We start from the raw sequence: 53,072 nt of genomic DNA on the forward strand, positions 1-53,072 counted from the left end.
ACGGCGCTGATCGATCGCGAGGGCGAGTTGATCGTCGGCTTCGCCGACATGGCGCTGTACGATCTGGCGTTTCCCAAGCAGATGAGGCGCTCCAAGGTCCGCGAGGCGATCGCAGCCGCCGATGCCATACTGTGCGATGCCAATCTGCCGTCTTCGGCACTGGAGCGGCTGGTTTCGCTTGCCGCCGGCAAGCCGGTCTATGCCATTGCCATTTCGCCGGCCAAGGTCGTGCGGCTGATACCGGTGCTCGGCGCGCTGGCACTGGTCTTCATGAACCGGCGCGAGGCCGTCGCGCTGGCCGGCGTCAATGCAAATGCCGCCGAGCGAGACGTCGTCGACGGTTTGCGATGCAGCGGCCTTGCCAGCGGCGTCGTGACGGCAGGCAGCGCGCCGGTGCTGGGTTTCGACGAGACAGGCGCTTTTTCGATCCAACCGCCTGCCCCCAGAAAAGTCGCCGACGTCACCGGCGCCGGCGACGCGCTGGCGGGTGCGACGGTGGCAGCCTTGCTGCGCGGCCTGCCGCTGCGCCAGGCCTTGCGCGAAGGCGTCGCGGCGGCGACGCTGGCCATCGAAAGCGCCGACGCCATCCCTGATTTTACCGCGGCAAGCTTCGCGGAAGCGCTGGCACTTGTGCCGGACGCGCAGGAAGTGGCATGAGACCGGCGAATTCATAGTGCCGCTGTATTGCCGGCATGCGCCGCACCGCGAGTTGGAGATCCAGATGAGCCCCGAAACCGCCCGCCCCTTCATCGACATCCACGCACCGGTGGCGCAAGCCCTGGCCGCCGGGCGCCCGGTTGTGGCGCTGGAAAGCACCATCATCACCCATGGCATGCCCTACCCCGACAATGGCGCCATGGCGGCCAATGTCGAGAAGATCATCAGCGACGGCGGCGCCATACCGGCGACGATCGCCGTGGTTGGCGGCCGCATCAAGATCGGCCTGTCCGACGGCGAGCGCGAATCGCTGGCCATGACCGGTGACGCCATGAAGCTGTCGCGCGCCGACCTCGGCTTTGCCGTCGCGCAAGGGCGCACGGGTGGCACGACAGTCGCCGCCACCATGATCGCGGCTGAAATGGTCGGGATAAAAGTGTTCGCCACCGGCGGCATTGGCGGCGTGCACAAGGGCGCCGAGAAGAGCTTCGACATCTCCGCCGATCTCGACGAATTGGCGCGCACGCCGGTCATCGTCGTCTCGGCCGGCGCCAAGGCGATCCTCGACATCGAAAAGACGCTGGAAGTGCTGGAGACGCGAGGCGTGCCTGTCGTCGGCCATGGCTGCGAGACCATGCCCGCCTTCTGGTCGCGGCAGTCGCCGTTCCGCGCCCCGCTGACCCTTTATAAGCCCGAAGAGATCGCGCATTTCTTCCGGACGCGGCAGGCACTGGGCTTGGGTGGCGGCATGTTGATCGCCAATCCGGTGCCGGAAAACCACGAAATCCCTGCTGAAGAGATGGCGGGCTATATCGACGCCGCGCAAAAGGCGGCCGAGGCGCTCAACGTGACCGGCAAGGCGGTGACGCCGTTCCTGCTGGGAAAAATCCTGGAGTTGACCGGCGGCCGCAGCCTCAAGACTAATATCGCGCTGGTCGAAAACAATGCGCGGCTGGCTGCCGAGATCGCCAAGGCGCTGTAGTTCACTTGCCTGCGCGCCGCCCTGCCTCATAGGCGCGGCGCGCCCACACCGTCATCTCGTCGGGATCGTCAAAGGCGCTGTCGGGAATGCTCCAATAGGGCATGGCGACCAGCTTGCCGTGGCGCTTGCCGGTATAGGCCCATTGCTTGCAGCCCTCGGCTTCGAAATCGGGCGCGCTTTGCTCGTCGGCCTTGAGCAGCAACTCGCCGCGCAGCACGATGGCGATGATGACGCCGTCGAAATAGATGCCCTTGCCGCCGAACAACCTGCGGATGCTGACCGGGCCCAGCCCTGAGAACAGTTCGGCGATGCGTTCATTGTCCATGCCGCGATCATGTCACCGGCATTTGACATTGTCATCGCGCAACCAGAACCATGCTGACAGGTTAAGACCATTCCATCGGAGTTTTTGTCATGCCGCTTCTGCTCAAGGGGTCCTGCCGCTGCAACGCGGTGCGTTTCGAGGTGGAGAGCCACACGCCCGTACCGTTCATGCTGTGCTACTGCTCGATCTGCCGCAAGCAGCAGGGCGGCGGCGGGTTCGCCATCAATCTCGGCGCCGCCTATGAGACGCTGAACATCAGGGGCAAGAGGAGCCTTGGCGTATACCGTGCCGAGATCGAGGACGACGAGCATCCGCATTGCGAGGTCTCGACGGGCGAGCGCAATTTCTGCCGCAAATGCGGGTCGGCGCTCTGGCTTTACGACCCGACCTGGCCGGAGTTGGTGCACCCCTTCGCCTCGGCAATCGACAGCGACCTGCCGAAGCCGCCGCAAAAGGTGCATCTGATGCTGAAATACAAGGCGAACTGGGTCGAGCCCGATTTCGGCAAGGGCGACAAGACGTTCGATGTCTACCCCGAGGAATCGATCGCCGACTGGCACAAGCGGATGGGGATGTGGGTCGATTAGAGGGAAGGACAAAACCCTATTGTGCTTTGATCATTTTTGACAGCCCGCGAACAGCAGACGCCAGGAAGGCAATGGTTACAGAGCCGAAGAGTATGATCATATCACCCCTATGCACCTCAAGCGCACAAAGTCCGAATAAAATTGCAACAACCATGCCGGATAAATGGCACGCTATATACAATAGCTTTATCTTTTTTGGTATTCCCTTGCCGAATACATAAAAATCGAGCGACGTCCGTATCTGATAGTCGCTCAAATTCACCTGCAGAAGCAGGTTATTTTTCACGTACCAGTAAACCCGATAGTAAGCGAAATAGGAAAACAAAATAATGAGAACTGACGCGAGAACCAAAGGATGGCTATTCATCGCGGGACCCCGAAACCATCAAACACTGGACGGCGGGAATTTATGACGACAGCGCTCTATTTAGCGTAAATCACGACGCGCGCTTTTGATTCATCCAGCTATACCAGATTCTGATCGTACTTCAGGCCGAAGCGCGTGCTTCCGCCAATGCCTTCAGATCGGCCGGCTTCAGTTCGACGGATTCGCCGCAGCCGCAGGCCGAACTCTGGTTCGGGTTGCGGAAGGTGAAGCCGGTGCGCAACGTCGTCTGCTCGAAATCCATCTCGGTGCCGAACAGGAAAAGCGCGGCCTCCGGCGCGACATAGACGTGGGCGCCGTCGCGCTCGATGTGGTCGTCCTTGGTGTTGGGCTCGGTCACCAGGTCGACCGTATATTCCATGCCGGCGCAGCCGCCCTTCTTGATGCCGAGGCGGATGCCGTGCGCGTTGTCACGGGTAGCCACGATCTCGCGCACCCGGTCTGCGGCCTTTTCGGTCATCGTGATGACGGCGAAGCGTCCCATTCTCTTTCCTTCTCCATTCCATGCAGGTTAAAGGCCTGCCGAATGATTCCTCACCTAAAATGGTGAAGTTTTACCCCTGGCGCAAGTGTACCAGGCTCGACGCTAGTACCACCCCACCGCCACCTGCGCTTCTTCCGACATACGGTCGGGCGACCAGGGCGGGTCGAAGGTCATGTTGACCTCGACGCCGGACACGCCTTCGACGGCGCCGACGGCATTTTCGACCCAGCCCGGCATTTCACCGGCCACCGGGCAACCCGGCGCGGTCAGCGTCATGTCGATCTTGACCGAGCGGTCGTCCTCGATGTCGATCTTGTAGACGAGGCCGAGCTCGTAGATGTCGGCCGGAATTTCCGGGTCGTAGACCGTCTTCAGCGCCGACACGATGTCGTCGGTCAGCCGCGCCAGTTCGTCGGCGGGAATGGCCGAGGCCGATACGATGCCATTTGCAGCCGTTTCCGGCGCGGTCTCTTCGGTTGTGCTCACATCGTCCATGGTCGTCATCACCCAAAGAACTTTCGCGCTTTTTCAAGCGCCTCGGCCAAAGCGTCGACTTCGGCCCTGGTATTGTACATGCCGAACGATGCCCTGCATGTGGAGGTTACACCAAAGCGTTTCAACAGCGGCTGGGCACAATGGGTGCCGGCCCGCACTGCCACGCCCTGCCTGTCTATCACCATCGACACGTCATGGGCATGAATGCCTTGCAGTTCGAAGGAAATGATCGCGCCCTTGCCCGGCGCATCGCCGAAGATGCGCAGCGAGTTGATGGCGCGCAGCCGCTCGTGCGCGTAGGTCTTGAGGTCTTCCTCGTGCGCCGCGATCCGTTCGCGGCCGATCTTTTCCATGTAGTCGAGGGCGGCACCCAGCCCGATCGCCTGGACGATCGGCGGCGTGCCGGCCTCGAAGCGATGCGGCGGCTCGTTGTAGGTAACGATGTCTTCCGTCACCTCCTCGATCATCTCCCCGCCGCCCATGAAGGGGCGCATGCCCTGGAGAATGTCCTTCTTGCCGTAGAGCACGCCGATGCCAGACGGACCGTAGACCTTGTGGCCGGTGAAGACGAAGAAGTCGCAGTCGAGATCCTGCACGTCGATCGGCATATGCACGGCGCTCTGGCTGCCATCGACAAGGACGGGAATACCACGCGCGTGCGCGATGCGCACGATCTCCTTGATCGGCGTCACCGTGCCCAGCGCATTCGACATCTGCGTGATGGCGACTAGCTTGGTGCGGTCGGTCAGCCGCTTCTCGAACTCCTCAATGTGGAAGACGCCGAGATCGTCGACCGGCACCCAGACCAGCTTGGCGCCCTGCCGCTCGCGGATGAAATGCCAGGGAACGATGTTGGAGTGGTGTTCCATGATCGACAGCACGATCTCGTCGCCCTCGCCGATATTGGGCATGCCATAGCCATAGGCGACGGTGTTGATCGCCGAGGTCGTGTTGGAGGTGAAGACGATGTTGTCGGTGCTCGACGCGTTGAGGAAGCGGCGCACCGTCTCGCGCGCCTTTTCATAGGCATCGGTCGCTGCGTTGGACAGGAAATGCAGGCCGCGATGGACGTTGGCGTATTCCTGGGAATAGGCATGCTGGATCGTGTCCAGCACCACCTGCGGCTTCTGCGCCGAGGCGCCATTGTCGAGGTAGACCAACGGTTTGCCATAGACTTCGCGCGACAGGATCGGGAAGTCGCGGCGGATCGCCTCGACGTCGTAGAAATCTCCGATCTTGCCTGGAGCGTTCATCATTTCACCCGTGCGTCACAAACCATTCGTCGAGTCTCGCTTCCAGCGCCTCGACGATCGTCTCGTCGTCCAGTTCCTCGATCACCTCGGCCACGAAGGCCTTGACCAGCAGACCGCGAGCCGACTTCTCGTCGACACCGCGCGCCATCAGGTAGAACAGATGGTCGTGGTCGATCTCGGTCACCGTCGCGCCGTGGCCGCAGACGACGTCGTCGGCGAAGATTTCGAGCTCAGGCTTGGTCGAGAACTCGCCATCGTCCGACAACAACAGCGTGTTGCAGGCCATCTTGGCATTCGTCTTCTGCGCATATTGGTGGACGTTGATGCGGCCCTGGAAGACGCCGCGTGCCTTGCCCGTCACCACGTTGCGGATGACCTCGGTCGAGGTCGTATGCGGCACGGCGTGGTCGAGCACCATCGTCACGTCGGAGTGGGTGTCGCCGGCCAGAAGGTTGATGCCGCGCAGCTTGAAATCAGCGCCTTCGCCCGTCGTCTTGACCATGACCTCCTGGCGCACAAGCTTGCCGCCAGCGTTCATCACGAAAAGCGTCAGTTTCGCGTTCTTGCCGATATGGGCCTTGAACTGCGCCAGATGCGTCGCCGTGTCCGGCTGCTCCTGGACGATCAGCCATGTCACCTCGGCACCCTCGCCAAGCACCAGCTGGCTGACGGAACTGACCAGCGCGGCGCCATCACCCGCCTGACGCTCGACGATAACGGCCTTGGCGCCGGCGCCGACGCGAACGGCCAGGCGCACATGGGTCTGGCCGCCGGCCTGCACATTCTGCAGCTCGATCGGCTTTTCAAGTTCGGCGCCATCGGCGATGTCGACAAAATAGCCATCGGCAACGAAGGCGGTGTTCAGCGCTCCGATCGCATCGTCGCTACCATAGGGATCGAGCCCCGGCGCGATGCTGCCATCAATCAGCTTTTCCGACAGGCACTGGACGGCAACGCCCTCGATGGCCGGCACCTTCGCGTCGGACTTGCCGTTCAGGACCGGCAGGACGGCCGAGCCTTCGACAATCGGCGCGATGGCCTTGGCCATGGCGGCGGGGTCGAAGTCCGGCACTACGCTCAACAACCGGCGCAGGTCCGTGTAATGCCAGGATTCGACGCGCCGCGTCGGCAGGCCGTGCTTGATCGCCTCAATCGCGTCGTCGCGCTTCAGCATCACCGCGCCGTCGCCCGGCAGCAGCGACAGCCGGTCGCCGAACGCGTCGATCAACGCTGTCTCGGCCGGTGTCCGCTGCGGTTGTGTGTGCATATTCATCAGTCTTGCCTCTGGCATCTCACGCGGCTTCGCCGATCACGCCGGCATAGCCATTGGCTTCGAGGTCGAGCGCCAGCGACTTGTCGCCGGACTTGATGACCTGGCCCCTGTAGAGCACGTGCACGCTATCAGGCACGATGTGCTCGAGCAGCCGCTGGTAGTGGGTGATGACCAGGAAGGCCCGATCGGGTGCACGCAGCGCGTTGACGCCGTCGGAAACGATCTTCAGCGCATCGATGTCGAGGCCGGAATCGGTCTCGTCGAGCACGCAAAGTTTTGGCTCCAGCAGCTTCATTTGCAAAATCTCGGCGCGCTTCTTCTCGCCGCCGGAGAAGCCGACATTGAGCGGCCGCTTCAGCATCGCCATGTCCATGCTGAGCGAGGCCGCGGCTTCCTTCACCCGCTTGAGGAATTCGGGGATTTTCAGCGGCTCTTCGCCACGCGCCTTGCGCTGCTCGTTCATGGCCACTTTCAGGAATTCCATGGTCGCCACGCCCGGTATCTCCATCGGGTACTGGAAGGCGAGGAAAATGCCCGACGTGGCGCGCTCGGCCGGATCCATTTCGAGGATCGACTGGCCGTTGTAGAGGATGTCGCCTTCGGTGACTTCATAGTCCTCGCGGCCGGCAAGGATATAGGACAGCGTCGATTTTCCCGAGCCGTTCGGGCCCATGATCGCGGCGACCTCGCCGGCTTTCACCGTCAGATTCAGGCCGCGGATGATTTCGGTGCCGTCATCGACGATGCGGGCATGCAGGTTCTTGATCTCAAGCATTCTTTTGTTTCCTGAATATCTGTCCGGTCAGCCGACCGAGCCCTCAAGCGAGATACCGATCAGCTTCTGCGCCTCGACGGCAAACTCCATCGGCAGTTGCTGGATGACATCCTTGACGAAGCCATTGACGATCAGCGCGATGGCTTCCTCCTCGGGAATGCCGCGCTGCATGACGTAAAATTTCTGGTCCTCGGAAATCTTCGAAGTCGTCGCCTCATGCTCGAACTGCGCCGTCGAGTTCTTGGCTTCCATGTAGGGCACGGTGTGCGCGCCGCACTGGTCGCCGATCAGCAGACTGTCGCAGTTGGTGAAGTTGCGGGCGTTGGTCGCCTTGCGGTGCGCCGATACCTGGCCGCGATAGGTGTTCTGCGAGAAGCCGGCGGCGATGCCCTTGGAGATGATGCGGCTCGACGTGTTCTTGCCGAGATGGATCATCTTGGTGCCCGAGTCGACCTGCTGATAGCCGTTGGAAACGGCGATCGAATAGAACTCGCCGCTGGAATCGTCGCCGCGCAGGATGCAGCTCGGATACTTCCACGTGATGGCCGAGCCGGTCTCAACCTGCGTCCACGAAATCTTCGAGCGGTCGCCACGGCAGTCGCCGCGCTTGGTGACGAAATTGTAGATGCCGCCCTTGCCCTCGGCGTCGCCGGGGTACCAGTTCTGCACGGTCGAATATTTGATCTCGGCGTCGTCGAGCGCCACCAGTTCGACGACTGCGGCATGCAGCTGGTTCTCGTCGCGCTGCGGCGCAGTGCAGCCTTCGAGATAAGAGACGTACGCCCCCTCCTCGGCGATGATCAGCGTGCGCTCGAACTGGCCGGTGTTCTTCTCGTTCATGCGGAAATAGGTCGACAGCTCCATCGGGCAGCGCACACCCTTGGGCACGAAGACGAACGAGCCGTCGGTGAAGACAGCCGAATTCAGCGTGGCGTAGAAATTATCCGAGGTCGGCACGACCGAGCCGAGATATTTCTGAACCAGTTCCGGATGCTCGCGGATGGCTTCCGAAATCGAGCAGAAGATGACGCCGGCCTGCGCCAGCTCCTTCTTGAAGGTGGTGACGACGGACACGGAATCGAACACCGCGTCGACGGCGACGCGGCCGGATTTGTAGACGTTGTCGCTAGGCTCCTCGAGCTCCGAGGCGTCGGTCTTCTGCACGCCGGCGAGGATCTCCTGCTCGCGCAGCGGAATGCCGAGCTTTTCGTAGACCTTCAAGAGTTCCGGATCGACATCGCTGAGCGAGGACGGGCCGGGCGTGCTCTTGGGCGCGGCATAGTAGTAGATGTCCTGGAAATCGATCTTCGGATAGTGGACGCGCGCCCAGGTCGGCTCTTCCAGCGTCAGCCAGCGCCGATAGGCCTCCAGACGCCATTCCAGCATCCAGGACGGTTCGTCCTTCTTGGCCGAAATGAAACGGATGATGTCTTCGCTCAGGCCCTTGGGGGCCTTGTCGACAGCAATCTCGGTCTGGAATCCGTATTTGTATTGGTCGACGTCGATCTTTCGGACCCGATCGATCGTGTCCTGCACAGCAGGCATATGCGTTCTCCATCCACGCCGGGGTCAAGGCCCGGCAGTTTTCAAACTATGGCACCGCGAACGGCAGCCCCCTGAGGCGCCGGAAGTGGCGTAAGTTCCATATAGTGCGTTTCGACCGGAAATTCACCCGGCCACTTGCAAACGCACGGCTCTACCAGGCTGCGAAGCCTGAATTCCCTTTCACCGCGTCAGGCGGCCTGTTCCCTGCCCGCCCGGCGCTGGGCAATTCCCGCCAGCGCGGTTCGGAACAATTCAATGTCCTCGGCGCCCGTCGCAGCACCGATCGACACGCGCAAGGCGCCAAGACTGTCGCCATAGCCCATGGCTTTCAGCACGTGGCTCGGCCCGACCTTGCCCGACGAACAGGCGGAGCCGGCCGACAGCGCCACACCGGCGAGATCGAAGGCGATCTGCGCGGTTTCGGCCTTGATGCCCGCAATAGCGAAGAATGTCGTGTTGGCAAGCCTTGGCGCGTCGGTTCCAAAGATTTCCGCGTCTGGCACCAGCATTTTCACGATGGCTTCGATCTCGTCGCGGTGCTGGCGCACCGCATCGATCGCCGGCAGTCCGGCCAGTGCTCCGCGCGCGGCGACACCAAAGCCTGATATGGCGGCGAGGTTTTCCGTGCCACCGCGATGGCCCTTTTCCTGGCCGCCGCCATTGATCAGGGGCTTCGGCATCATCAGATCGGCGGCGGCGACGATGGCGCCGACGCCCTTGGGACCGCCGATCTTGTGCGAAGACAGAATCAAATAATCGGCGTAACCCGCTGACATGTCGATGGAAACGCGGCCTGCGGCCTGAACGGCATCGACGACAAGAATGCCGCCAGCGGCCTTGACGATTTCGGCGATGCGATCGATCGGCTGGATCACGCCGGTCTCGTTGTTGGCGCCATGGATCGCGACCAGCGGTAGGCCATCGGCCTTGTTATGACCTGCAAGTGCCCCGGCCAAGGCCGCAAGGTCGGCAATGCCGTTGGCATCGACGCCGATGCGCGTCACCTGCCCCGCCGGGAAGCGCCCGCCATTCAACAGGCAGGGATGATCGGCCTCGCAGACGTAGAGCCGGCTCATGCGCACGCTGCCGCGCCCCATCTGCCATTCAGGGGCCAGCAAAGTCGAAGCGGCTTCCGTCGCGCCCGAGGTGAAAACGACATGTTCGGGCCTGGCATTGACCAGAGCAGCGACCTCGCGCCTTGCCGTCTCGATCAGGCGCCGCGCGGCGCGGCCTTCGGCATGGACCGATGACGGGTTGGCCGCCACGTCAAGCGCCGCGACCATAGCCTCGCGTGCCGCTGGAAGCAGCGGCGCACTGGCATTATAGTCGAGATACGCGCGTTTTGCGGCCATTTTCGTCCAGTTGATCCCGTCAGAAGCCATTCGGTCGTCGTATGGCGTTATTTCCTTGAAATTCCAAGGCGAGCCGTCCTATTTACGCGGCTTGCGGCGCGGGTGGCCGGGCTCGACGTCTGGTCACTCAGTTTTGAATAGTTCTAAACTAGCTTCTAAGAAGACGCTCGCCCTGCGTCAAGGCCAGAGGAAGACTCGTTCCGGGCGCCGCGCATTCGTATTACCCAAGTGGAGTATTTCATGCCTGAGGTCATTTTCACCGGTCCGGCCGGCCGCCTGGAGGGACGCTACCAGCCCTCCAAGGAAAAGAGCGCGCCGATCGCCATCGTCTTGCATCCCCATCCGCAGTTCGGCGGCACGATGAACAACAAGATCGTCTACGACCTCTTCTATATGTTCCAGAAGCGCGATTTCACCACGCTGCGCTTCAATTTCCGCGGCATCGGCCGCAGCCAGGGCGAATTCGACCACGGCACCGGCGAATTGTCGGATGCCGCCGCCGCACTCGACTGGGTCCAGTCGCTGCACCCGGATTCCAAGAGCTGCTGGGTCGCCGGCTATTCATTCGGCTCGTGGATCGGCATGCAGCTTTTGATGCGCCGGCCGGAGATCGAGGGCTTCATATCGATCGCGCCGCAGCCCAACACCTATGACTTCTCGTTCCTGGCGCCTTGCCCGTCATCGGGCCTGATCATCCATGGCGATGCCGACAAGGTGGCGCCGCCGAAGGATGTGCAAGGCCTGGTCGACAAGTTGCACACGCAGAAGGGCATCACCATCACGCAGAAGACCCTGCCCGGCGCCAACCACTTCTTCGCCAACCACGCCGATCTTTTGATCGAGGAATGCGCGGACTATCTCGATCGCCGGCTGGCGGGCGAATTGTCCGATCCGCGGCCCAAGCGGCTGAGATAAGCAGGAAAGGCGCCAGCGCCGATGTACGAGCCTCCCCATTTCCAGGAAACGCGGCCCGACGTGCTGCATGGACTGATCAGGGCGCATCCGCTCGGAATGCTGATCTCGAACGGGCCTGACGGCCCGGTCGCCGCCGCCATTCCCTTCCTGCTCGACGCCGCAGCGGCGCCGAACGGGAGACTGCGGGCTCACCTGGCCAAGGCCAACCCACACTGGCGCCTCATTGCCGACAATCCGGCGTCGCCCGTGCTGATCGTCTTCCAGGGCGCCGACGCGTATGTGACGCCTTCCTGGTACGAGACCAAGCGCGAAACCGGCAAGGTGGTGCCGACCTGGAACTACGCCATCGTGCAGGTACGCGGCGCGGCCAAGGTAATCGACGACCAGGAGTGGCTGGCGCGGCAGATCGGCGATCTGACCGCTTCCCAGGAAGGTGCCCGCGAGGCGCCCTGGGCGGTGACCGATGCGCCGCCGCCCTTCATCCAGTCGCAGATCAAGGGCATCATCGGACTGGAGATCGAGATCAGCGAGATCCACGGCAAGTGGAAGGTCAGCCAGAACCGCCCCGTCGCCGATCGCGCCGGCGTGGCGGAGGGGCTGGAAAGCGAAGTCGCCGACGCGTCCGACATGGCTCGCCTGGTAAGGTCCTACGGCGGCCTGGACAGCAATTAATCGGGCAACGACTTATTTTCCGGAGCAATCAGCCGGAACGATGCCTTGCGGACCGGCAACCCTGAGGGCGTCGGACGGAAGATGAAGCCGAGCCGGGCAAAGACCAGCCCGCAAGCCAGCGCGAAGGTGCAGCCAAGGCCGAAGCCGGCCACCGTATCGCTCGGATAGTGCGCGCCGACGAAAACCCTGGTCGAGGCGAGGCAGGCGGTGATCACCAGGGCGATATACCAACGCCGCGGAAACAAGAGCAGGAGAACGCCGAACACCGCCCCCATCGTCGTGGCATGGCCGGATGGAAAACCGGCGAAGCGCGCGTCAAAGGCGAAGGGGTGCAGGGCGAGCACGCCAAAATCCTGGAAGTAGAGCGGGCGGGCCCGGCCGATCGCATATTTCAGGACATTGACCAGCAGGCCCGACAGGCCGACGGCGCTCAGCACCAGAAAAGCCAGGCAAGTCCAGTTGTAGACGAGCATCAGCGATCGCCGTGAAAGGCTGCGCCAATCGGTCAGATTGGCCCCAACGAGCAAAAGCGCCGACGGGATCAGGTACCAGCCGCCGAGAGCGAACTGGGTCAGGAATTCAGCCACCCCGGCTCCCGACCATTGGCCGTGGACCATCCCTGCCGGTGTATCGAGGCGAACAAAGGCCGCCGCCGTCAGCAACACCCAAACAACGAGCCAGACCGGCCATGCGATGTTGGGGTAGCGCGCGGGACGAGCGGCAAAGCGCCTTCTGACGATCTGCGTGGTGTCGCGAAAATTGCTCAGGGATCGGCGCCCTACCCCAAGGAGCCGACCGGAAACTGTAGGGCGCGATTTTACGAGCATTGGGAATTCGACCCCATTGTTGCCGTTATGGGCATCGACGAGCCGTCATGGGGCCGCACGATAGAGGCCGAGCGACAATTTGTCTCCCGACGAATAGTTGAGGCCATCAACTTCCGCGACCCGGTTCATCGATTTGCCTTGCACCGACAGCATGCCATTCAGTTTCTGCTCGTCCTCGATCGGCGCCAGCCCCAGCGCGCAGGCAGGATCGGCAAGCAGATGCTGTGCCACGCCGCCGACATCAGTCAGCACCGTTTTGGTGCCGACCAGGAACACTAGGCTCGGCTCCTGATAACGCGCCGAGGCCAGCACCGTCGTGGCGCAAGGCTTGTTGGCAAGCACCGCCTGCTTGATCGCCGGGCTCAGCCAGATCGGCTTCAGCGATGGGGCGATGACGCCGAACAGCAGGGCATAGGTGATGCCGGCACAGGCGGCGGTGGCTCCGATGCGGGGCAGCGGCACCTGCAACTGCCGCGAAAAGGCAAAATAGCCCGTGCCCAGTGCGGCGGCGGCCGCCGGTATGCTCCACCAGGAGAAGCTGTGGGTGAGATAGATCGGCGCTCCAATGCAGACCGCCGCCAGGCCGAGGCTGACCACGACGAGACCAAATGCGGTCGACCACCACAGCCATTGCTGCCAGCGCTTGAGCGGTGCATTGGCGTCCTCAGGCTGTAACATCAGCAGCCAGCCGATCAGCAGAGCCATGCCGGGATAGGCCGGCAGCACATAATGCGGCAGCTTGGTCGGGATCAGCTCGAACACCAGCCAGAACGGGATGTACCAGGCGAGGCAGAAGCGCAGCCTGACATCGTCGCGCATACGGTTGAGGGCCTGGAGGCCGGCGCCGACCGCGATCAGCCCGAAAGGCCACATGAACAGCGAATAGGTCAGCATGTAAAAACCAGGGGGCAGGCCGTGTGATTCCTCGCCCGACGCGACCTTGCCGAGCATGTCCTTGCCGACGGCTTGCTGCAGGAAGGCGCCATGGCTTTTCCAGGTGATCGCGGCAAGCCAGGGTAGTGCGATGACCACGACGAGCAACAGGCCGCGTCCGACCCTGAGCTTCGCCAGCCAGCGACCGTCACGTTCGAAGGCGAACAGCACCGCGATGGTCAGCGCCGACAGCAGCGGCGCAATCGGCCCCTTGATGAGGATCGCCGCGCCTTGCGCGATCCAGAAAATCCACCAGAGATGACCGGCGACCGGTTCATTGCGGCGCGACGCGAGATAGATCTGCGCCAGCGCGCCTTGCGCCGCCACGCAGCAGGCCAGCAGCATCGCATCGGTCTTGGCGTCGCGCCCCTCGAAGGCCGTGGCGAAGATCGCCGCCATCACCAGGCCGGCGGCGATGCCGGCATTGGCGCCGAAAAGATTGGTTCCCGTCCAGGCGATCGCCAGCACCGCGATGGCAATGCCCAGTGCCGAGATCGTGCGATAGACCCAGATCGGCGCCTCGGCGCCTTTGCCGCTCAGCGTCACCGCCGCCGACTGCAGCCAGTAAATGCCGATCGGCTTCTGGTAGCGCGAGGCCTCCTGGAAGCGGATGTCGACATAGTCGCCGCTCTCGGCCATCTGCTTGGTCGCCTGAACGAAGCGCGACTCGTCACGGTCGATCGGCGGCAGCGATGCCAGCCCCGAAAGCGTCATCACCAGGCTGAACAGGAAGAGAAAAATGTAGTTCCTGTTCAGCGCCATGCATCAGCCTCTCTAACCATTTTCTCGCTGTGACGGGCCGCTCAATCGACCTTGGTCATCGCCGCCTTGCGCTCATTGGCGATCAGCCAGAGATTTCTGATATAGATGAACATGCCCATGGCCTGGCCGGCGATGAAGACCGGATCCTGGCGCTGGATGGCATAGATCAGAAGCAGGCCGCCGCCGAACAGGGAGAAGAACCAGAAGGCCACCGGCACGACGCTGCGCTTGGCCTTTTCCGAAGCCAGCCATTGTACGACGAAGCGCATGGTGAAGAAGAACTGCGCAACGAAGCCGAGCAGGATCCACGCATCGAATTGCTTGATGAAAACCTGGTGAAGCCAGGTCCCCAGTTCCTGAAGCACGCTAAACACGCTTGATTTCCTCTACTTTTGGCATTCTGCGGCGCCTGCGGCGCAGCCACCAGACACCGCCGAGATCGAGCGCGCCCTGCAGGCCGCGGTCGAAAATGCCGTAATTCGACTTGCCGTGCCGGCGCGAGCGATCCACGACATCGCAATGCACGACGCGATAGCCTTCCTGGATGACCAGGGCCGGGACGAAGCGATGGGTGCCGTCGAAGAACGGCAGTTTGCGCAGGATGTCGGTGTGAACCGCCTTCAGGCCGCAGCCGGTGTCGCGGGTCTCGTCATGCAGGATGGCGTTTCTCAGCCAGTTGGCGAAGCGCGACGCCAGTTGCTTGACCTTGCTGTCGCGGCGCTTGAGGCGCTGCCCCTGGGCGGCGCCGAAATCCGGCCCGGCCTGCCGCAGGGCGTCGACCAGCACCGGAATGTATTGCGGATCGTTCTGGCCGTCGCCGTCGATCGTGGCGACGATCCCGCCGCGAGCCGCCCAGGCGCCCGAGCGCACTGAAAGGCTCTGGCCGGCGGATTTCTGGTGCCGCAGTTCCCGCACCGGAAAGGAACGAAGCGCCGCCTGTTCGGTAAGCACGGCAGCCGTCTCGTCGGTCGAGCCGTCATTGACGATGATCAGTTCGAAGTCGCGCCCGGCCATCGCCGCCTCGATCTCGTCGATCAAGAGCGGCAGGTTTGCCGCCTCGTTCCTGCAAGGAATGACGATGGATATCAATGCGTCCGGCATGTCGCGTCGGGGCTCTGTCGTCGAATGTGGCATTGATGGATGCCGTGCGGTGCCGCTCGAGGTCGTGGGCTGCAAGAACCTTTGGCGCGGCGCCTCATTACGCCAGCCGAAACGATGAAGCAAGCATTCGTGCCGTAAGGCGCGATGCACCGTTTCAACAACCGGTGATCGTCAGGAACTTATGATCCTTGGCGCAGAGGCAATCCGGCGCAAGACCGGATTCCACTTTTGCTGATCGCAACCTCCCGGTTGGCGCGCGATCTGACGCAAAACCGGATTCCACTTTTGCTGATCGCAACCTCCCGGTTGGCGCGCGATCTGACGCAAAACCGGATTCCACTTTTGCTGATCGCGCTTGGATGCTAAACGCGCCCGTTCACATATGCCCCCGCCGGACCGGGCGGACGCTTTCGGGAAAGAAACCATGCCTGCCTTCAAATCCGATTTCCTGCGCACGATGAGCGAGCGCGGCTTCATCCACCAGATTTCGGATGAGACCGGCCTCGACCAGCTTTTCGCCAAGGAAACGGTCACCGCCTATGTCGGCTATGACGCCACCGCCACCAGCCTGCATATCGGCAATCTGATCTCGGCGACCATGCTTTACTGGCTGCAGGAAACCGGACACCGTCCGATCGCCCTGATGGGCGGCGGCACGTCGATGATCGGCGACCCGTCCTTCCGCGACGACCAGCGCAGCCTTTTGACGCCCGAGGCGATCGCCACCAACATCGAAGGCATCAAGCGCATCTTCGGCCGCATCCTGCGCTTCGGCGACGGCCCGAACGACGCCATCATGGTCAACAATGCCGACTGGCTGATGAAGCTCAACTATGTCGAGTTCCTGCGCGACGTCGGCCGGCATTTCTCCGTCAACCGCATGCTGACCTTCGACAGCGTCAAGCTCAGGCTCGACCGTGAGCAGTCGTTGTCGTTCCTCGAATTCAACTACATGATCCTGCAGGGCTACGATTTCGTCGAGCTCGCCCGGCGCCAGAACTGCCGCCTCCAGATGGGCGGATCGGACCAGTGGGGCAACATCATCAACGGCGTCGATCTCGGCCATCGCATGGGCACGCCGCAGCTTTACGCCCTGACCACGCCGCTGCTCACGACATCGTCAGGCGCCAAGATGGGCAAGTCGGCAAAGGGTGCGGTCTGGCTCAACGGCGACCTCTTCTCGCCCTATGATTTCTGGCAGTACTGGCGCAACACCGAGGACGCCGATGTCGAGCGCTTCCTGAAGATATTCACCCGCCTGCCGCTCGACGAGATCGCGCGCCTGGCCGCGCTTGGCGGCTCCGAGATCAACGAGGCCAAAAAGATCCTGGCCACGGAGACGACGGCGATCGTCCATGGCCGCGAGGCGGCAAACCAGGCCGAGGAAACCGCGCGCAAGACGTTCGAGGAAGGGGCGCTCGCCGATACATTGCCGACCGTCGGGGCCGACAAGGCAGCCCTTGAAGCCGGCATCGGCATCCTGTCGCTGCTGGTCACGGCCGGGCTGGCATCGTCCAATGGCGAGGCGCGGCGCCACATACAGGGCGGCGCGGTTCGCATAAACGACCAGTCGGTCGGCGATGACCGCCGCATGGTCACGCTTCAGGATCTGAGTCCGGAAAACGTCGTAAAGCTTTCACTCGGCAAGAAAAAACACGTTCTGGTGCGGCCGGCCTGAGGCCGTTCATCGATATTCGAAGATCGACCGGAATATGCCCGGCGCGATCACCGACAGCGGGTTGACGTCGAGCACCGGCTTGTTGGCATTGCCCCTGAGCCGATAGGTGACGCCGATCAGGCCGCGGTCGCGGCCGTTGCCCAGCAGCGCGCCGACGATGGGCAATTCGCCGAAGATGCGGTTGAGGCCATAGACCGGCATGAAGGTGCCGGTCATGTCCATATTTTTGTTCTGGTCGTAGAGGATGCCCTGGAACGTCGTGCCGATGCGCGGACCGCGCAGCACGCCATTGGCCAGCTTCAGATAGCCGCTGCCTTTCTCGATCTCGGCATAACCGCGTTCGAACTTGACCCGCGACGTGTCGAGATTGCCCTTGACCGCCTGGTTGAGGCTGCGGTTGTCGCCGGCCGGCGTGGTCGAGACGATGGAGGCGAGCTTCGGTTCGTTGACGATGAAGAAGTTGCTGGTGTCGACCTTGCCCTTCATCGGCCCGTCGCCGGCCCCGGTCAGCGCCAGCATGATCGAGCCGCCTTCCATATGCTCGTAGACGTTCAGGAACCTCAATATCGCGCCGGCGTCCGCTGACTTCACGTTGAGCGAGCGCCGGCCGTCGCCGGTTGTGTTGCTGATGGTGATGGCCGCGCCCGAACTTGCCGTGGCGCTGACCTTCAGCCCGTTCACCCTTGAGCCGGCCGCGCTGTAGTCGAGCTTCAAATTGGACAGTTGCTCGTCATGGAAGCCTGTGAGCTGCTCGACGTCGGCGCTGACGGAAATGTTGTCTGTTCCGGTCGTCTTGGTCGCGGTGTCCACATCGGATGTGAACTGCTTGATGAGCGAACGGGCGTCGAGCGCGTTGCCATTGATGTCGACGGCGTAGCCCTTGCCTGACCGTTTCACCGAAATCGCGACATCGTCACCCCGGTTCAAGGTGACCTTGCCGAACTTGGCCGACGACAGGGCGCCGTTGATCAGCACGATGCTGCCGTCGATCGAGAATGTTTTGCCGTCGAGGCTGAAATCGGACAGTGTCGTGGTGTCCCCGGCCTTGGTCATGACGAAGGTGACGTTAGCGGGAACCCCTGCCCCCTTGCTCCAGCCGGCCCAGGGAATGTCCAGCCTGGCATTGGTCAGGTCGGCCGACACGTTCTGGTTGCCATCGCCGCTCTTGTCGATCGCGACCTTCACCGTTCCGCCAAGCAGCGGCGTCAGGCCTGGCATGGCCGCGGCACGGACCTTGTCGTCGAGCACCATGGCCACCTTGCGGCTGCGCGCCGGCCCGTTGTCCGCCAACGGCTCGATCAGGTCGAGTTCGGCAGGAATGCCGTTGAGGGCTGCCTTGGCGGAGATCACCGCTTTTTCGGGATCGACGGTGATCGAGCCGTCGGCATCCGTCACGGTCTGGCCCTCGAACGGCTTGGCCAGCGACAGGCCGGTGTAGTCGAGCGACACCAGCCAGTCGAGTTTCGAGGTATCGACGCCGGACTGCAGCGGAATGTCCGCCCGGACATGGCCGGTGACGCTGCCGGACAGGTCCTCCGGTAGGAAGCCGACATGGCGCATGGCGTTGATCGGCTCGTAGGAGGCGAGTTCGGCGACAGCTGGCGCCTCACCCTCCACATCGATGTCGAGGGCGCCGATGACCGGCGGGCGGTTCGCCGCCTTGACCGCCAGCGTGCCGTTGCTGGCCGCCACGGTGCGGCCACTGAGCATGTAGACGGTGCCCGAGGAGAGCGAAATGTCGACGTCATTGCCGTGGAAGGCGACGACGCCGACGGCGTCGCGTATCGGCGGAATACGGCCGGCCGTATCAAAACGCGAGCCTTCGATCTGGAAGCGGCCGAACACCTCCTCGGCCGAAAGCGGCACGCCGTTGCCGAGGCGATCCGGCACGACCTGGAACTGTAGGTTGGCGTCGACGACGCGGCCGCCGAACAGATTATCCAGCACCCACAACCGCGCATTGCGCGCCGAGAACCATGGCCACAGCTGCTTGACGTGCGAGACCGGCATGTCATGGACGTTGAGCGCCAGATTGACCCCGGGGGCCTTGCCGTCAACGAACGCCACGGCCGCGGTGCCGAGCACCTCGCCTGAGGCAGCGGACCGAACGGCGATCTGCTCGGCCACCAATTTATGGCTCTTGGTTTGATAGACGCCGGCAATGCGGGCGAGGAAGGTCAGCGCGGGCTCGGGCGATTCCGATGGCGCCAGGGTCGAACCGTCGCTGGTCAGGTCATAGCGATAGGAGGGTTCCTCGCCCGCCGCCCCTGTCGCCGGCTTTGGCCCTATCGAGCCGCCGAAATTGAAAGAAGACCGGCCGGTTTTCAGCAGCAGCCTGTCGACCTGGATCTTGTTGCTGCCGTGGACAAGCGTCGCGTCGACATCGACATCGGCCGGGAGCAAGCCGCGCGTGCCAAGATCGAGCACCGACCCGGCGGACGACAGAGAGGCCGTCAGCCGTGATTCATTGGTGCCGGACCCTTCAGCTCCTGTCAGCTTCAACGCGATCGCGCCCAGCTTCCCGGCGCCGGCAGCGGTTTCGTCGGCGGATACCAGATCGACGCTCGCATTCAGCGCCGTCACGCGATGCGCAGCGACATCTCGGGTGGCGGAGGCGGCAACCGTTACCTTTCTGCCGTCGACATCCGCCTCCGAGGAAAACTCCACAGCGCCCGGCCCCGATTGTAAGACGGTGGCGTCGGCGATCTTGACCAACTTGATCGCCCCCGCGTCGGGCAGCAGGAATTCGACATTGCTGAGATCGATCCGGCGCATCGAATCTTCCCGTACGGCGTCGAGCGCGCGATGTATGTTGCCGAACAGCGCGTCGGACAGTCTCTCCGGATCGACGAGGCCGTCCTCGTTGCGCAATTGCGCTGTCCAGTCGCCGCCGGACGGCATCGCCGCCACAACGATGTGTGCGTCCGATATCCTGGCGCTGGTCAGCCGCACCTCTCCCCAAAGAAGCGGGATCAGGCGCATGCCGAAGCGGACGCGACCAGCATCCGCCATAGGTTTGTCGTCTGATGTCCTCAGGCTGACGTCGCTGACCTGGAGCGCGACGAAACTCGAACTGTCGAGCGTGATGCGCGCCGGCCCGACCGCCACATTAACATCGACACCGGCGAGTTTCTCGATGGCGGTCTCCGCTTCCGCCCGAAGCCGCTCGGAGCCGACCCCGGATGCCCCGACCAGATAGACAACGACCGCGGCCAGCACCATGAACGCGACCATGCCGGCGAACACGCGCGAAAGGATGCGGAAGCCGCGGCCGATCGACGCCTGGCCGAGTGGTGGAACGCGGCACGCGGACGGCAAAGCCCCCAGGTCGGTGATCTCGTCACGCCTGAACCGGATCTTCTCGTGCTGCGGTTGCTCCTGATCCACGCAATCTTCCGTTGTACAAATTCGCTCGTGGACGAATCCCCGGTCGACACTATATCGGTGTGGCGTCGCGCGTAACCTCAAACAAGGGCATCGATATGGCTGACCTCGACGTGGGCGATCTTGCGCCGCAATTCGATCTGCCGCGGGACGGCGGCGGCTCGCTCAGCCTGACCGCGTCGGCCGGCAAACCCGTGGTGCTCTACTTCTATCCACAGGACGACACAACAAGCTGCACCCAGGAAGCGATCAGCTTTTCGCAGCTGAAACCGGAATTCGAGAAGGCAGGCGCCGTCGTGATCGGTCTGTCACCCGACAACGTCAAGAAGCACGACAAGTTCAAATCGAAATACAACCTCACCGTCGACCTCGCCGCCGACGAGGAGCGCAAGGTGATCGAGGCCTACCATCTGTGGGTCGAGAAATCGATGTATGGCCGCAAATATATGGGCGTCGAGCGAGCGACGTTCCTGATCGGCCGTGACGGGCGGATTGCCAGGATTTGGCGCAAGGTCCGGGTCAAGGGCCATGCCGAGGAAGTGCTGGAAGCCGTTCGCGCGCTTTGAGCGTCAAAGCCCAGGACGCTATCGACAATTCCGGTCGCGCGGGAATGGGCTTACTCGTCCGACGTTTGCGCTTTCGGCTGCGGCTGTGCCCGCCAGGATTCCGTGACATGGACCACACGATCAGCCAGCGCGGCGAGATGACCGCGCAGACCGCGCGCGCCGATCATCGACGACAGCCTGGCTGATTGCGTGGCGAAGCGCCGCTTGAAATCCTCGCCGCCGCAGAGAAAATCGACTTTGGCAAGGCCATGGTCGAGCGACCACTGGATATAGTCCATCATCAGCACCATGCCCGGCGAGGCGCGCTCATATTCGGGATCATAGGTGGTGACGAAAGCCATCATCGTGCCGTGCTGCTCGAAATTGATCGAGACGGCGATGATCGTGTCGTCGAGTTCCAGCACGAAGATGCGCAACAGCCCGAGCTCGGCCAGCACCGAAACCAGCGCGGCGAGAACGGGCGAGCCCTCGTCGAACAGGTCGGAGGCACGGCCATGCCGGGCGAGCCAGAGGCGCTTCAGCACCGCGACCCGTGCGAGCACCGGCTCGCGCGGGTCGTCCGCACCCAGCAGGCGGAAACGCACCGCCCCACCTTCCTCCATGAATTTGCGGCCGCGACGGTAGTTCTGCCGGGCCTTCTTGGACAGCGTCTCGAACCATTCCGCCCCACTTTGCCAGGGGCCGACGACACGGTAGCTGATTTCACTGCGGTGGTTGGGTCGAAGGTGCGAGGCCGGATCCAGCAGGCCTCGGACACCGGCATCCGGCAGCAGCCGGTTGAGATAGACGAGGTCGAAGCCGCCCTGATCAAAAACATGCTGCCAGAGGCGGGAGATCACATGCGGATCTCTGTCGGGCGCAACCAGCGCGTCACCATAGTCGCTGTGATCTTTCGCTGCCCATTCGAGCATGCGGATGCCGGAGCGCTTGAAGGTAGCGAGCGCGATCACGCCGTCGAGCCGATCGCCATTCCAGGCAAGCCCGATCCTGAGCGTGCGCCGCTGCTGATGCGGGGTGGTGCGCCACCAGGCCGCGATCCAGTCCGGGTGCTGGAAGACAAGCCCGCCGGCGCGCTGCCAGAGCGCGGCCCAGGCCGGTGCGATCTCGGCCAGACGCGCCGCTGATGTCACGACTTCGAAGGTGCGTGTCCGCGGGATCGCGAGCACGAAGGGAGCGTTCATGGCCGCGTCCCCTCTTCCGATGACTGTACGGTCCGTGGTTTTGCAGGCCGGATGCGCCTGGCAATATGCCCCCACATCCGCTTCAGCGGCATCACATAAAGGCCCGCGAGGGACTGGTAGTCGCGCACATTGCGGTCGACCAGTCCGAACTTGAAGTCCTCGTCAGGTTTCGGCACGCACAATGTTCCGAAGAGTCGGTCCCAGAACGAGAAGAGCAGGCCGAAATTCTTGTCGTAGTGGCGCGGATCGGTGCTGTGATGCAGTTGGTGCCAATGCGGACACAGGATCACATTGTTGAGCGGGCCGAACGAAATCTTGAAATGGGTGTGCCTGACGAAATCCATCATCAGGATGTTGCGCATGACATAGACGTTGACGCCAAAGACGGTCAGTTCGACAAGGTTCAGTGAAATCAGCGACCAGATGCCGAAGCAGACGCCGACGATGAGGCCATCCCAGGCGCGATTCATCAGTTCGTCGAGCGGGTGGACCCGGTCCTTGGTGATCCCGACCATCACCTCGGCCGAGTGATGCACCTTGTGCAATTCCCAGAGCACCGGATAGCGGTGCTGGGCGACGTGATAGAGATAATAGGAAATATCGTAGGCGAGCAGCATGGTGATGGTGAAGATCAGCACCGTCACCGGGCCTGCCGGTCCCTGGACCAGCGGCGGCTGGAACTGGACGAGTGTCGAAAACAGCCAGTTGGTTGCGTAGCCCACCGCCGAGACGAAGACTATTCCGGCGGGCAGCATCAGGAAGGGCATCAGGGCTTTTTTCGTGACCCAGAACAGCAGGTCGGCCCTCGCCGAGGGATGGGTGATGACCTCGTGCGGGATGACGAACTCGAAGAACTCCTTCCAGCTCTTCTCCTCGACCGTGCGCCAATAGGCGACGAGCGCGCTGACAAAAGCAGTCAACAGCAGAAGCCCGGTCGCCAGCAAACTGGTGCCCGAGATCTTGTCGAGGATCTTGCCAACCAGATCGCCCAGCATTCCTGCCGCCATAGTGAATCCCAAACCCCGGTACCGCTTCTAATCGAAAACCGTCAATTAAAAGCGATCGAAGACAGTTAAGGAAACCTAGACCTTGATCGCGACCGACAGGCCGCTCTGCTGGCAGCCGATTGGCGCTCATCGCCAATGATTTCGCGGCATTACGCACGCTTCTTTGGCCATTTTCATACAACCCTCTGCGCGCGCCGCATGCATTCGGCGCCAGGCGATCGATCAGGCAAGCCTTTGTTAACCCTAATAATGTGTAATCAAGCTGTCGTGGTGTCGTAAACGAAAGCTTGGTCCCGTGAACGCAACCGGTCAGTCCGCAGTCTTCGGCAGGCGCAAGGAACCCCACACGGTCATCATAGCCCGCGGCAACGAGATTAGGCATTTCACGATCCGGCCCTGGCTCGCGGCATTCATCGGCTCGGCACTCGCCGCCATTGCCATCGGCTACCTCCTGGCCACCTCCTATCTCGTGCTGCGCGACGACCTGATCGGCGCCACCACCGCGCGCCAGGCGCGCATGCAGCAGGCCTACGAAGACCGCATCTCGGCGCTTCGCGCCCAGGTCGACCGCATCACCAGCCGCCAGTTGCTCGACCAGCAATTGATGGAAAACAAGGTCAGCGAACTGATTGAACGCCAGACGCAGCTCAGCCAGCGCCACGGCCGTCTCGGACCATTGCTCGAGCGCGCCGAGAACGAGGTGGGAGCAGCGCCCGCCGAGGATCCGGCCGCGGCCGCCAAACCGGACAAGCACGCCGAGGTGACCGGCAGCATCAGCCAGCCCGCGCGGAATTATGCGGTCGCGAGCCTGGGTGCCGACCTGGGTGCTGCCGATACCAGGCCGTTCTCCTTGTGGTCGACCCGCACCGATCCGCTGCCCAGCGATACAGCCGCTGATCGTGCCGACAAGCTGTTCGTCTCGATCAACCAGTCGCTGAAATCCATCGAAAACGAACAGCTCACCCGCATCAGCACGCTTGCAGACAATGCCTACAAGAGCGCCGATGCCATCCAGCAGGCGCTGCAGGCGGCCGGACTGCCGGTCGACAGCGATTTCGGCAAGAACGAAAGCGATGTCGGCGGTCCGCTGATCCCGCTCGACAGTTCGATGATCTTCGACAGCAAGGTCAAGGAACTGGACGAAGCTCTGGATACGCTCGACCAGCTGAAGAAGGAAGCGCGCCAGCTGCCGCTTGCCAACCCCGCCCCCGGCCACTCCGTCACCAGCCCGTTCGGCGTGCGCACCGATCCCATCCTCGGCACCGCGGCACTGCATTCGGGCATGGATTTCAGGGCGCCCATCGGCATGGCGGCCAAGGTCACGGCGCCCGGCATCGTTACCAAGGCCGGCTGGAACGGTGGCTATGGCCGCATGGTGGAGGTCGACCACGGCAACGGCTTTGCGACCCGCTACGGGCATCTCAGCGAAATCGACGTGACCGTGGGCGAGAAGCTGGACGCCGGCGCCATCGTCGGCAAGACCGGTAGCAGCGGCCGCTCGACCGGCCCGCATCTGCACTATGAGGTGCGCCACAATGGCGAAGCGATCGATCCCTTGCGCTTCCTCACCGTCGGCAGGAAGGTCGCCCAGTATCTCTGAGGCGCCAGTCCTGACCTGATTGGCACTCAATACCTCTCGAATAGACCTTCCCGCTTCGATTTCGAGGTGAGTGATCGCCATCCGTGCGGCTTTCGGCCGCCTGTTTCGCCTCTTTTGCCTCCCAGCAGACGTATCATCCCCACGCGCCGGCAAGGCGACTAGTCCACGGCCTTCGGCCCTGTCGGTGTTGACACAATTCAAGTTGTAGGATGATATGTATAACCATATACCACAACATCAACGCCGACCCGACAATGACCATCCACGGCATCTCGCCTGACGTTCTCACCGCCCTGGAGCATGTGCTGGGGCAGAGCGGCGTGGCTGCCGATGCGGCCGACATGGCGAAATACCTCGTGGACTGGTCTGGCGATCATCATGGCGGCGCGCTTGCCGTGCTGAAGCCCGCGTCGGTCGCCGAGGTTCAGGCCGCGGTCCGGCTGTGCGGCACGCTGGGGCTGGCGATGATCCCGCAAGGCGGGAACACCGGACTTGTGGCAGGTGCGATCGACATCGGCACAGCCCGAGGCGCGGTGGTGATCAGCCTGGAGCGGCTGAACAGGATCCGCCTTGTCGATGCCGACAATTTCATCCTACAGGCCGATGCCGGCTGCATCCTGCAGCACATCAAGAACGCCGCCGACGAGCAGGACTGCCTGTTTCCGCTGTCGCTCGGCGCGCAAGGCAGCTGCCAGATCGGCGGCAACGCCGCCAGCAATGCCGGCGGCGTCAACGTCTTGCGCTACGGTATGGCCCGCGACCTCATCGTCGGCCTGGAAGCTGTGCTGCCGGACGGCGCGTTGTGGAACGGCTTTTCTGGCCTGCGCAAGGACAATCGCGGCTATGACCTGAAGCAGCTCTTCATCGGCGCCGAGGGCACGCTGGGCATCATCACCGGTGTCGAGATGAAGCTCTTTCCAAAACCCGGCCGCGTCGAGACCGCCTATCTGGGGCTCCCCTCATTCGAAGCGGCGATATCGCTGTTCAGGCGCGCCCGACGCCAATGCTGCGACCTGATATCCGCCTTCGAGATCATCGGCGCGGAATGCATGGAGCTTGCGCGCCTCGCCGACCCGAACATCGTGGCACCGGTCACCACGCCGGTCCATGTGCTGATCGAATTGTCGTCGAGTGCCGCGATCGATTTGCGCGCCCTGCTGGTGGATTTCCTTGCCGGCACGATGGCAGAAGACCTCGTCACCGACGCCGTCCTGGCCGAGAGCGGCGCGCAGGCCAGAGCATTCTGGGCCATTCGCGAGGGGTTGGTCGAGGGCCAAGCCAAGCGCGGCTACCATGTGCGCACCGACCTCTCGGTGCGCATCTCCGACATCCCCACGCTCATCGCCCAGGCCCGCCAGTTTATCGAACTGCAGCATCCGGGCTGGATTTCCCAGGCCTACGGCCACGCGGGCGACGGCAACATCCATTTCAACGTCCTGCCGCCGCTCGACCTTGCCGAGCCCGCCGCCCGCGCCACGGGCGCCACCATCACCACTGGCCTATACGACATCGTCAACGCCCTCGGCGGCTCGATCAGCGCCGAGCATGGCATCGGACGCACCCGCCAGCGTGTCTATTGGGCGGGAATGTCAGCAGTCCAGCGTCGGCTCGTCAGCACACTCAAAGATGCGCTCGATCCGGGCGGGCTGATGAACCCCGGCTGCCTCTTTCCCGCGACGGAGACTTCTTCATGAAACAAAGACTGGCCGCCATCGGCACTGTCGAGGCGCTGCCGCACCGGGTCGCGGCGTTCCTCAGCCGCGAGATCGAGTCCGGCGATCTCAATCCGGGCAGCCTGCTGCCGACGGAGCAGCAACTTTCGGAGAAATTCGGCGTCAGCCGCAACGTCGTGCGCGAGGCGATCGCGCAGTTGCGCGCCGATGGCATGGTCGAGGCGCGACAAGGCATCGGCTCCTTCGTCCTGGCGCCGGAACAGCGCGCGGCAATCCGCATCGACCGCGAGACACTGAAGGAGGGGCAGAACATGGAGCGGCTGTTCGAGCTGCGCTGCATCCTCGAGGCGGAATCGGCGGCACTTGCGGCCGAACGGCGCGAGCAGGAGCATCTCGACGCGATCAAGGGCGCGCTCGACCGGATGAGCGGCGAGGAGCGCTGGGAAGACGGCAGCATCGACGCCGATCTGCTGTTTCATCGCGAAATCGCCCGCGCGACCGGCAACAGCTACATCCACACCTTCATTTCCTTCGTCTGCGAACAAATCCGCCGCTCGATCTATTACGCGCGGCAGACCAATCCCTTGCACGATCTGGTGGAGGTCAATGTCGGCGAGCATGTGCGCATCTACGAGGCGTTGGTCGCCGGCGATCCGGCAGCAGCCGAAGCCGCGATGCGCGCGCATATTATCGGCGCTGCCAACCGTGTCGGCGTCAAGCTGCCTTCTGCCCGCGGCGAACGCACCGGCGGAGGGAAATGAGCATGGCTGTCGCAAGCATTACCCGCATTTCCGACGTCTGCCTTCTGGTCGAGGATATCGAGCGGACGGTGGCGTTCTATGTCGACAAGCTCGGCTTTCGCTTGCGCCGCCGCGCCGAAGGTTTCGCCGACTTCCATGGCGAAGGCGTGACGCTGGCCGCCTGGGAAATCGACCACATCAGCCAGCATGCCGGCGTCTCCAAACTGCGGTCGCCGCGCCATGCGCACAAGGTCTGCGTCGCCGTCCAACTCGGCGCGCCCGACGAGATCGACCGACTGCATGCCGAGCTGACGGCAAAGGGCGTGCCGTTTTATGGCCCGCCCGAAAACTATGTCTGGAACGCGCGCTGCGCCTACTTCACCGACCCGGACGACACGCTTTGGGAACTCTACGCCTGGCTCGACGGCGGCCCCGGCGACTACCACGACGAACAGCCGTAGACCACCCGCGCCAAGGGAACGGCGCGCAATGAAGAGACGAGACAGTCTTGCAACAGGAGCGAAAAATGAATGGGAATCACGACATGAACCGCCGCGGCTTCATGAAATCCGGCCTGGCGGCCGTTGCCATGGCATCGGGCGGCATGCAGCTGGTGCTGACTCCGGGCGCGAAGGCCGCCGGCAAGGTCGTCATCCAGTATGACTGGCTGATGTCCAACGGACAGATCGGCGACATCGTCGCCGTCGCCAATGGCTACTTCAAGGATGCCGGGCTCGACGTGGAATTCAGCCCGGGCGGCCCGAACGCCTCGACCGTGCCGCCGGTGATATCGGGCGCGGCACAGCTTGGCCAATTCTCCGAAACGCCCCAACTGTTTGCGGCGCGTGCCAGCGGCGTGCCGGTGAAGATCATCGCTTGCGGATTCCGCACCGGCCCCTACGCGCTCACCTCAAAGGCCTCGAATCCGATCAAGGGCGTGGCCGACCTCAAGGGCAAGAAGATCGGCATCCAGCCGACGGCGCGTTTCGTCATGGACGAGATCCTCGCCAAGAACGGCATGAGCGCATCCGACCTCACCGTCATCAATGTCGGCTTCGACAAGGGACCGCTGGTGCGCGGCGATGTCGACGCCATTGGCGGCTGGATCACCAACACGCAGGCGCTCAGCGTCGTCGGCGACGACCGCATCGATCTTCTGGTGCGCGATCTCGGCTTGAATTCCTATGCCGATGTCTATTTCGCCACAGACGCGGCGATCGAAAAGGATCCGGACACGCTGGCCAAGTTCATCGGCGCGGTCGCCAAGGGCTGGGGCTGGGTGCACGCCAACCCGCAGGAGGCGGTGAAGAAGATGGTCGCCGCCTATCCCGAAATGGACCTCGGCTGGGAAGAGAAGACAGTTAACCTCGTGCTGAGGCTCTCGTTCGACGGCGCGACGGCAAAGGACGGCTGGGGCACGTTCGACCTCGCCTCCATCGAAGAGCAGCTGGCGCTGCTCGACAAGGTCGGCCAGTACCCGAACGGGCGCCCCAAGGCCGCCGACGTCTACACCACCAAGATCCTCGAACTTTCGGCTGCCGACCGGCCGAAGCTCGACGCGCCCGCCGCCTGATGGCGAACGCGATCGAAGCCAGCCGGCTGGACGTCGGCTATGGCGGCCGCCAGACGGCCGTCAAGGTGCTCTCCGGCCTCGACCTCAGCGTCGAGGCCGGCTCCTTCCTGTCGATCCTCGGACCGTCCGGCTGCGGCAAGTCGACCTTGCTCAGAGTGGTCGCCGACCTGCTCGACCCGCTCGGCGGCACGATCAGCGTGCTCGGCGACACGCCGCATGCGGTGCGCTCGCGCCGCGATGTCGGCTTTGTCTTCCAGGACTCGACACTGCTGCCCTGGCGCACGGTGCGCGACAATGTGCGCCTGCCGCTTGGCGTCGGGCAAGGCAGCCTGACGCGCAAGATCGAGGATCGCAGCGAAGAATTGTTAGAGCTGATGGGGCTTGCCGGCTTTGGCGAACGCCTGCCGCACCAGCTGTCCGGCGGCCAGCGCCAGCGTGTGGCGATCGCCAGGGCGCTGCTTGGCCAGCCGAAGCTGCTGCTCATGGACGAACCGTTCGGGGCGCTGGACGAAATCACCCGCGACCGGCTCAACGACGAGCTTCTCAACCTGTGGCGGCGCACGGGAACGACGATCCTGTTCGTCACCCATTCGATCGCCGAAGCCGCCTATCTCGGCGAGCGTGTCATTGTCCTCGCCGCCAATCCGGGGCGGCTGGTCAAGGATCTGGACATGCGGCCGCTCAAGCAGGACGGCAACCGTTGTAAGCGCGAAGACCCGGCAATCGTCGCCGCCATGGCGGAGCTGCGGGCCGCGCTGGAGCAGGCATCATGAGGCCGGCGCCGCTGTCGCCGCAATTGGCGATAGCCCTGCCCGTTCTTGGCGCTGCGTCGCTGCTGCTCGCCTGGCAGTATCTGCTGCCGCTTCTCGGCGTCCCGGCCTATATCGTGCCGACGCCGACAGCCATATCAGGCGTCTTCCAGAAAAATTTCGCGCTGCTCATGGACAATTTGAGGCCGACGCTGATCGAGGCGCTGGCCGGCTTTGTCATCGGCAATCTGGCCGCCGTGCTGCTGGCGGTCCTGTTCGTGCACAACCGCATCCTGCAGGCCACCTATTTTCCGATCGTGCTGTTTTTCAACACCATTCCGATCCTGGCACTGTCGCCGATCATCATCCTGATCTTCGGGCTCGGCATGACGCCGAAGATCGTTATCGCCGCGGTGATCTGCTTCTTCCCGACACTGGTGAACATGATCCGCGGCCTGGATTCGGCCAGCGACAATGAGCACGAACTGTTCCGGGTGCTGTCGGCGACACGTTCGGAGATTTTCTGGAGCCTGCGCCTGCCCCGCGCACTGCCGATGCTGTTCTCCTCGCTCAGGATCGCCTCGGCGACGGCGGTGATCGGGGCCATCGTCGGCGAATGGATCGGCTCGGACAAGGGCCTCGGCGCGCTGATTATCCAGGCGAGCTTCAATTACCAGTCGGACCGACTTTACGCGGCGATCGTGCTGTCATCTTGCCTGTCGATCGTGCTGTTCTGTGCCGTGGTGCTGGTCGAACGCCGGGTCATCAAATACTGAGCAGGCATCTAACCGGTTCGTGCAGGCTCGCACGAGCCGACTTTGGACCGCTTTGATCAGTCGGTATTTTCCGGCTGCGCCGACAGAAATCCGGTCGCCGCCGCAACCAGGGTGGCCGCGCCAACCTTCAAGGCGGCTTCGTCGACGCGAAATTTGGGATGGTGAAGCGGAAAGACCGATCCGACCGCCTCGTTGCGGATGCCGAGCCGGAAATAGACCGAAGGACGCCTCTCGCTGTAATAGCCAAAATCGTCGGCAATGGTCCATCCGGGCGTATCGAGAACATTGTCGGCGCCGATGCAGGCCTTGCCGCTGGCGGCAATCAGCTCGGCCATCTCGCCGTCATTGACCACACCCGGCTCGCCCTTGTGGATGGTGAGCTCCACATCGGCCCCGTGGCTCGCCGCCATGCCCTCCAGGATTTCGCCAACGCGCCGCCAGGCCCGCTCGCGGGTGGCGTCGCTGCCGCTGCGGATGGTGCCCTTCAAGGCGACCTTGCCGGCGACGACATTGTAGGCGCTGCCGCCATTGATGCCGGTGACGGAAATGACCAGCGGATCGTAAGGGTCGATCTCGCGCGAGACGATCTTCTGCAATTCGCCGACCATGGAACAGGCCACGGCGATAGCATCGATACCCTCATAGGGCTTTGCCGCATGTGCCGCCTCGCCGATTACGACGGCGTCGAACGTATCGCATGCCAGCGTGCAGGGACCCGAACGGACCGCGATCTTGCCGGATGGCGTATACGGATCGACGTGAAGGCAGATCGCGGCGTCGACATCGTCGAGCAGCCCCTCCTCCACCACGCGTTTGCCGCCCGAGGGCGAATCCTCTTCTGCCGGCTGGAAGATCAGGCGCACGGTGCCACCAAAATCGGCTCTTGATCTATGCAGATGCGCGGCAACTGCGAAGCCCATCGATGCGTGGGCGTCGTGGCCGCAGGCATGCATCACACCGGGATTGGCCGACGCATAGTCGACGCCGGACTCTTCTTCGATCGGCAAGGCATCGATGTCGGCGCGAATGGCAATCTTCCGGTTCGACGGCTTGCCGGTGCCGACTAAGTCGACCGCGAGGCCAAAGCCCGCGACTTCGCGAATGTCTGATATCCCCTCGCCGGCCAGCATCTGCCTGAGATAACGCTGCGTGTTGGCTTCGTGGTTCGACAGTTCCGGATTGCGGTGCAGATGCCGGCGGATCTCCATCATCTGGTCGAGAATTCCGGCATCGATAGCGACCGTGCCGGAACCTTCAGCACTGGCTGCCACGACGACACCCTCAGGATTTGACATGGATCTCTCGCGGGAACATCGTCAGCGTTTCTTGGCCGGTTTCGGTCACCAAAATGGTCTCGCTGACCTCGATGCCCCAACCGTCCATCCACATGCCGAGGATGGAGTGGACGACATTGCCGGGTTGAAGCACCGTCTTGTCGCCGGGTCTCAGGCTGATCGTGTGTTCGCCCCAATCCGGCGGATAGGCGACACCTATGGAATAGCCGATGCGCGATTCCTTCTTCAGCCCGTAACGCTGGATGACCTTGCGCCATGCAGCCTCGACCGCCTCGGCAGTCGTTCCCGGCCTCACCGCATCGAGCACCGCGTCCATGCCTTCGATCACCGCCTTTGCCGTGTCCGCAACCCGCGTCGGCGTCTTGCCGAGCTGCATCGTTCTTGCAAGCCCGGCGGCATAGCGGCGGCAGACACCGGCGAGCTCCAGTGCAATCGTCTCGTTGTCTCCAAACCGCCGGTCACTCCACATTATATGCGGGGCAGAAGCGTTCTCGCCGCCGAGGATGGTCGGCGGAAGGGCGGTGATATCGCCGGCAAAGTCCGGGCTGCCGGCGATCTGCGCCGCCTGGATGGAGGCGATGGCGTCGCATTCGCGCACCCCTGGCGCGATCACCTCGAAGGCCCGCGCGACGGCCGCTTCGGCCAGGGTCGACGCCTTGCGCAGATAGGCGATTTCGGGCGCCGATTTGACCGCGCGGATTCAGTTCACCAGCAGATCGGCGTCATGCCATTTCGCATTGGGGAGTCCGGCGACGAGCCGGGCATGGCCTTTCGGCGAGAAATAATAGGCTTCCAGCTCGATGCCGACATGCCTGTTTCCCCATCCCTTGGCGACGATCCAGCTCGCGATCCAGTCCATGGGGTGGCGATCGGCGCGTTGAACGTGATCCTCCGGGAAGCCAACGACATTCTCGGGCTTCATCCAAGCCGTGAGCAGCCCGCCGGCCGCATCCATGGCGCGGCCGATCCAGACCGGCTCGACCTCCTCCAACGGAACCAGCACCACCTGCGGCGTGTAGAATGACCAGCCATCATAGCCGGTGATGTAGTGCTGGTTGGCAACGTCGTTGACGACAAGGAGTTCGAGACCGCGCTTCGCCATCTCGGCGCGGATCTTGCGAAGCCGCTGCTGGTACTCGTCGCGGGCAAACGGCAGTTCAATCATTTTTGCTCCATGCATTTTTCGACGGTTGCGAACCTCGCCACCATTGAGGCGGTTTCGCTATGGCGGCAATCGGCCAAGGGCGGCAGGTGAACAGGTCCTAAGCCGGTGCGGCTTGCGGCTCTCTTGGGCGGGATGTTGCTCTCGTTTATTTTTGAATTCCATTTGACTGAATAAATCTTTGGTGCGAACCTTACGTCAATCGAGGACGCAAGGCATGGCATTGCGGGGGACCAATCAGGAGTTCGGGCGGCCGTACAACCGTCGCATCGTGCTTGAGTCTATCCGCCTGCATGGGCCGATCGCCCGCGGCGAGATCGCCAGCCGTGTCGGGCTTACCGTCCAGACCGTATCGACCATCGTTCGCGAACTGGAAGAACAGGGCTACATCCTCTCCCTGCGCGTGGAGCCCAAGGGGCGCGGCCTGCCGCCGGCGACGCTGCGCATCAATCCCGAGGGAGGCTATGCCGTCGGTATTCACATCACCCCGTTCGGCATCGATGCCGCCCTGATCAATCTGAGCGGCGACGTGATCGAGAGCACCTACCGCGAGGCCCCGAACGCGACGCCCGACCATGCCTTCGAACTGATCGGTGCGATGGTGATTGAATTGACCGGATTGCGGGCCGGCGGTCGGGTGCTTGGGGTCGGCCTGGCCCTGCCCGGACCGTTCGGCGTCGAATCCATGAGTTTCGTCGGCCCGACCACCATGACTGGCTGGCAGGATGTGGCGCTGCGCGAGCGACTGGCGGCCTCGACCGGACTGCCTGCCTTCTTCGAAACCGACATGGCGGCCGCCGCCATGGGCGAGCGGCTCTACGGCCTCGGCGCCCAATTCTCCGACTATTACTACCTCTATTTCGGCGTCGGCCTTGGCGGCGTCATGGTTCATGACGGCATCGTGCAGCGCGGCGCCTGGGGCAATGCCGGCGAGGTCGGACACATCCCTGTCGTTCCTGCCGGCGAGGCCTGTCCCTGCGGGAACCGGGGTTGCCTCGAAAGATACCTCTCGCTCGAGGCGCTTCGGCGCTGGAACGGCACAGAGCCCGACTGGATCGCGGAAGTCGCGCCGATCTTTCACAATGCCGTCGCCGTCATCGAGAACCTGTTCGACCCCGAAACGGTCATCCTCGGCGGGCTGGCGTCCACCGACCTGCTGGAACGGCTGGCCGGTTCGACCGGCGGCCTGCACAACTCCGTCTCGGCGCGCAAGGACCGCATCGCGCCCCGGCTGATGGTCGCGCGCGGCGGGCAACATTCGGTGCTGCGCGGCGCCGCTGCCCTCGCGGTTTCCGGGGTCCTGTCGCCGCGCTTCGGCCAGATGTTCGCCGCCGAGCGCGAACGCGGCCGCGATCTTCTGACAGCCAAGGAGGTTGCGGCATGAGCGAACCGCTGCTGGTGCTCGACAACGTCACCAAGAACTATGGCGCGATCGAAGCGCTGAAGGGGATCAGCTTTTCCATCGGCAAGGGCGAGGTCGTGGCGTTGCTGGGCGACAACGGTGCCGGCAAATCCACGCTGGTCAAGATCATATCAGGCGGACTGGAGCCGACCTCGGGCCGCATGCTCTTCGAAGGCAAGGAGTTTCTCGCGAGGTCGCCGGCCGAGGCCAAGGCGGCGGGCATCGAAACCGTCTACCAGGACCTGTCGCTCTGCACCAATGTCGACGTGGTGGCGAATTTCTTCATGGGCCGCGAAATCACCAGGAAGGTGCTCGGCATTCCCGTGCTCGACGAGCGCGCCATGGAAGCCGTCGTCTCCAAGGCGCTGGCCAGCGCCGGCTCCCGCATTCCGTCGCTGCGCACCAATGTCGAGCATCTCTCGGGCGGCCAGCGGCAAGCCATCGAGCTCAACCGCTTCGTGCACTGGGGCGGCAAGCTGGTGCTGCTCGACGAGCCGTTCGCGGCGCTGGGCGTCGAGCAGACGCGGCGCGGTCTCGACATGATCCGCCAGGTGGCGAGCCAGGGCATCGGCGTCGTCATCATCACCCACATCATGCAGCAGGCCTTTCAGGTCGCCGACCGGATCGTGGTGATCCGGCAAGGCGTCGTGGCCGGCGATGTGGCGCGCAACAAAACAAGTCCCGATGCGGTGATCAACATGATCACCGGGGAGACGCTTGCCGGTGCCGGACCGGCGGGCTGAGGGACAAAAGAGGGGTCCGGCTTAACAGGGAGCCAACGACATGAAGCGAATACTTCTTGCTGTCTTCGGCATCCTGGCACTGGCCTTTGCCACGCTCACGCCGGCATTCGCCCAGTCCAAGGGTGTCGTCTACTATCTTGTGCCGACACTACTCGATGAATTCCAGACCGGCTCGGTGACCGCGCTGGAGCTGTTCCTCAAGCAGGCCGGTTATGAGTTCAAGTCACTGAACGCCGACAACAAGACCGATGCCCAGCAATCGCAGATGAACGACGTCATCGCACTAAAGCCGGCGGCCATTATCCTCGCGGCTGTCGACTTCAACGCGCTGAAACCGTCCATCGAGGCCGCCCGTGCCGCCGGTATCCCGGTGGTCGAGTTCGACCGCCAGATCACTTCGACACCATCCGACTTCACGTCAGTCGCCGGAACGGTCGAAATCGGCCATGTCGCCGCCGACCAGGCCGAAAAACTGTTGAAGGCCAAAAACGGCTCGGTGAAGGGCAAGGTGCTGCAGGTGCTCGGCGATCCAGGCGATCCCTACACGCTCGACATCCAGAAAGGCTTCGAAGAGAAGATGAAGGCGTTTCCGGACGTCAAGATCATCTCGCTTCCGGCCATGCAGTGGGAAGCCAGCAACGCCGGCACCATCGTCGCCGACCAGATGCTGGCCAACCCCGACATCGACCTGATCTTCAGCCATGCCGCGCACCTCTCGGTGGCCGCCGTCGCCTCGCTCGAGGCCGCCGGCAAGAAGCCGGGCGACGTCATGCTGATGAGCTCGAACGGCGCGCCGGTCGGCCTCGACCTGATCCGCAAGGGCTGGCTCAACGTCGAAGTCGAGCAGCCGCTCTACGCGCAGGCCGCCGCCGTCGCCATGTTCATGGACAAGGTGGTCAAGAAGCAAGAGATCAAGCCCGGCGAATATGACGTGATCGGCCTGAAATCGACCGTGACCAAGGAAGCCTGGGGGCCGAACATCAAGATCCCCGGTGCCGCCATCACCAAGGAGAATGTCGACAACCCGGCTTTCTGGGGCAACCAGAAGCCGCCGACGGACGCCATTAAACCCGTCGAGTAGTCCTGTCGTACTGAGCGCTCCGGGCCATCGCGGCCCGGAGCCAATCCTTCGCAAATCGCGCCATTCGGAAGATCGAATTGATTCTTTCGGGCCATGCACCAGTCGGATCAGCCCCATGAACCCCCGCACCCGCCATGCCCTGGAGCTCATCCTCGACAACCTCGTCTGGTTCATGCTGGTCTTCGTGCTGGTGGTCTTTTCCATCTTCATCCCGAACTATTTCCAGCTCGGAATCTTCGCCAACATCATCGAGGCTTCGAGCGTGCTCGGCGTCATGTCGATCGGCCTGGCGCTGGTCATCATCGCCGGCCACATGGATTTGTCGGTCGAATCCGTCGCCGCACTCAGCGCCATGGCGGTCGGCATCCTGTTCTGCTCATCCGGAATCGGGCTTGGCGTCCAACTGCATCCGGAATGGCTGATGGTTCCGGTGTCGCTGCTGCTTGCGCTGGCCGTGGGCGGCCTGATCGGAGCCTTCAACGGGTTTCTGGTCGTCAAGGTGAAGATGAGCGCGTTCATCATAACTCTGGCGTCCTACATCTGGGTGCGCGGCCTGGTGCTGGTGATTTCGGGCGGCCGCTCGGCGCAGGATCTTGCACCGGCGATCCGCTGGTTCGGTATCCAGCGGCTAATCGGCCTGCCGCTCACCGCCTGGATCGCCATTGCCTGTTTCGTCGTCTTCTCACTGATCATGGCCAAGACACCGTTTGGCAGGCACCTGGTGATGATCGGCGGTAACGAGACGGCGACCTTCCGCGCCGGCATCCGGGTGAACCGCAACCTTATCATCGCCTTCGTGCTTGCCGGCGCTATCGCCGGCCTTGCCGGCTGGCTGCTGGCGATCCGCACCTCGGGCGCCACAGCAAATCTCGGCGTTGGCCTGTTGTTCAACGCCTTTGCCGCGGTCGTCATCGGCGGCGTCAGCCTGAAGGGCGGCGTCGGCACCCTGCCCGGCGTCTACGCCGGCGTGCTGCTGCTCTCGGCCATCAACACGGCGATCAATCTGATGGGGCTGCCGGCCAATTTCACCCAGGTCATCCACGGCCTGCTGGTACTTGCGGCCGTGCTGCTCGACGCATTCAAGCAAACCATTCGCCAAAGACTGGCATGACAGGACGGCTCGCATGGCTGGACGATTGAAAGACAAGGTGGCGCTGATCATCGGCAGCGCGCGCGGCATCGGCAAGGGCACCGCACTGCGCTTTGCCGAAGAAGGCGCACGACTCGTGCTGGCCGACAGCGAGGCCGAGGCCGGGCAAGCGACCGCCAGCGAGCTCGGTGTCCCCTTCATCGGCACCGACATTTCGCAAATGCGCGACGCCGAGGCCGCGGTGACACTGGCGCTGAACCATTACGGCCACCTCGACATCATCGTGCAGAATGCCGGGATCTATCCCTGGCAATTGATCGAGAACACCAGCACCGACGACTGGGATCGCGTCATGGCCGTCAATCTGCGCGGCACCTTCAATGCCACTCGCGCAGCCCTGGTGCCGATGAAGGCGCAGCGCTCCGGACGAATGCTCTACACCTCCTCCATCACCGGACCGCATGTCACAAGCCCCGGCCACGGCCATTATTCGGCGACAAAGGCAGGCATCAACGGCTTCATCCGGGCAGCAGCCCTGGAGTTCTCCGGCTACGGCATTACCGTCAACGGCGTCGAGCCCGGCAACATCCTGACCGAAGCCATCCAGCAGCATCGCGGCGCCGCTTATATCAAGAACATGGAGGATTCGATCCCGCTCGGCCGGCTCGGCAGTCCGCGCGACGTCGCCAACGCGTTCCTGTTCCTCGCCTCGGACGACGCCGGCTACATCACCGGGACGACCATTGTCGTCGACGGCGGGCAATTGCTGCCCGAGGGCAAGGATTTCCGGATGGTGCCGCCTTGATCGCCCATGTCTTTCGGACGGCGCAGGAGCGATCCGCCGGGTAGAGGCGTCAGGAAGCTCGCCCCCTGAGGCCTGCAACCCCTGACCAATGAAAAACCCGCCACGGGAGCGACCCGCGGCGGGCTTTTGGAGTGGCTACATCCCGGAGGAATCGACCGCTTGCAATTGTATTGTGAACCGCGTGACCGTGTCAGCCTATGGTGTGATCGCGGAAGACAAGGCCATCACTTGCGATTGCGCCGAAAAGCCCTCGCGCCCTTGCCGAGAGACCTGGCAGCCTCCTTGGCGTCCTGCCAGCCTTTCAGCTTGATCGTCTTGCCCGTGCCCAGCACGGAGGACAACAAGAACTGCTCGATCTCCTGGCGCAAATCCTGCGGCAAATGGTCGGCAGTCACGGGCTTGTCCGGCGCATCCTCCTTGCGCGGGCAGAAAATATAACGATCGTTGCGGATGACCGCCCCATCAGGGTCCTTCTGCTTCACCCGCAATGCACCGAGCAGATCGCATTTGATGACCACGCCAGGTGCTGTAGCGGCCTGGTGGATCACCATCCCGTCGAGCGGATCACCATCTTCCCCGACGGTGGAAGGTACGAACCCCCAATCATAAGGGTATGTGTTGCCGACCGGCAGCGGCCTTGAATATTGAAAGACGCCCGTCTTGGGGTCGTAGGCGAGCTTGGCGGCTGCTCCGCGCGGCGTTTCGACGACAACGCGAAACAGGTTCCGCGACTTCGCCGGGAGTTTCAGAAAGTTCGTCATGGCTCGTCCATCCAGCGCCCAGATCGCAGTAGCACGCGCGAACAGGCAAAAGGTTCCCGCGTGGCAACCAACGAACGGAACCCGGTGCCGATACAAATGTTCAACGTTGGAGCGAAGGGAGAGTGTGAATGGTCAAGGTTTCGCCGCATGCGCTCAAGGGTATCGGCTATGTGGTCTCGACGGTAAGCGTCATATTGCTGGCGGTGGTCAGCTGGAAAAATGCCTCGCAAGACCCGGTGCTTGCCGCATGCCTGTTCGGTGGCGCCACCACATCGATTGCGGGCATGTGCTGCCGCTGGACATCCTATGCTATCGAAAAGCGGCAGAACAAGCTGTAACGCGCCGGCCTCGTTCAATCGATCTTGCGCGCAGCGTTGACTGTGGGTTGTACGCCGCGCAAACAAGAGCACTGAAATGGCTCATGCAGGCGCGCCGATACGCAAACAGCATCCGGGCACAAGCTGCGTAGCCGAGCTTGGCCTCCCTCACTCCATAACGATACCAAGCACAACCGCCTTCTTTGTGACGAGGGCTTTCAGATCCGCGTCAGAACGGTCCGTTCCCGTCCTTTGACGAAGCACTTCGATGAATTCGGCCATCGATAGAAAGGCAGGGCCGTCATGCTCCGTGAGCATCGTTTCGACCGCCTTGGCCACGTCGACGGTATCCGGTCCAACTGTCGTCTTCATCCGCCACCTCCGCGCAAGGTCGCCTTAGCGGTCAAGAAACTTCGAAGCCCTGCTAACGTTCCCATCGGCGAAATCGCAACCTGCGAAAAGCCTGCGGAGAATGGTCCGTCCGCATGATCGACGGTGACGAGGAACCAACCCGATCATTCTGTCTGGAAGTCTTTCGCCCTCGCCTTCGCAGAGGGCCAGAGGATACGTGCGGGGCTTACCGACTTCAAACGGATCTAGGTTCAATCCTCGGAAGCATCAGGCGCCCATCGTCCTGCCTCCAGGAAGGGCCAAATCGCATCTTCAAGACGACGTGGAATGGTGGGCGATGACGGGCTCGAACCGCCGACATCTTCGGTGTAAACGAAGCGCTCTACCAACTGAGCTAATCGCCCGCTCCGGCGCGGACCTTTAAGCGGTCGGGACCGGCTTCGCAAGGCCAAATGAACAGGTGACGCCCTGTCCGCAGGCCCGATTTGCGAACAAAACGCCGGCTGTCAAAAAACCTTCTCCAGTTTGTTGTTATGATGGTTTGGTGCGCTTGACACCCGGTGGCGAACCCCTTATCCAGCGCCCCAACGACGAACACGGCTGACACGTGCTCGTCAATGCGCGGGTGTAGCTCAGTTGGTTAGAGTGCCGGCCTGTCACGCCGGAGGTCGCGGGTTCGAGCCCCGTCACTCGCGCCATTAACTACCTCAAAGGCTTAGGCTTTTAGGGGTTAATGCCAGACAAAGTCAGATGCTTCTAATCTCATGTAAGCACCATGTAAGCAGCGGGACAAAAAGCCCCGCTGGCGCTACTACTGCAATTGCGGCGTCATTCCTTTCCTGCGACTATTATCGGCAAGGCGCGCGACATGGACGCAACACGGGGAAAAAGGGGCTTGCGTGTGGGGAAAAGTCTATGGGCGGCCTTAGTGCTGGTGACCGCGTCGACAATTTCGGCAGAGGCCGGCTTCTTCAGTGGCAACGAACTGCATGACTTGTGCGCTTCCTCGCCTGGGTTTGCGCAGGGCTACGTCCTCGGAGTGGCTGACTTAGTCGATCTAAATGTGGGCGTACTGGACCAAGTGACGGGACAGCCTGTGATTCCCAAAAAGTTCATCTGCATCCCTGGCGGAGTGGTAGCGCAACAAGCTGCAGACATCGCTTGCAAGTACCTCTCAGATCACCCTGAGAATAGACAGTCGGCGGCGCCGATCCTCGTCTACCAAGCCCTACTTGAAGCGTGGCGGTGCGCCCAATAAAAAAAAGCCCGCGACTGAAGCCGCGGGCCAAATGCGGCGCAACGGTTACGATTTCAGGCGGCCTTGCGCTAGTCCATCATCTTCCGGTGACAAGCCTCAACTGAGACTACCAACTGCTCGGAAAGGTCGCGAATGATCCACATCAGTGCCGTGTAGCGTCGAGCCTCGGAAACCATCTTCTGGTGGTCGCTGAGATCACTGTCGATCATCAGGCCGGTCGTCACATCGACCAGCACTTTCAGGTTTCTGATGTCTGCCTCCAGATCGTCCATAGTGCTCATGACTGCACCCCCTCGCGATGTTGCACAACCAGGGCAAAGCCGTGCGAGTGGTCGACTGTGGTCCGCCAATCGCCGCCGTGCATGCCTTTCAGCGATGCGGCCAGCCTGTCAGCGTGTCGCTGTGCGATCTCGGCCGGCGTGAGTTCGTCCAGACTCTCGAACTCGATCGGGTGATCTCTGGAGCCGGCCGCATAGACGTGCGCCTTCCACTGCCCGCCGATGTCGGCATTCCAGTCGGCCATTGCTGTGGCGAGTTCCTTGGCAAGGCGCGTGACGCGCTCACATGGCGTTTCAGGTGGCGTGGTGGCAGGAAGCGGCGCTGCGGCTGTGGCGGCTCCGAGGGCGGGAATAGAGGCTATTGCGCCAAGAGCGGCGCGACGGGTGATCTCAACCATGGCGGCGGTCCTCCTCCATGTTGGCCATTGCGCGGGCGCCAGCGTCGTACAGGACGTTGGAGGTCTTCAGGATGAGGTAGGCGAGGCTTCCGCGCGCCAGGCGCGTTCTCAGGGCCGCTGCGATCAGCAGCAAGGCTATTGCAGCATAGGTCATGACGGCCTCCGCTGGACAAACAGGATCCGGCCGGAAAATCGTCCGATGATCGGCATTACATCGGCAGCGGGCATAGCTTCGCCGGCTGCCGGAACAGGGGTGTTCGGCATTTGGTTGCTCCTGTAGCTATCTAAGTGTACAACGTACCAACAGATAGCGACCAAACGTCTTTCCGTCAACTTGCATAGGTACAGTGTACAAATGACGCCAATTCAAATGCGCATGGCTCGTGCGGCTCTTGGCTGGGGAGTTAGGGATCTTGCCGAGAAGGCGGGCGTGACCGCGAACACCGTGACTCGCATCGAAAACGGGTCGGACGCAAAGCAATCGACTGTTGCTGCCCTTCGCGCTGCCCTCGAATCGGCCGGCGTCGAGTTCATCCCTGAAAACGGCGGTGGTGCCGGGGTGAGGTTGAGGAAGACATGACGCTTCGGATCATCCAAGACGCTGGCGATGCCGAGCGGGAGTTCCGCGCAGCAATCCTGAAAGAACGGCGCGACGCGATCGAGGCAGGCAAGACCTTTGCAGCGGCCTGCATGAGTAGTGATGTCGCTGGCTTCTACCGAGCGGTCGATCAGATCGGTGAAACGGTCGACGGCTGGCGGCATGCTGCCATCGGCGTTTCTCGTTTGCGTGGTGTCGCGCCAGGCATCCGGGATGCATTCTTGTCGGTCTGGATCGAATCGAAGATGTTGCCGCTGATGGTTGGCGACAGGAAGGCTATGGCCGGTGCGCTGCGCGTCCTAATGCTACCAGCTCATCAAGGTGAACCAATTCACTTGTATCGCGGCGCCAGCGCCAAGGAACGGCGATCCGCGACCTATGGCTTTTCCTGGAGCACTGATTTCGCGACCGCCCGTACCTTTGCCGAGCACTGGCGTAAGTCAGAGGCCGGTGGAGTCCTGCTTGAGACGATCGCACCCGCAACGGCTGTTCTGTTAAGGCGAGAGATCGAAGGCTACTACGACGAGGGCGAAGTAGTCGTCGATCCCTATCGGCTTGACAGGGTCAAGCTTGTCGAGCGCCTGCCGCCCGTTCGCTGAAATCGTCAAGCGCGCCCTTGTGGGGGCGAAGCTTGCGCGCGATGCTGCTCTGCTTATGGGGAGAAGCACCGGACGCTATCCGGGCGAGCAGGTCGAAGCCCTCACTCGCTGAAATCGTCAAGCCGCTCCCTTCGAGACTTAACAAAGCGACCTTCAGTTATCGGTTCCGTTGCGGGGAATCAGCGGCTCTAGAAGTGTCCCCTCGTCGGGATGAGGAGGCGGCTGAGGTGTCACAATTTTCAGCCTGTTGCCATCGGCGCGGGGCAACATTTCGTTGAGCGCAAGCATGTCGCCTCTATCGAAAGTGTGCAGTTCGTCCACGTTGTTCAAAAGCGCGGTTGCAATATGGATTGCGTCCTGGGGCTTTCGGATCGACGGGTGCTTTCGGAGCAAGCGGCGTGCGGCGACGCCGACGTCCATGTCAACCTGCACAGAAACCACGAAATCCTGTTCGATGTAATCTTCAAACGCCTCATCGTTGGAAACCGACAAGATGTCCGATTCCTTGTTAGGCTTATAGACCTCAGCCAACGTAAACGCGGACGTCCAGATCTTCACTTCACCGCGCTGGGCTCGCTCAATTATATGCTGACATGCCTCGAACCGGCCGGCCTCTCGCTGGATCAATGCGATCCACATACAAGCGTCCCAATAGTAGTTAGGCACCTCAGCCAAAGCCGCCCTCGCGTAGCTTGTCGATAAACTCGGCGGTGGACGCGCCATCGGTAAAATTGGAATCTTCGATGTCCCGGATTGTCATCTGCCGCGGTACGATTCTGCGGATACTGGTCGCATCAACGCGGGTCAGCTTCCCATCATCATCGAAATAGAGACGACCGCGCACAACCACGCGACGATGCTCCCAGACATCCAGAAAATTTGCGGAGTCTGCGATTTCATCCTGGGTGGCCTGGTCGATCCGGCAAACGATCTCTCGATCTGTCTTTCGCTCCCTAATTCGGATAGCCGGCTTGTTTCGATCCGTGCAAACATCCACCAAGGACCCTTCAACGGATCCTATCTCGATGCGCTTGCGCTTTTGGGGATAGAGATCGAACGCGTCGCTGTCCTGTTCCTCAATGACCTCCAGTGCGGCCGTAGCCACCTTGGGAGTGACCGTAATAGGGTGGGGCATCAAGTTCCCAAACTTCGCAACCGTCCGCCCGATGCCGTTGGTGTTGCGTTTGAGCAGCCTCTTCATCAGATCCTTGCGGCGTTTGCCAAGATCGCCTGCGGGCCTCCGGCCGTGGCTCACATCATCCAAAAACTTGGCTGTCTCGGCCGCCCTGGCTCGGGCGATCGGCTCGACGTTGACTGCCGGATCCAGGGACACGGCTTCAGCTTCTGCCGTGAAAGGGCTATTGGTGCCAGCGAAGGTCAAATTCCACACGACAACGCCGGAGTCAGCCTCGTCGACTAACGCCTCGAAGAAATCAAGCACCTGCTGCATCGCGTCCTTCACGTCGAGGACTGTCGGATGCTCGGCAGATGGTTGGACTGTTATCTTGACCTTCGTCGTCATGGTTTCAAACGGCTCCCTTAGCCCTAGCCGTACAAAGATTGACGCTATCAGAATGCGCCTAACCAGGTAAAGCGACCGTTTCATCGTCGTTCGAAAGTCGGTTTCCAGTCGTGGTTTCGCTTTGCGTTTACGCCTTCGTAGTCAGGAATGCAGGTGAAGAACACCGCGCGATGATCGCGGCCCGCGGCCTTGCAGTGGGAGCAAACGAATAGCCCGACAAGATCCTCATGCATTGAGCCATGGCCAGGGCCGAGGCGGTCTATCAGCGCTTGTATGTTGAGTTTCGTTGATCTGCAGCACATGGGATGGCTGCAGTTGACGTGCACGCTTTCGCGCGCTGCAAGGGTGTCGGCGAGTGTCTTGAGAGGCATGGCGAAACTCCATTGAGAGGGTTCGCCGCAACGGGAGGATTATATTCCTCGGCTCGAGGTCTGTGGCAAGCCTATTCCGGCAGGCCAGGATCGTAATGCACAATCGCGTCGAGGATCGTGCGGTACAGGCTGTCGACCTCTTCGTCGATCTCGCCTCGTTTGATGCCGAGCGCCTTGGCGTCGGCGATCAGTTTGTGCGTGAGCTCGCCAACGGAGATGACGTCTGCCTTCGTCGTCTCAGGTATGTTGTTGGCGATCCATTGATCCAGGAAGTTGATCCCGCGCGTACTCATACTGCGATAAGCTCAGCTTGGCGGTTAGGTTCCGGCCGGCGTGGTCAGCGCAGCCCCTGCATAATGAATTCGTAGATGGTGCCAATTTCTTCATCGATCTCGTGGCCGGGAATACCTTGGGCTTCGGCCGCCCGTTTTGCGTCCACAGTCATATCAATCACCATCAGGACCGGGTCAATGATCGGATCGTCTGGCAAATGGTCCGATATCCAATGGTAGAGAAAATCACTGCCGCGCTTGCTCATTTTTCCCAGAAATCGCACTGACCCGCAAAAAGCCGCGACTCAATTAGCATGCGCTAAAATAGTTCCTGAAGATTTTAAACGAATTTCAACTTACGAATCCGTAAGTCGCGCGCATGAGCCTAGCCTAATATGAGTGGCTCATGAACAAGCCTCCCGCGGAAACTGACCCAGCCGACCGACCTTACGAGATTGAAGCGTTCGCCGAAAAGCACGGCTTAACGTTAAAGGCGGCAGACGTGATTTTGCTTGCGAACGGCCCGTCGCGTGTCGCCTGCGACGCCGCAGCCAAGGCGTTCCTGGCCGCAGTTGCAGGACGAACTCACAGTCTTAAGGCCCATTGAAGCCCACCAGCCAACGATTGTTTCGGCCGCTGTCCTACGCCGCCAACTCTTCCCGCGCGTCCTGGCGTCCGCCTGTGGCCAGCCGCATGCATTGCGAGGCCATGCTGCGGGAAAGACCCTTTTGCGTCTCGATCCACGGCCCGAAATGACCATGCGGCAACCGCGCCTTGACCTTGAGCAGCCAGCGGCCGACGGCGAGCTTCTGGTCGACGGATAGGTGGCCGCGTGGAACTGGCCGAGTCTCTGCCGGCGCCGGATCTGCCAGCGACACGACATTGCTCGGCGACATCAGCTTGAGATATGCGCGGTGCACGTCATGCTGCTTTTCGGCAGGAAGTTTGTTGAACTGCCTGACGGTCATCCCGCAGCCGAAGGCAAGGACCGCAGTATGGCGCTTCTCGCCTCTCATCCGGCCGAGGCGCCCGTATTGCCATTCGTTCGGCAACCGATAGATGCCAACGCCTTCGACCTCGATCTCGGTCATGCTGCCACCTTCTCGAAAATCGCGGTGCCCGCCAGCATCGGATAAAGCAGCGCCACCATGTTGTTGGAAGTCAGACCAGGCATCGCCCTGGCCATGCGCCGAACGTGGCAAAGGTCGATCCGGTCGAAGGCCTCGAACAAGGCCGAGCCGATCGGCATAACCTCGACCAGGATGAGGTAAGAGACCGCCTGCAGCGTGGCGGCGTGGAGCTCCAGACCATTGCCGGTCGAGTTGATCACCTTCAGCACAAGGGCCAGGTGCGCCTCGCCATGCCGGCGCCCTATCGCCCGAAGGGTCGGCTTGCAGTAGCAGTGCCCTGGCTGGCGGCCGCTCGAGCGATTGTCGGCGCTGTCATGAAGCTTCACGCCACAGGCACGGGCGATGGCATAGATATCGCAGGGGTGAGACGTCCGTGCCAGCATGCTTCGCCTTGCCGTCGAGAACGGGGCGATAATGCATAACCCGCCGCTTATACGCAAGCCGGTCGATAGGGGGATTCACAAGGCGTTGGCATGGGGATGGCGATTGCCGGCTATCCCCAGGCAGTGAAGCCGGATGGTGGTGTCTGGCTGAAGGCGCTGGCGCCGAAATTGGCCGTGCTGAAATCGGTGTTATTTAGAACGCTGATGCCGGCGAAGATCGCACCTGATGCAAGGCCGCTGGGAAGCGCAATGCCCCCTGATGCCGTCGCAGGATCTGCCGCGCCTGATCCATTCCAGTTGCCGGCCCCCTTTCGGCACCAGAAAAGCTGAGCGCCTATATCGATGGCAAGGCTGCAGGTGTCGCCATTGTTGATCGCTGCCAGAACCGACGTAGGAGTGAAGTTCTTCCAGACCTGACCGTTTGATATAAGCCCAATGCCGTTGGAATCGGTGCCAAAGAAGGCATTCGCACCACCTTGAAGAGGTGAGCTTGAATTCCCGAACCCGCAACATCCCTCGCCGGCCCCCTTCGATCCAAGCGTCCATTCCCAATACCATTTCCCGGAACTATGCGATGTCTGAGAGCGAACCGATATCCATGCCGCTGTCGCCGTGTCGGTGGCGGTCAGATTGCCATTCGAAAGCGTGATGTTGGTCGCTTTGTCAGACGGATTGAGCGTGCCGTAAACGACGGGCGGGGCGCTGTTGCGAAACATCTGTCCTGTACCGAGCAGCATTGCGTTCACCTTTCTTTGGGGCTTGGGGTTTGGGGCTCACGCCCTCGCCGCCGCAGTCGTCATTGTGTAGTACATGTCGAGCGCCTGCTGCTTTGCGGTCTCATTGCTCACGCCCGGCGCCGCGGTATAGTTGAAGGTGATCGGATTGCCCGGCTGCTGGACATTGACCGAGGTGCCATAGTTTCCGTCGCTCGATGTCGTCGGGAATTTGACGCTCGGCCGCGTGGTCTTCCCGACACCCCAGCTTGAGATATAGCTGCCGTACTGAGGGTCGAAGGAGTCACCGAACATGGTGTTGCCGGTGCCTGTCGCGCCGCTGTCGTTGTTATGGACGAGCGCCGCGAGGGAATAGGAATCCATCTTCATCCATGACGCGACTTCCGACAGCTTGCTGATCGTTATCGCCTGCTGCGCCCGCTCCTGCTGCGAATAGCCGCCGATGTCCCCACTCAGGGACTTGAGATAGCTCTTGGTGTTCTTGTCGAGAGAGGAGACGTTATCGGCTGTGGTCTGTGTGTTGTCGGCTGTCTGATTGGTGCCGTACAGAATTTTGTCGTACGTGGTCTTGCCGTCGTAAATGTCCTGCTTGTTCTGCGGCGTCAGCTTCGACCATTCGTTCGCAGTAGCCCCAACCGGATTTTCCCATGGCCCGGAGCTTTTGTAACTGGTCACTCCGACACCGGAGCCGTTGGCATTCGGCTGGTAATTACTGCGCTGATCGGGCAGAGTGATCTTGTTCGGATCCCCACCATAGCGCGTGACGGTCGGCAGCGCGCCGCCTGAGCCCCCTTGCATGGCCGCGAGCGCATCCATTGACGCGTTCTCTGCCGCACGGAACGCCTGGGCAAACTGCCCTGTGATGGTGTTTGCCGCGGCACCGGCGGCGCCCTGAATCTCTGCCAGTTTAGCCTTGAGGTCGTTGAGGTTCGCGGTGGCCTCGTCGATCTCCAATTTGACGTCGGCGCCTTGCTCCGCTTGCTGCTTCAGTTCCGCGAGCTTGGTCTCAACGAATTTGATGCTGTTTTCCAGCGCGGACGTGTCGGCGGACGAGAATTTGAGCGGCCCATTGATCACCTTGTCGGCGAAGCTGCCGGGGATGATTGTAAGGCCGGTTATCTGGGAGAGCAGATTCCTGAAATTCGACGTGCTCGGGTTATTGCTGAACTCGGTCATGGCCTTGGAAATGCCGTTGATTTCCCTTGAGAGACCGGCGATATCGCTGGTGAAAGCGACCAGGCCCGGCCCCGCGTTGATGAGCGCTTCGCCTAGCTGAACGTCGATGACCTTCGACAGGACGTCGAGCTTGTCATCCAACTCGCCCGCCTTCTGAAGCAGGTCGTCGGGAATGATGATCCCCAGGCCCTTCGCCGTCTGCTTGAACTTGTCGAGCGACGCGCGGCCCTGGTCGAGGATCCGCGACATCTCGACCCCGCCTTTCCCGAAAATCACGGTCGCCAGCGCAGCCTGCTTGGTCGCGTCCGTTGTGTTCGCCATGGCATCGGCGACCAGCTTCAGGCGCTCTTCCTGATCCTTGGTATTGATGATGGCCTGGAGCAATTGCGGATTGAGGTTTTTCAGGCCGGCATAGAGTGCGCCCTGGCCATTGGCAGCAAGGCCGGCGTTCTTGGCGAAAATGTCGAGCGAGGAATTGATGGATTCGTATTCGATATTCGCTTGCTTGGCGGCAAACGTCAAAGCCTGGAACGTGTCCGGCTTCAGGCCGGCCGTTTTGGAGTCGGCCGCAATCTTGTCGTAGTCGCTGATCGTCTGCTTGAGCTTTTCGAAGGCGCCGCCCAAGGATGCGACGGCAGCAAGGCCAGCGCCAGCGGCAAGGCCGGTGCCGAAGTTCTTGAGCGACGCGCCGATGGAATTAACGCCTTTCTCGACGTTCGAAACGCTCTTCGCCATTCGGGCGCTTTGCTGCTCGACCGTCGTCGCGCTCTGCCGAAATCCATCAGCAAATTTGCTTGCGTTCGTCGTCAAATCGATTGCGATCGAGCCGACCGTTGCAACCATGGTTATGCACTCCCCTGGGTTTCGATCGCCTCGACCTCGGCCGCCAGCACAGCGTTATGCGCTGCGAGCCAGCCACTGACCGCGGTTTCGACTTCTTCGATTGCTTGCAATCCCGAGCCGCTGGTCTGGAAAGCCATCTCAATGCCGGCCACGACCATGTTGCGCGCGATCTCAAGCATCTGTTCCCTGCGCGCCGCGTCGGATGCGTCAATGCGCTCGGACCAGTATGTCGACGGTTTCATGCTGCCTCGCTCCGATCGTCGGTGCGGCGCTGCTTGGTTGCCCACCGGCTATTGCGGAATTTCTGAACTGCGCGCTCCGCCGCGATCTGTTCCTCGGCATTGGCGTACAACATGGCGTTCCACGAAGGCCGGCCGAAACGACGCTCAAGATCCTCGCCCTCACGATAAAACTCTGCGATCGCTTGGCTCATTTCGGGCGTGCCGTCATTGGCCAGCCGCGGCAATCCGAACTCCCTGCGGTGGAAGTGTCGGCGCCATGCCTCGTCTGCGGCATTGGAGGCCAATCCAGCGGCTTCTATGGCCACTGGCGGCAATTTCTCGTCTGGCCTCTTGCCGCCGGCGAAAAGCCGCTGGTGAAGCCGCCGACGCTCGGCCGTGGCGATACTCAAGGCCCGATTGGCCGAGAGCCTGGTCGCGATGCTTCCCCCCTTCACGTCCTTGTTCAAATCAGCGATCCGCCGATCGATCTCAACGAAGTCAACGATCAGTTCGACGCGGCTGTCTGCATCGAGGTCATGCCGTGCCAGATCGTTGACCACGCGGTCGAAGCGGGTTCGGTCCCTTTTTGACCTAAGACGTGAAGGATATTCATGTTTCATCGAAAATTTCCCTGCGGAGGGGACATTGCACTGTGCGTGAGCATCGCAGGCGGTCTACGAAAACGAGATCGATTTTGGTCTCGATGGCCCCCCACGGTCACATCTTCCTCCACTGATCGGCCTTGGCCTTCTTGCGCCATGCGTCGGCCTCGACAGTCTCGACGGTGTCGGCGTCCAGTTCGGTTGCCGCTTCGTGGACGTTCTGCATGTAGAGATCGTCGCCGGCATAGCCGCAGAGCAGCACGGTCTTGCCGTCTTCGGTGAGCACGACGTCGACCTGATCGAAGGGCAAGGGTGCGATGGTCCTCATGGTCTTGCGTCGCGTCCCTTCTTCACCATCAGTTTCCAGCCGAGTCCGTCGCCTGGCTGCAGACCTGTTGCTGCATCGAGCTCGCAGTGCCAACTTGATCCTTGGTGGGTGCACACGTCGCCGCGGTGGTATTCCGTTCCTTTGCCCCATACGCCTCTGTAGGCCATTGTCGGACGGGCTTCCAAAGCCTCGACGCGCGCAAGCAAGTCCAAGTCTTCTGGCGGGCCTTCAACCTTTTCGAATTCTGCAATCCTGCCTTGGCCGTCGAACTTCGTGACCCTGGTGACGGACTTCTCCAAAGCCTTGGTGAGCGGCTGGCCAGTATCGCGAGCCTTGACGGTCGGGCGCGCCTCGATCTCGGCGAGGCGCGTCTCCAATTCCTTCACGCGCTCACTCATCCAGACATGCATCCCGAGATGTTCCCCGGCAACATCCATCAGCAGATCGATCGACGCTCTGCCGGCAGCATCGACGTCATGGCGTTGCATCGTGATTTTTGCTTGGTCGATGTGGTACTCAAGAAATGCCATGAAGGCCGCATCCAGCGCTGCCTTGTCGCCCCGTTGGCGCGCTCCTATCGGATACGTGGGCGCGGGAACGTTCTTGATGTCCCACTTCTTTTTGGAGCGCGTTGGCGACGCCGCGACGACTGGCTTCTTTGGGGCAAGCTCGCCGAGTTCGACGTCGAAACGCTTTTGCTGCATCTGGTCGACGCGACCGCGCAGAACCCGGATCTGGTCGTTGAGCCTCTGCTGCAGATCGCCATCCTGGTCGAGCGCATGCTTTGCGCGATCAGCATCGACGCCCGCGACTTTCTCCGCGATCGCCTTTTCCAGACCCGCGATCTCGACATCGATTTTGTTGAGCCCGTGCTGAAGCGGGTCACCGATGACCGGGCGTTTCTTGGTCATGCGGCTGCCTCGATTGCGGTGATGAGACCCTGCCGAAGGCACCACTCCAGCGAGGTTAGTGATTCCGTCGCCGCTTCGGCGACCAGGGCTTGCAGGTCGGCGCCGCTTCGATCGGCGATGAGGTTGAGCATCTGAGCGTCGACTGCGCGAAGCCTGCGAGCCGCTTCGACGTGGCGAAAAACGTTCCAGCGCTCACGTAGTTCAGGCCTGCCCTCGACCATGTGGATTAGAATTTGGGTATCGGGCGATGCTATCCGTTCGTCGCAAGCCATCATGACAATGGTGCCAGCGGAGAGGCATCGCTTCAAAAGCGTGGCGCGTTTGGTGGTGGCTGGATGCCAAGCAATCGCCCTGAAAATACGCAGTGCCTCCGCGTACTCGCCGCCCTCAGTATCGAGCACAACGTTGATGTTCGGAGACAAATGTGCGGCGCGTAGGTGGTCGCAGACGGATGTCGCCAGATTTTGGGTGATCTCGCCGATGACGTGGATCGTCGCGACGTCAGCCACCGACATGAGCACTTCGTCGCGCTGGGCTTCTGCTCGTGCACGGACCTGGGCCATCAACCAGTCGGCCGGCTCGATTCCGCTCCGGCGACGTTCAAAAATCGCCGGCAGAAATTCGCGAACTTGCCCTTCCAGCACGGCGAGGCGATCGAGGATTTCTTCGGGCTTCATCCGGCACTCCGGCGAGAGGAAATTTCCTATGCGCCGAATCTAACCCAGGTCAGCTAGCCGTAACCAAGAGCCGTTACTACGCGTGCTTCTTCGCAAACTGGCGGCACATGAAGGCGAAAGCTTCGCGCTGTTTTTCAGCATCGTGCTCATCTTGCGGGTTCAAGGCGCCGGCATCGATCAGGGCATTCCTCATCGGCCGGTCGATAACGGCTCGAGCGGTAATTGCGTCGACGCGGCCGACCTCGTCGCGATGGGAGTTCACCCGACAGGAGGCGCTGCAGAAACGCGCATCAGCCCGCTTGCCCTCAAGGCTGCCGCTGCACCACAGGCATGTCCGATCGGCCGCGCCCATGGCCTCAAATTCTCCCACTACGGCCGAGCAGCGCAAGCTCGCCCATGTAGGCGCGCATCTGCGCATGCTTCGAAGCGGGGAAGCGCGCCGGCCACGACTGGAACTCCTGCCACAGCTCGCAGAAGGCGATGGCTGACGGCTCCCGGAAAACGTCGAGCCAACCGGCTGGGGCGATGTAACGGTCCCAGGCGTCGGCAACGCCACCACGCATCCAATCGGGCTTGATCAGTCGCTGTTCCGCAGCAATCTGGTGGTCGGTTGAAAGCAGCCCGTGCCGATCGGCGCGATAGCTCCCTTCGATTACCCTCAGCCGGCCGGGAAGTGGTCGCTTGCCGCGCTTCATGGCAATAAACCCTTCAGAATTTCTATTTGCCATCGCGCGAATTTTGGATCGGTGACCGGTCTAGGGTTGATAGGCAGGCAGCCCAACTCGCCCCCCGCCGGGGTTGCATCGGAACCAACGGCCAGCGCAGAGGTTTCCCTCCCATGCTGGTCGGAAACTTCAACACCCAAGAGCATGCCCACGGCGGTCTGTATCTGTCGGCCAAAGTGGCGCTGCTGCAGTTCAGGGTAGACCGCCAGTTCCAGGCAACCGATGCTGCGGCCGAGGACGTGCAGAGAGCCCTGTTGGAGTTCGTCGAGGCCATGCATCAGCCTGCCCTCCCTGTCGCTAAGGCATAGGCAGAAGCCTCGCGCGTAGACGCCAAGCTTGCCGTTCTCTCCGGGCTTCTTATAGTGTCCTTAGTTTCCTCTGTAGTATTAGGCGGACTGAGTTGGTCCGCTTGAGACCGGTCTAAGTCAGTCCGGTTTTGGCGGTCTAAGTCAGTCCGGTTTGGTTGGCCTTCGAACCGGTCTAAGTCAGTCCGCTTTCCCTTCTTGTCGCTGGATGCCAATCGGGCAGGCTCGGCGCGCTGTGTCGCCATCGATAGTTCAAGGATCTCGCAGGCCCAAAACAGCTTCAATTTGTAGGCGACGCCACGGCCCTTGCGCTTGACGTCCAGCTTCCCGGCGCTTTCTTCGGAAAGGTCCGACACCTTCTTTTTCTCGATTGCCCCCGTGCCAACGAGTGAGGCCAAAGCCGCCCTGACCTGGCGCTCATCGGCAAGGCCTGTCATCTCAGCAAGCGATTCCTGCGTAGGCCAGGCCATGCAGGTAGCGGCAT

General features: G+C 62.1%; 64 protein-coding genes, 2 tRNA genes and 1 pseudogene (2 of these 67 running past the window's edge). 25 read left to right on the forward strand and 42 right to left on the reverse strand.

What is annotated here, in order from left to right; all coding sequences use genetic code 11:
• Nucleotides 1-657: the 3' portion of a carbohydrate kinase family protein gene (locus JG747_RS23290; protein WP_019857763.1), read on the forward strand. The gene continues 288 nt to the left of window position 1, outside the view; the window shows 657 of its 945 coding nt (coding positions 289-945); its start codon lies beyond the left edge, outside the window; the stop codon is at nucleotides 655-657.
• 64 nt (nucleotides 658-721) lie between these two features.
• Nucleotides 722-1,639, forward strand: coding sequence for a pseudouridine-5'-phosphate glycosidase (locus JG747_RS23295; protein WP_027046767.1), 918 nt, complete (start codon nucleotides 722-724; stop codon nucleotides 1,637-1,639).
• Nucleotide 1,640: 1 nt separating this feature from the next.
• On the opposite strand, the gene JG747_RS23300 is transcribed toward JG747_RS23295, so the two are convergent.
• Nucleotides 1,641-1,964, reverse strand: a complete 324-nt coding sequence (locus tag JG747_RS23300) for a TfoX/Sxy family protein (protein ID WP_010909072.1) — start codon at nucleotides 1,962-1,964, stop codon at nucleotides 1,641-1,643.
• An 89-nt stretch (nucleotides 1,965-2,053) separates the two neighbouring features.
• Between JG747_RS23300 and JG747_RS23305 the strand changes: the two genes are divergently transcribed.
• A complete protein-coding gene (locus JG747_RS23305) occupies nucleotides 2,054-2,551 on the forward strand; it encodes a GFA family protein (protein WP_202360122.1) in 498 nt (165 codons plus the stop codon).
• 16 nt (nucleotides 2,552-2,567) lie between these two features.
• On the opposite strand, the gene JG747_RS23310 is transcribed toward JG747_RS23305, so the two are convergent.
• From JG747_RS23310 to JG747_RS23345, 8 genes are all read right to left on the reverse strand, one after another.
• Nucleotides 2,568-2,918, reverse strand: coding sequence for a hypothetical protein (locus tag JG747_RS23310; RefSeq protein ID WP_019857759.1), 351 nt, complete (start codon nucleotides 2,916-2,918; stop codon nucleotides 2,568-2,570).
• Between the two features lie 121 nt (nucleotides 2,919-3,039).
• Nucleotides 3,040-3,420: a Fe-S cluster assembly scaffold SufA gene (sufA, locus tag JG747_RS23315; RefSeq protein ID WP_023810316.1), complete on the reverse strand. Its 381-nt coding sequence runs from the start codon at nucleotides 3,418-3,420 to the stop codon at nucleotides 3,040-3,042.
• Nucleotides 3,421-3,522: 102 nt separating this feature from the next.
• A complete protein-coding gene (locus tag JG747_RS23320) occupies nucleotides 3,523-3,915 on the reverse strand; it encodes an SUF system Fe-S cluster assembly protein (protein ID WP_027046765.1) in 393 nt (130 codons plus the stop codon).
• 8 nt (nucleotides 3,916-3,923) lie between these two features.
• The gene (locus tag JG747_RS23325) at nucleotides 3,924-5,168 is read right to left on the reverse strand and encodes a cysteine desulfurase (protein ID WP_064983522.1); all 1,245 of its coding nucleotides are present in this window, start codon (nucleotides 5,166-5,168) and stop codon (nucleotides 3,924-3,926) included.
• Between the two features lie 4 nt (nucleotides 5,169-5,172).
• Entirely contained in the window at nucleotides 5,173-6,441 is a 1,269-nt protein-coding gene (gene sufD / locus JG747_RS23330) for a Fe-S cluster assembly protein SufD (protein ID WP_051112893.1), read from the reverse strand.
• A gap of 19 nt (nucleotides 6,442-6,460) precedes the next feature.
• Nucleotides 6,461-7,216: a Fe-S cluster assembly ATPase SufC gene (gene sufC / locus JG747_RS23335; protein ID WP_038646395.1), complete on the reverse strand. Its 756-nt coding sequence runs from the start codon at nucleotides 7,214-7,216 to the stop codon at nucleotides 6,461-6,463.
• A gap of 27 nt (nucleotides 7,217-7,243) precedes the next feature.
• Nucleotides 7,244-8,761: a Fe-S cluster assembly protein SufB gene (gene sufB, locus JG747_RS23340; protein ID WP_019857752.1), complete on the reverse strand. Its 1,518-nt coding sequence runs from the start codon at nucleotides 8,759-8,761 to the stop codon at nucleotides 7,244-7,246.
• A 188-nt stretch (nucleotides 8,762-8,949) separates the two neighbouring features.
• Nucleotides 8,950-10,113 (reverse strand): cysteine desulfurase family protein, encoded by a 1,164-nt coding sequence (locus JG747_RS23345; RefSeq protein WP_038652561.1) that lies wholly within the window; start codon nucleotides 10,111-10,113, stop codon nucleotides 8,950-8,952.
• A gap of 240 nt (nucleotides 10,114-10,353) precedes the next feature.
• Between JG747_RS23345 and JG747_RS23350 the strand changes: the two genes are divergently transcribed.
• Both JG747_RS23350 and JG747_RS23355 read left to right on the forward strand, forming a co-directional pair.
• Complete coding sequence (locus JG747_RS23350) at nucleotides 10,354-11,028, forward strand: alpha/beta hydrolase (protein ID WP_027046762.1); 675 nt, start codon at nucleotides 10,354-10,356, stop codon at nucleotides 11,026-11,028.
• 21 nt (nucleotides 11,029-11,049) lie between these two features.
• Nucleotides 11,050-11,700, forward strand: a complete 651-nt coding sequence (locus JG747_RS23355) for an FMN-binding negative transcriptional regulator (RefSeq protein ID WP_202360123.1) — start codon at nucleotides 11,050-11,052, stop codon at nucleotides 11,698-11,700.
• Here the strand turns inward: JG747_RS23355 and JG747_RS23360 are convergent.
• From JG747_RS23360 to JG747_RS23375, 4 genes are all read right to left on the reverse strand, one after another.
• Nucleotides 11,697-12,287 (reverse strand): phosphatase PAP2 family protein, encoded by a 591-nt coding sequence (locus JG747_RS23360; RefSeq protein WP_223217740.1) that lies wholly within the window; start codon nucleotides 12,285-12,287, stop codon nucleotides 11,697-11,699. The two genes, JG747_RS23355 and JG747_RS23360, sit on opposite strands and share 4 nt — an antisense overlap.
• Before the next feature lie 285 nt (nucleotides 12,288-12,572).
• A complete protein-coding gene (locus JG747_RS23365; RefSeq protein ID WP_202360124.1) occupies nucleotides 12,573-14,222 on the reverse strand; it encodes an ArnT family glycosyltransferase in 1,650 nt (549 codons plus the stop codon).
• A 41-nt stretch (nucleotides 14,223-14,263) separates the two neighbouring features.
• Entirely contained in the window at nucleotides 14,264-14,596 is a 333-nt protein-coding gene (locus JG747_RS23370; protein WP_202360125.1) for a lipid-A-disaccharide synthase N-terminal domain-containing protein, read from the reverse strand.
• Nucleotides 14,589-15,323 carry a glycosyltransferase family 2 protein gene (locus tag JG747_RS23375; protein WP_027051599.1) on the reverse strand — a complete coding sequence of 245 codons (735 nt, stop codon included), beginning with the start codon at nucleotides 15,321-15,323 and terminating at the stop codon, nucleotides 14,589-14,591. The genes JG747_RS23370 and JG747_RS23375 overlap by 8 nt, the downstream gene beginning before the upstream one ends.
• A 424-nt stretch (nucleotides 15,324-15,747) precedes the next feature.
• Between JG747_RS23375 and tyrS the strand changes: the two genes are divergently transcribed.
• Complete coding sequence (tyrS, locus tag JG747_RS23380; protein WP_038646385.1) at nucleotides 15,748-17,001, forward strand: tyrosine--tRNA ligase; 1,254 nt, start codon at nucleotides 15,748-15,750, stop codon at nucleotides 16,999-17,001.
• Between the two features lie 6 nt (nucleotides 17,002-17,007).
• On the opposite strand, the gene JG747_RS23385 is transcribed toward tyrS, so the two are convergent.
• On the reverse strand, nucleotides 17,008-20,388 hold the full coding sequence (locus tag JG747_RS23385; RefSeq protein WP_202360126.1) for a DUF3971 domain-containing protein: 3,381 nt from the start codon (nucleotides 20,386-20,388) through the stop codon (nucleotides 17,008-17,010).
• A gap of 95 nt (nucleotides 20,389-20,483) precedes the next feature.
• Between JG747_RS23385 and JG747_RS23390 the strand changes: the two genes are divergently transcribed.
• The gene (locus tag JG747_RS23390; protein WP_038646379.1) at nucleotides 20,484-20,951 is read left to right on the forward strand and encodes a peroxiredoxin; all 468 of its coding nucleotides are present in this window, start codon (nucleotides 20,484-20,486) and stop codon (nucleotides 20,949-20,951) included.
• A 50-nt stretch (nucleotides 20,952-21,001) separates the two neighbouring features.
• Here the strand turns inward: JG747_RS23390 and JG747_RS23395 are convergent, their stop codons facing one another.
• Complete coding sequence (locus tag JG747_RS23395) at nucleotides 21,002-22,132, reverse strand: GNAT family N-acetyltransferase (RefSeq protein ID WP_202360127.1); 1,131 nt, start codon at nucleotides 22,130-22,132, stop codon at nucleotides 21,002-21,004.
• Nucleotides 22,129-23,127: a sterol desaturase family protein gene (locus JG747_RS23400; protein ID WP_202360128.1), complete on the reverse strand. Its 999-nt coding sequence runs from the start codon at nucleotides 23,125-23,127 to the stop codon at nucleotides 22,129-22,131. The genes JG747_RS23395 and JG747_RS23400 overlap by 4 nt, the downstream gene beginning before the upstream one ends.
• Nucleotides 23,128-23,434: 307 nt before the next feature.
• Between JG747_RS23400 and JG747_RS23405 the strand changes: the two genes are divergently transcribed.
• The 7 genes from JG747_RS23405 to JG747_RS23435 all read left to right on the forward strand — a co-directional run bounded on the left by JG747_RS23405 (nucleotide 23,435) and on the right by JG747_RS23435 (nucleotide 30,250).
• Nucleotides 23,435-24,739, forward strand: a complete 1,305-nt coding sequence (locus tag JG747_RS23405) for a M23 family metallopeptidase (protein WP_038646373.1) — start codon at nucleotides 23,435-23,437, stop codon at nucleotides 24,737-24,739.
• Nucleotides 24,740-24,993: 254 nt separating this feature from the next.
• On the forward strand, nucleotides 24,994-26,433 hold the full coding sequence (locus JG747_RS23410) for an FAD-binding oxidoreductase (RefSeq protein WP_202360129.1): 1,440 nt from the start codon (nucleotides 24,994-24,996) through the stop codon (nucleotides 26,431-26,433).
• Entirely contained in the window at nucleotides 26,430-27,173 is a 744-nt protein-coding gene (locus JG747_RS23415; protein WP_038646368.1) for a FadR/GntR family transcriptional regulator, read from the forward strand. Before JG747_RS23410 ends, JG747_RS23415 begins: the two co-directional genes overlap by 4 nt.
• On the forward strand, nucleotides 27,170-27,613 hold the full coding sequence (locus JG747_RS23420; RefSeq protein WP_019857737.1) for a VOC family protein: 444 nt from the start codon (nucleotides 27,170-27,172) through the stop codon (nucleotides 27,611-27,613). Before JG747_RS23415 ends, JG747_RS23420 begins: the two co-directional genes overlap by 4 nt.
• An 83-nt stretch (nucleotides 27,614-27,696) precedes the next feature.
• Nucleotides 27,697-28,725 carry an ABC transporter substrate-binding protein gene (locus tag JG747_RS23425; protein ID WP_202362345.1) on the forward strand — a complete coding sequence of 343 codons (1,029 nt, stop codon included), beginning with the start codon at nucleotides 27,697-27,699 and terminating at the stop codon, nucleotides 28,723-28,725.
• On the forward strand, nucleotides 28,725-29,498 hold the full coding sequence (locus tag JG747_RS23430) for an ABC transporter ATP-binding protein (protein ID WP_069091972.1): 774 nt from the start codon (nucleotides 28,725-28,727) through the stop codon (nucleotides 29,496-29,498). The genes JG747_RS23425 and JG747_RS23430 overlap by 1 nt, the downstream gene beginning before the upstream one ends.
• On the forward strand, nucleotides 29,495-30,250 hold the full coding sequence (locus JG747_RS23435) for an ABC transporter permease (RefSeq protein WP_038646363.1): 756 nt from the start codon (nucleotides 29,495-29,497) through the stop codon (nucleotides 30,248-30,250). Before JG747_RS23430 ends, JG747_RS23435 begins: the two co-directional genes overlap by 4 nt.
• Nucleotides 30,251-30,306: 56 nt before the next feature.
• On the opposite strand, the gene JG747_RS23440 is transcribed toward JG747_RS23435, so the two are convergent.
• Both JG747_RS23440 and JG747_RS23445 read right to left on the reverse strand, forming a co-directional pair.
• A complete protein-coding gene (locus tag JG747_RS23440; RefSeq protein WP_202360130.1) occupies nucleotides 30,307-31,545 on the reverse strand; it encodes a M20 metallopeptidase family protein in 1,239 nt (412 codons plus the stop codon).
• Nucleotides 31,532-32,710, reverse strand: a pseudogene (locus JG747_RS23445) (M24 family metallopeptidase). The gene JG747_RS23440 and the pseudogene JG747_RS23445 overlap by 14 nt, the downstream one beginning before the upstream one ends.
• Before the next feature lie 214 nt (nucleotides 32,711-32,924).
• On the opposite strand from JG747_RS23445, the gene JG747_RS23450 reads away from it, so the two are divergent.
• The 5 genes from JG747_RS23450 to JG747_RS23470 all read left to right on the forward strand — a co-directional run bounded on the left by JG747_RS23450 (nucleotide 32,925) and on the right by JG747_RS23470 (nucleotide 37,828).
• Entirely contained in the window at nucleotides 32,925-34,091 is a 1,167-nt protein-coding gene (locus JG747_RS23450; RefSeq protein WP_064982717.1) for an ROK family transcriptional regulator, read from the forward strand.
• The gene (locus tag JG747_RS23455; protein WP_202360131.1) at nucleotides 34,088-34,852 is read left to right on the forward strand and encodes an ATP-binding cassette domain-containing protein; all 765 of its coding nucleotides are present in this window, start codon (nucleotides 34,088-34,090) and stop codon (nucleotides 34,850-34,852) included. The genes JG747_RS23450 and JG747_RS23455 overlap by 4 nt, the downstream gene beginning before the upstream one ends.
• Before the next feature lie 40 nt (nucleotides 34,853-34,892).
• Complete coding sequence (locus JG747_RS23460) at nucleotides 34,893-35,933, forward strand: sugar ABC transporter substrate-binding protein (protein ID WP_019857728.1); 1,041 nt, start codon at nucleotides 34,893-34,895, stop codon at nucleotides 35,931-35,933.
• Between the two features lie 115 nt (nucleotides 35,934-36,048).
• Nucleotides 36,049-37,044: an ABC transporter permease gene (locus JG747_RS23465; RefSeq protein WP_019857727.1), complete on the forward strand. Its 996-nt coding sequence runs from the start codon at nucleotides 36,049-36,051 to the stop codon at nucleotides 37,042-37,044.
• 13 nt (nucleotides 37,045-37,057) lie between these two features.
• On the forward strand, nucleotides 37,058-37,828 hold the full coding sequence (locus JG747_RS23470) for an SDR family NAD(P)-dependent oxidoreductase (protein ID WP_202360132.1): 771 nt from the start codon (nucleotides 37,058-37,060) through the stop codon (nucleotides 37,826-37,828).
• 224 nt (nucleotides 37,829-38,052) lie between these two features.
• Here the strand turns inward: JG747_RS23470 and JG747_RS23475 are convergent, their stop codons facing one another.
• Nucleotides 38,053-38,685, reverse strand: coding sequence for an inorganic diphosphatase (locus tag JG747_RS23475; protein WP_244748202.1), 633 nt, complete (start codon nucleotides 38,683-38,685; stop codon nucleotides 38,053-38,055).
• A gap of 32 nt (nucleotides 38,686-38,717) precedes the next feature.
• Here JG747_RS23475 and JG747_RS23480 point away from each other — a divergent pair, with 32 nt between their 5' ends.
• Nucleotides 38,718-38,927, forward strand: coding sequence for a hypothetical protein (locus JG747_RS23480; RefSeq protein ID WP_019857723.1), 210 nt, complete (start codon nucleotides 38,718-38,720; stop codon nucleotides 38,925-38,927).
• A 147-nt stretch (nucleotides 38,928-39,074) separates the two neighbouring features.
• On the opposite strand, the gene JG747_RS23485 is transcribed toward JG747_RS23480, so the two are convergent.
• Nucleotides 39,075-39,278 carry a hypothetical protein gene (locus JG747_RS23485; protein WP_202360133.1) on the reverse strand — a complete coding sequence of 68 codons (204 nt, stop codon included), beginning with the start codon at nucleotides 39,276-39,278 and terminating at the stop codon, nucleotides 39,075-39,077.
• 307 nt (nucleotides 39,279-39,585) lie between these two features.
• Nucleotides 39,586-39,661, reverse strand: a tRNA-Val gene (locus tag JG747_RS23490).
• 217 nt (nucleotides 39,662-39,878) lie between these two features.
• On the opposite strand from JG747_RS23490, the gene JG747_RS23495 reads away from it, so the two are divergent.
• Both JG747_RS23495 and JG747_RS37875 read left to right on the forward strand, forming a co-directional pair.
• Nucleotides 39,879-39,955, forward strand: a tRNA-Asp gene (locus JG747_RS23495).
• A gap of 170 nt (nucleotides 39,956-40,125) precedes the next feature.
• Nucleotides 40,126-40,515 (forward strand): Rap1a/Tai family immunity protein, encoded by a 390-nt coding sequence (locus JG747_RS37875; protein WP_446720597.1) that lies wholly within the window; start codon nucleotides 40,126-40,128, stop codon nucleotides 40,513-40,515.
• A 68-nt stretch (nucleotides 40,516-40,583) separates the two neighbouring features.
• On the opposite strand, the gene JG747_RS23500 is transcribed toward JG747_RS37875, so the two are convergent.
• The 3 genes from JG747_RS23500 to JG747_RS23510 are packed head-to-tail and all read right to left on the reverse strand — an operon-like array spanning nucleotide 40,584 to nucleotide 41,345.
• Entirely contained in the window at nucleotides 40,584-40,796 is a 213-nt protein-coding gene (locus JG747_RS23500; protein ID WP_202360134.1) for a hypothetical protein, read from the reverse strand.
• On the reverse strand, nucleotides 40,793-41,191 hold the full coding sequence (locus tag JG747_RS23505) for a hypothetical protein (RefSeq protein WP_202360135.1): 399 nt from the start codon (nucleotides 41,189-41,191) through the stop codon (nucleotides 40,793-40,795). The genes JG747_RS23500 and JG747_RS23505 overlap by 4 nt, the downstream gene beginning before the upstream one ends.
• The gene (locus JG747_RS23510) at nucleotides 41,184-41,345 is read right to left on the reverse strand and encodes a hypothetical protein (protein ID WP_202360136.1); all 162 of its coding nucleotides are present in this window, start codon (nucleotides 41,343-41,345) and stop codon (nucleotides 41,184-41,186) included. The genes JG747_RS23505 and JG747_RS23510 overlap by 8 nt, the downstream gene beginning before the upstream one ends.
• A gap of 222 nt (nucleotides 41,346-41,567) precedes the next feature.
• Between JG747_RS23510 and JG747_RS23515 the strand changes: the two genes are divergently transcribed.
• Entirely contained in the window at nucleotides 41,568-41,771 is a 204-nt protein-coding gene (locus tag JG747_RS23515) for a helix-turn-helix domain-containing protein (protein ID WP_202360137.1), read from the forward strand.
• Nucleotides 41,768-42,388 carry a hypothetical protein gene (locus JG747_RS23520; RefSeq protein WP_202360138.1) on the forward strand — a complete coding sequence of 207 codons (621 nt, stop codon included), beginning with the start codon at nucleotides 41,768-41,770 and terminating at the stop codon, nucleotides 42,386-42,388. The genes JG747_RS23515 and JG747_RS23520 overlap by 4 nt, the downstream gene beginning before the upstream one ends.
• 153 nt (nucleotides 42,389-42,541) lie before the next feature.
• Here JG747_RS23520 and JG747_RS23525 read toward each other — a convergent pair whose 3' ends face one another.
• From JG747_RS23525 to JG747_RS23545, 5 genes are all read right to left on the reverse strand, one after another.
• The gene (locus JG747_RS23525; protein ID WP_202360139.1) at nucleotides 42,542-43,027 is read right to left on the reverse strand and encodes a PIN domain-containing protein; all 486 of its coding nucleotides are present in this window, start codon (nucleotides 43,025-43,027) and stop codon (nucleotides 42,542-42,544) included.
• 28 nt (nucleotides 43,028-43,055) lie between these two features.
• Entirely contained in the window at nucleotides 43,056-43,910 is an 855-nt protein-coding gene (locus tag JG747_RS23530) for a hypothetical protein (protein ID WP_202360140.1), read from the reverse strand.
• An 80-nt stretch (nucleotides 43,911-43,990) separates the two neighbouring features.
• Complete coding sequence (locus tag JG747_RS23535; protein WP_202360141.1) at nucleotides 43,991-44,281, reverse strand: hypothetical protein; 291 nt, start codon at nucleotides 44,279-44,281, stop codon at nucleotides 43,991-43,993.
• 71 nt (nucleotides 44,282-44,352) lie between these two features.
• A complete protein-coding gene (locus tag JG747_RS23540) occupies nucleotides 44,353-44,574 on the reverse strand; it encodes a DUF768 domain-containing protein (RefSeq protein ID WP_202360142.1) in 222 nt (73 codons plus the stop codon).
• 44 nt (nucleotides 44,575-44,618) lie between these two features.
• Nucleotides 44,619-44,819 (reverse strand): DUF768 domain-containing protein, encoded by a 201-nt coding sequence (locus JG747_RS23545; protein ID WP_202360143.1) that lies wholly within the window; start codon nucleotides 44,817-44,819, stop codon nucleotides 44,619-44,621.
• A 140-nt stretch (nucleotides 44,820-44,959) separates the two neighbouring features.
• Here JG747_RS23545 and JG747_RS23550 point away from each other — a divergent pair, with 140 nt between their 5' ends.
• Nucleotides 44,960-45,160, forward strand: coding sequence for a hypothetical protein (locus JG747_RS23550; RefSeq protein ID WP_202360144.1), 201 nt, complete (start codon nucleotides 44,960-44,962; stop codon nucleotides 45,158-45,160).
• 34 nt (nucleotides 45,161-45,194) lie between these two features.
• On the opposite strand, the gene JG747_RS23555 is transcribed toward JG747_RS23550, so the two are convergent.
• The 13 genes from JG747_RS23555 to JG747_RS23615 form a co-directional block, all read right to left on the reverse strand.
• Nucleotides 45,195-45,644 (reverse strand): DUF3102 domain-containing protein, encoded by a 450-nt coding sequence (locus JG747_RS23555; RefSeq protein WP_202360145.1) that lies wholly within the window; start codon nucleotides 45,642-45,644, stop codon nucleotides 45,195-45,197.
• The gene (locus JG747_RS23560; protein WP_202360146.1) at nucleotides 45,641-46,066 is read right to left on the reverse strand and encodes a hypothetical protein; all 426 of its coding nucleotides are present in this window, start codon (nucleotides 46,064-46,066) and stop codon (nucleotides 45,641-45,643) included. The genes JG747_RS23555 and JG747_RS23560 overlap by 4 nt, the downstream gene beginning before the upstream one ends.
• Before the next feature lie 110 nt (nucleotides 46,067-46,176).
• A complete protein-coding gene (locus JG747_RS23565) occupies nucleotides 46,177-46,803 on the reverse strand; it encodes a hypothetical protein (protein ID WP_202360147.1) in 627 nt (208 codons plus the stop codon).
• 36 nt (nucleotides 46,804-46,839) lie between these two features.
• Nucleotides 46,840-48,600 (reverse strand): hypothetical protein, encoded by a 1,761-nt coding sequence (locus JG747_RS23570; protein WP_244748203.1) that lies wholly within the window; start codon nucleotides 48,598-48,600, stop codon nucleotides 46,840-46,842.
• A gap of 221 nt (nucleotides 48,601-48,821) precedes the next feature.
• Nucleotides 48,822-49,061, reverse strand: coding sequence for a hypothetical protein (locus JG747_RS23575; protein ID WP_202360149.1), 240 nt, complete (start codon nucleotides 49,059-49,061; stop codon nucleotides 48,822-48,824).
• Nucleotides 49,058-49,660, reverse strand: a complete 603-nt coding sequence (locus JG747_RS23580) for a hypothetical protein (protein WP_202360150.1) — start codon at nucleotides 49,658-49,660, stop codon at nucleotides 49,058-49,060. The genes JG747_RS23575 and JG747_RS23580 overlap by 4 nt, the downstream gene beginning before the upstream one ends.
• A gap of 97 nt (nucleotides 49,661-49,757) precedes the next feature.
• Nucleotides 49,758-49,970, reverse strand: coding sequence for a hypothetical protein (locus JG747_RS23585; RefSeq protein ID WP_202360151.1), 213 nt, complete (start codon nucleotides 49,968-49,970; stop codon nucleotides 49,758-49,760).
• Entirely contained in the window at nucleotides 49,967-50,881 is a 915-nt protein-coding gene (locus tag JG747_RS23590) for a hypothetical protein (RefSeq protein WP_202360152.1), read from the reverse strand. The genes JG747_RS23585 and JG747_RS23590 overlap by 4 nt, the downstream gene beginning before the upstream one ends.
• A complete protein-coding gene (locus JG747_RS23595) occupies nucleotides 50,878-51,558 on the reverse strand; it encodes an ATP-dependent Clp protease proteolytic subunit (protein WP_202360153.1) in 681 nt (226 codons plus the stop codon). Before JG747_RS23595 ends, JG747_RS23590 begins: the two co-directional genes overlap by 4 nt.
• Nucleotides 51,559-51,634: 76 nt before the next feature.
• Nucleotides 51,635-51,910, reverse strand: a complete 276-nt coding sequence (locus JG747_RS23600) for a hypothetical protein (protein WP_202360154.1) — start codon at nucleotides 51,908-51,910, stop codon at nucleotides 51,635-51,637.
• A 4-nt stretch (nucleotides 51,911-51,914) separates the two neighbouring features.
• Entirely contained in the window at nucleotides 51,915-52,253 is a 339-nt protein-coding gene (locus JG747_RS23605) for a hypothetical protein (RefSeq protein ID WP_202360155.1), read from the reverse strand.
• Entirely contained in the window at nucleotides 52,250-52,561 is a 312-nt protein-coding gene (locus tag JG747_RS23610; protein WP_202360156.1) for a hypothetical protein, read from the reverse strand. The genes JG747_RS23605 and JG747_RS23610 overlap by 4 nt, the downstream gene beginning before the upstream one ends.
• Nucleotides 52,561-53,072, reverse strand: partial view of a helix-turn-helix domain-containing protein gene (locus JG747_RS23615; RefSeq protein WP_202360157.1) — the 3' portion only. The gene runs 100 nt beyond the window's last position; only the last 512 of its 612 coding nucleotides appear in the window; its start codon lies beyond the right edge, outside the window — the gene reads right to left on this strand; its stop codon occupies nucleotides 52,561-52,563. The genes JG747_RS23610 and JG747_RS23615 overlap by 1 nt, the downstream gene beginning before the upstream one ends.

Source organism: Mesorhizobium sp. 131-3-5 (assembly GCF_016756575.1).
In the GTDB taxonomy this organism is placed as follows: Bacteria; Pseudomonadota; Alphaproteobacteria; order Rhizobiales; family Rhizobiaceae; genus Mesorhizobium; species Mesorhizobium jarvisii.

Coding starts and splice junctions, on each gene's coding strand:
- JG747_RS23590 (WP_202360152.1), bottom strand. CDS start 50,881: ATGACCAAGAAACGCCCGGTCATCGGTGACCCGCTTCAGCACGGGCTC.
- JG747_RS23575 (WP_202360149.1), bottom strand. CDS start 49,061: ATGAAACCGTCGACATACTGGTCCGAGCGCATTGACGCATCCGACGCG.
- JG747_RS23530 (WP_202360140.1), bottom strand. CDS start 43,910: ATGACGACGAAGGTCAAGATAACAGTCCAACCATCTGCCGAGCATCCG.
- JG747_RS23430 (WP_069091972.1), top strand. CDS start 28,725: ATGGCGAACGCGATCGAAGCCAGCCGGCTGGACGTCGGCTATGGCGGC.
- sufA (WP_023810316.1), bottom strand. CDS start 3,420: ATGGGACGCTTCGCCGTCATCACGATGACCGAAAAGGCCGCAGACCGG.
- JG747_RS23310 (WP_019857759.1), bottom strand. CDS start 2,918: ATGAATAGCCATCCTTTGGTTCTCGCGTCAGTTCTCATTATTTTGTTT.
- JG747_RS23300 (WP_010909072.1), bottom strand. CDS start 1,964: ATGGACAATGAACGCATCGCCGAACTGTTCTCAGGGCTGGGCCCGGTC.
- JG747_RS23440 (WP_202360130.1), bottom strand. CDS start 31,545: ATGTCAAATCCTGAGGGTGTCGTCGTGGCAGCCAGTGCTGAAGGTTCC.
- JG747_RS23320 (WP_027046765.1), bottom strand. CDS start 3,915: ATGGACGATGTGAGCACAACCGAAGAGACCGCGCCGGAAACGGCTGCA.
- JG747_RS23395 (WP_202360127.1), bottom strand. CDS start 22,132: ATGAACGCTCCCTTCGTGCTCGCGATCCCGCGGACACGCACCTTCGAA.
- JG747_RS23425 (WP_202362345.1), top strand. CDS start 27,697: ATGAACCGCCGCGGCTTCATGAAATCCGGCCTGGCGGCCGTTGCCATG.
- JG747_RS23600 (WP_202360154.1), bottom strand. CDS start 51,910: ATGGGCGCGGCCGATCGGACATGCCTGTGGTGCAGCGGCAGCCTTGAG.
- tyrS (WP_038646385.1), top strand. CDS start 15,748: ATGCCTGCCTTCAAATCCGATTTCCTGCGCACGATGAGCGAGCGCGGC.
- JG747_RS23505 (WP_202360135.1), bottom strand. CDS start 41,191: ATGGTTGAGATCACCCGTCGCGCCGCTCTTGGCGCAATAGCCTCTATT.
- JG747_RS23580 (WP_202360150.1), bottom strand. CDS start 49,660: ATGAAACATGAATATCCTTCACGTCTTAGGTCAAAAAGGGACCGAACC.
- JG747_RS23465 (WP_019857727.1), top strand. CDS start 36,049: ATGAACCCCCGCACCCGCCATGCCCTGGAGCTCATCCTCGACAACCTC.
- JG747_RS23350 (WP_027046762.1), top strand. CDS start 10,354: ATGCCTGAGGTCATTTTCACCGGTCCGGCCGGCCGCCTGGAGGGACGC.
- sufC (WP_038646395.1), bottom strand. CDS start 7,216: ATGCTTGAGATCAAGAACCTGCATGCCCGCATCGTCGATGACGGCACC.
- JG747_RS23510 (WP_202360136.1), bottom strand. CDS start 41,345: ATGACCTATGCTGCAATAGCCTTGCTGCTGATCGCAGCGGCCCTGAGA.
- JG747_RS23515 (WP_202360137.1), top strand. CDS start 41,568: ATGGCTCGTGCGGCTCTTGGCTGGGGAGTTAGGGATCTTGCCGAGAAG.
- JG747_RS23460 (WP_019857728.1), top strand. CDS start 34,893: ATGAAGCGAATACTTCTTGCTGTCTTCGGCATCCTGGCACTGGCCTTT.
- JG747_RS23420 (WP_019857737.1), top strand. CDS start 27,170: ATGAGCATGGCTGTCGCAAGCATTACCCGCATTTCCGACGTCTGCCTT.
- JG747_RS23520 (WP_202360138.1), top strand. CDS start 41,768: ATGACGCTTCGGATCATCCAAGACGCTGGCGATGCCGAGCGGGAGTTC.
- JG747_RS23390 (WP_038646379.1), top strand. CDS start 20,484: ATGGCTGACCTCGACGTGGGCGATCTTGCGCCGCAATTCGATCTGCCG.
- JG747_RS23400 (WP_202360128.1), bottom strand. CDS start 23,127: ATGCTGGGCGATCTGGTTGGCAAGATCCTCGACAAGATCTCGGGCACC.
- JG747_RS23595 (WP_202360153.1), bottom strand. CDS start 51,558: ATGAAGCCCGAAGAAATCCTCGATCGCCTCGCCGTGCTGGAAGGGCAA.
- JG747_RS23565 (WP_202360147.1), bottom strand. CDS start 46,803: ATGCTGCTCGGTACAGGACAGATGTTTCGCAACAGCGCCCCGCCCGTC.
- JG747_RS23605 (WP_202360155.1), bottom strand. CDS start 52,253: ATGAAGCGCGGCAAGCGACCACTTCCCGGCCGGCTGAGGGTAATCGAA.
- JG747_RS23345 (WP_038652561.1), bottom strand. CDS start 10,113: ATGGCCGCAAAACGCGCGTATCTCGACTATAATGCCAGTGCGCCGCTG.
- JG747_RS23470 (WP_202360132.1), top strand. CDS start 37,058: ATGGCTGGACGATTGAAAGACAAGGTGGCGCTGATCATCGGCAGCGCG.
- JG747_RS23555 (WP_202360145.1), bottom strand. CDS start 45,644: ATGACCGAGATCGAGGTCGAAGGCGTTGGCATCTATCGGTTGCCGAAC.
- JG747_RS23585 (WP_202360151.1), bottom strand. CDS start 49,970: ATGAGGACCATCGCACCCTTGCCCTTCGATCAGGTCGACGTCGTGCTC.
- JG747_RS23480 (WP_019857723.1), top strand. CDS start 38,718: ATGGTCAAGGTTTCGCCGCATGCGCTCAAGGGTATCGGCTATGTGGTC.
- JG747_RS23305 (WP_202360122.1), top strand. CDS start 2,054: ATGCCGCTTCTGCTCAAGGGGTCCTGCCGCTGCAACGCGGTGCGTTTC.
- JG747_RS23355 (WP_202360123.1), top strand. CDS start 11,050: ATGTACGAGCCTCCCCATTTCCAGGAAACGCGGCCCGACGTGCTGCAT.
- JG747_RS23610 (WP_202360156.1), bottom strand. CDS start 52,561: ATGCATGGCCTCGACGAACTCCAACAGGGCTCTCTGCACGTCCTCGGC.
- JG747_RS23500 (WP_202360134.1), bottom strand. CDS start 40,796: ATGAGCACTATGGACGATCTGGAGGCAGACATCAGAAACCTGAAAGTG.
- JG747_RS23535 (WP_202360141.1), bottom strand. CDS start 44,281: ATGCCTCTCAAGACACTCGCCGACACCCTTGCAGCGCGCGAAAGCGTG.
- JG747_RS23560 (WP_202360146.1), bottom strand. CDS start 46,066: ATGCTGGCACGGACGTCTCACCCCTGCGATATCTATGCCATCGCCCGT.
- JG747_RS23525 (WP_202360139.1), bottom strand. CDS start 43,027: ATGTGGATCGCATTGATCCAGCGAGAGGCCGGCCGGTTCGAGGCATGT.
- JG747_RS23550 (WP_202360144.1), top strand. CDS start 44,960: ATGAACAAGCCTCCCGCGGAAACTGACCCAGCCGACCGACCTTACGAG.
- sufD (WP_051112893.1), bottom strand. CDS start 6,441: ATGAATATGCACACACAACCGCAGCGGACACCGGCCGAGACAGCGTTG.
- JG747_RS23410 (WP_202360129.1), top strand. CDS start 24,994: ATGACCATCCACGGCATCTCGCCTGACGTTCTCACCGCCCTGGAGCAT.
- JG747_RS23375 (WP_027051599.1), bottom strand. CDS start 15,323: ATGCCGGACGCATTGATATCCATCGTCATTCCTTGCAGGAACGAGGCG.
- JG747_RS23540 (WP_202360142.1), bottom strand. CDS start 44,574: ATGAGTACGCGCGGGATCAACTTCCTGGATCAATGGATCGCCAACAAC.
- JG747_RS23545 (WP_202360143.1), bottom strand. CDS start 44,819: ATGAGCAAGCGCGGCAGTGATTTTCTCTACCATTGGATATCGGACCAT.
- JG747_RS23365 (WP_202360124.1), bottom strand. CDS start 14,222: ATGGCGCTGAACAGGAACTACATTTTTCTCTTCCTGTTCAGCCTGGTG.
- sufB (WP_019857752.1), bottom strand. CDS start 8,761: ATGCCTGCTGTGCAGGACACGATCGATCGGGTCCGAAAGATCGACGTC.
- JG747_RS23455 (WP_202360131.1), top strand. CDS start 34,088: ATGAGCGAACCGCTGCTGGTGCTCGACAACGTCACCAAGAACTATGGC.
- JG747_RS23485 (WP_202360133.1), bottom strand. CDS start 39,278: ATGAAGACGACAGTTGGACCGGATACCGTCGACGTGGCCAAGGCGGTC.
- JG747_RS23450 (WP_064982717.1), top strand. CDS start 32,925: ATGGCATTGCGGGGGACCAATCAGGAGTTCGGGCGGCCGTACAACCGT.
- JG747_RS23295 (WP_027046767.1), top strand. CDS start 722: ATGAGCCCCGAAACCGCCCGCCCCTTCATCGACATCCACGCACCGGTG.
- JG747_RS23415 (WP_038646368.1), top strand. CDS start 26,430: ATGAAACAAAGACTGGCCGCCATCGGCACTGTCGAGGCGCTGCCGCAC.
- JG747_RS37875 (WP_446720597.1), top strand. CDS start 40,126: ATGGACGCAACACGGGGAAAAAGGGGCTTGCGTGTGGGGAAAAGTCTA.
- JG747_RS23435 (WP_038646363.1), top strand. CDS start 29,495: ATGAGGCCGGCGCCGCTGTCGCCGCAATTGGCGATAGCCCTGCCCGTT.
- JG747_RS23325 (WP_064983522.1), bottom strand. CDS start 5,168: ATGAACGCTCCAGGCAAGATCGGAGATTTCTACGACGTCGAGGCGATC.